Genomic DNA, 57671 nt, shown 5'->3' with positions numbered 1-57671 from the left:
GCGATGTGGGTGGGATCCGCCCCCTGTCGTTCCATCGCCTCGAGCAGCCCGGTGATCACCGCCTCATCCGGGGCGTGCGGTGTGGAGGGCACCTTCCACACCGCCATCGACCCATCCGCGCGACGCACCCCGATATCGGTGAAGGTACCACCGGTGTCCACCGCGACCTGCAGTTCTGTTGTGCTCATGGGCACTCCCTCGTCAAGTGCCACCGAGCTTATCGACGCCCGCCGCAGCCTGCCACCAGGGTGGGCTCGGCCGCTGCGCCTGAACGGCGCGGCGTCGATAAGCGTTCTAGGCCAGGGAGGCGACGACGCGGGTGAGATTATCCACATCTGCGGCAGTGTTGAAGGGCCCCAGGGACAGGGTCACCGCGCCACCGATCTCATCCACACCCATCTCGCTGAGCAGCGGGGTCCGCGGGCAGAGCGTGGTCACTAGACCGTTGTCGATCAGCCGTTGCTGCACCGTCTCAGCGGGCACATCCCGGACCGCGAAACTCAGGCGCGGAATCCGGTCGGCGATGCCACCACCGGCGGCCTCCCCCGTCACCCCAAGGATATGCACCGCAGAAAGGGTGCTCAGCGAAGCCTGCAGCTCCGTGGCCAGATGCCCCAGGTACCCGGAGAGTTCCGCCATCGAATGCTGCAGGCGGGTGCGACGGGTGCCCCGGGACTCCACCAGATCTGCCAGGTGATCAACCGCAGCCGCGACGCCACCGGCCAGCCCGGTGGAGACCGGGGACTCCAATTTGGCCGCCAGATCCCCCTCCACGCCGGGAACCAGGGAATCCAGCCGACGGAACATCCTGGTGTCCCGGAAAACCAGGGCCGAGAGCTGCGGACCGCCGAGAGCGCTGAGATCCACGGCGAGGATATCCGCGCCGAATTCCTCCGCGCTCATCGGCCGGTAGGCCGCGACGGCGGTCGCATCCACCAGTACCCAGGCACGGGAGCGCTCATGAGCGGCTTCGGCGATCTCGGCGACCGGGGCGACCGTGCCGAGCAGGTCATGGGCGGCGGAGAGACTGACCAAGCGGGTGGTGCCGTCCACCAGATCCGCGTACTGGAAACTCGGCAGTGCGCCGGTGGCCAGATCAGGCTGCGCCCACCGCACCTTCGAATTCAGTCCCTGGAAGGCGGTGGTGAGCACCGGCTGGTCCAGATGGCTGAGCACGATGGAGGAATTGTGCCGCAGCAACGGATACATCGACCGGGCTAACCCGTGATAGAGCACCTGCAGGCTCGGCCCCAGCACCACCTGTTCCGGGGAAGCAGCGAAAAGATCTGCCACCGCGAGGCGAGCCGCATCGAGATAGGACTCCCCCTCCAAGCGCCCTACCCGGGAGGCCCGGGAGTGGGTGCCGGAGGTGGGCTCGATATCAGCCAGGCCGGGCGAGAGACGGAAAGAGCGGGCCACCGCAGCCGAGACCCGTTCCGGGATCTGTGGGCAGGCGTGGGCGTTAAGGTAGGTCCAGCCATCACTCAACGAGACGTAGAGCCCGCGAACCCGAGCCACGTCATAGGCCATCAAACCTTCTCCTTCTCCCCCGAAGTTTCATCTCCAAGTATGCCGGTTTGCTTTCATCATTGCACCGACCCGGACAGAACACATATTCGCCCAGCATCCTGCCCTGAGAGGGTCGGAAGCACTTCCCGGAAACACTGCCATACCAGGCTGTGAGCTGCCTGTGTAGCCGCGTCGACCCGAGAGCATCAACCTGCCACGCGTCGCGGGACTCGGGGGAAGTCGCCACAACGGTTAGGCTGTTCCTCGTGCAGGAAGAAGCTGAAATCCAGAAACTACGCGCCGACCTTGACCGGATGACCCGTGTCGAGGTCGACAATGTCCCCCGCTCCGAGTCGGCGACCTTCAAAGCCGCCTGGGATGATCTCGTCCGCGGCTTCCAGCAGCGCGAGCTCTGGCTGTCCCTGGGTTGGCAGGACATCAAACAACGCTACCGACGTTCAGTCCTGGGCCCGCTGTGGATCACCATCGCCACCGGCGTGATGGCCGTGGCACTGGGCCTGCTCTATTCGGTGCTCTTCAAGATCCCGCTGGCCGAGTTCCTGCCGCACGTCACCGTGGGCCTGATCATGTGGAGCTTCATCTCCGGATGCATCAAGGAGGGCTCAGACATCTTCATCGACAATGAGGGACTGATCAAACAGCTCCCCTCGGCCCTGTCGGTGCATGTCTACCGCCTGGTGTGGAAGCAGTTGCTCTTCCTGGCCCACAACCTGGTCATCTGGGTGATCCTGATGTTGATCTTCCCCCGCGACCTGGGCTGGGAGGTATTGCTGGTCATCCCGGCGATGGCGCTGCTGGTGATCAACGGCGTGTGGGTGGCCATGTTCTTCGGTATCGTGGCCACCCGTTACCGCGATGTCTCCCCGCTGCTCGAGGCCGGCACCCAGCTGCTCTTCTACGTCACCCCGATCGTCTGGATGACCTCCACCCTGCAGGAGAATGTCTCCGAACTCGGCTCCCGGGCCCGCCTCGCGGAACTGAACCCGCTGTACCACTACCTCGAGATCGTCCGAGCCCCGATGATCGGCGCCGACCTGCCCGCCTACCACTGGTGGATCGTCATCGGCTTCACCATCGCCGGCCTCGCCCTAGCGATGCTGGCCATGAAACAGTGGCGTTTCCGCGTCAGCTACTGGGTCTAGAAACTTCGAGGAGTTAAGTACACACATGGTTTCCATCGACACCTACAACGCCTGCGTCGACTTCCCCGTCTTCGATGCCCAATCCCGCTCCATGAAGAAGGCCTTCCTCGGCGCCGCCGGCGGCTCTATCGGCCGCAACCGCAACAACACCGTGGTGGTTGAGGCCCTCAAGGACGTCAATCTGCACCTGCGTGAAGGCGACCGCGTCGGCTTGGTCGGCCACAACGGTGCCGGCAAGTCCACCCTGCTGCGGCTGCTCTCCGGAATCTACGAACCCACCCGCGGCTCAGCGTCGATCCGGGGCCGCGTGGCCCCGGTCTTCGACCTGGGCGTGGGTATGGACCCGGAAATCTCCGGCTACGAGAACATCATCATCCGGGGCCTCTTCCTGGGCCAGACCCGCAAGCAGATGAAGGCGAAGCTGGATGACATCGCCGAATTCTCCGAGCTGGGTGAATACCTGTCCATGCCACTGCGTACCTATTCCACCGGGATGCGCATCCGCCTGGCACTGGGCGTGGTCACCTCCATCGAACCGGAGGTGCTGCTGCTGGATGAGGGCATCGGCGCGGTCGATGCCGCGTTCATGGCCAAGGCCCGTACCCGGTTGCAGGAAATGGTGGAGCGCTCCGGCATCCTGGTCTTCGCCTCCCACTCCAATGACTTCCTGGCGCAGCTGTGCAATACCGCCCTCTGGGTGGATCACGGTCAGATCCGCCAGGTCGGCATGGTCGACGAGGTCGTGGAAGCCTATGAGGGCAAGGGCGCCGCGGATCACGTCCGCCGCCTGATGCACCGCCTCGAAGACGAGAAGGCCGGGCGCACTCCGGAAGAAGAGAACCCGGCAGGATAGAGCCTGGCAGGATCCAAAAATCCCCCCAGGCTCAGGCGCGGGTGCCCTCAGGAAACTGAAGGAGCACCCGCGCTTTCCCATTTACTCCGGAACCTCCCATTCCGGGCTCAGCTGCGCCTGGACCACCTCACCCAGCAGCACCTTCAGGGGCTTGAGGTCGCGCTCCTCCGCCGCCAGCCGGCTGGCCCGGTCATTGACCTCACCATCGGCCTGGGTCCAGTCCATCCGCCAACCTGCGTCGGCAGCGACCCGGGACCAGAAGATCCGCTGGGTGCGGCCGTTGCCCTCCCGGAAGGGATGGATGTAATTGAACTGGTCATAATGATGCGCCAGCCGGGCAATGAAGTTCTCCCGGCTCCGCCCCTTGAGGTAGTGCTCGGTGCGGAGATCCCCGGCGGCGATACTGCTGGCGCGGTCAATCGCCACCGCCGGGAGAAACCCCTCCGAGGTACGACGGATATCCACGGTGCGCACCTCACCGGCCCAGGGGTAGAGATCCTGGAAGAGCTGGTGGTGGATCGCCTTGAGTTCCACAATGTCTCGGGTGCCCGGTAGATCCAGGTAATTGAGCTCGACGGCACGGACGAAGGTCAGGTCAGCCTCTGCCTCGGCCAGCTCCGCCCAGGTGGTCGCGCCCACCAGATTGCGCAGGATGCCGGTACCCTCATCAAGGTAGGGGTCGTTGAGCTCAGGCATGGCCGTACCTGCCGCTGACCTGCGTCACCAGGTCATTGATGTCAAGCTCGCCGCTGATGAAGGAATCTGCGGCCTGCCGGGCCACCGCTGAAATCTCGAGGCCCTCCATCTGACCGCTGTGTTCCGCATCCTCGACCTGCCGCTGCCGCAGCACCTGAACTTCGGTGTCTGCCATGGCCGATCACTCCCATCACTCGCATTGTTTGCTCCACCTTATGACCTACGACACAACTGCGCCAGAGGGTGAGGAAACTTTTCACCCGCGGGTAGCTCCCGATGAGTGCCCCGCCCGGGTAAAGTCCGACGACCGTGGCACAATGTTTCCCATGTCAGAACCCAGCGCCCTCCCCCACCTGCACCACGGCCACACCACCGCCGCGGTCATCGTCACCCACAAGCGGGTCGAGCTGCTCCGTGCCTCGCTGGAGCAGGTTTGCCACCAGACCAAGCCGGTGGAGTGGGTGATCGTCGTGGACAACGGCGATCAAGTTGAGGTCAAGGAACTGCTGGCTGAGCTCGCCGGCGATCGCGGCATCTACCTGCCCTCGAAGACGAACCTGGGCGGTGCCGGTGGGTTCGCCCTCGGCTTCCTCTCCGCGCTCAGCCTCGGCGCCGAGGCCATCTGGTGCGCCGATGACGATGGCCGCCCGGCCGATGCGACCGTCCTGGAAACGCTTTACGACGTCGCCGAGACCCACCGTCTGCACGAGGTCTCCCCCGTGGTCTGCAATATCAACGACCCCGGCGCCCTCGCCTTCCCGCTGCGCCAGGGACTGGTCTGGCGCCGTCGCCTCGAAGAGCTGGAGGGTGATTTCCTCCCCGGGATTGCCAGCCTCTTCAATGGTGCGCTGATCAGCGCACGAGCCATGGAGATCATCGGGGTGCCCGATTACCGCCTGTTCATCCGCGGCGATGAAGTGGAGTACCACCGCCGCCTGGTGCGCTCCGGCCTGAACTTCGGCACCTGCCTGACCACCGCCTACCTGCACCCGGATGGCTCCGATGAATTCAAGCCGATCCTCGGTGGCCGGATGCACACCCAGTACCCGGACAATGAGGGCAAGCGCTACTTCACCTACCGCAACCGCGGCTACGTGATGAGCCAGCCCGGCATGCGCAAGCTGCTGCCGCAGGAGTACGCCCGTTTCGGCTGGTTCTTCCTTATCCAGCGGCGGGACCTGAAGGGATTCCGCGAGTGGTTCAAGCTGCACCGGCTGGGGCGTCGGGAGCGCTTCACCCGACCTTGAAGGCCGAGGCCAGACGGAGAGTGAACACCAGGGACGCGACCGGTCCCCGGCTGCCGATCACCGTATCCGGGTTCGGTTGCCCGTAGGCAAGCATCGTCCCCTGATCGACAGAGCCATGGGTCAGGCCCACTCACGCCCACCAACCATCATCAGCCAGTGAGCGCCATGAGAGGGCGACCATGTCAGTTGAGGAGGTCAGGCTCACGGCCTCACCACTCCATAGTGAAGAGTCCCTTATCTGACCGCAAGGTGCGTAGCGGACCATCTTTTACTGGCAAGAATGACTTCCTCCGGATTATTCTTAATCCAATTTATTGGAGGACTATCGAAGCCATGCCTTGCTAGCGGCGTAAGCCACCATCGCTGCACCTCCAGAGCAGCTTCGGCCGGGCGCACATTTGTCTGACTGAAACGCCTAAACAGATTCACGTTTACGGTCGCTACGGGAGCGAAAATATCGCCGTCTTTAAACTGGAAAACCGGAAAATACATCTGCGGCCCAAGTTTATGGCCAATAAGAGTATCTTTCTTGATCAGGTAGCGCAGCCATTTTTTACGTGCGGCATCATTTTCTTGTTGCGTTAACAGCCCCATCGCCTCGCGCCTATTGACCACTGCGATGTTATCAATAGCATCTACCACATCGAGTAAATGCATGTCAGCACAGTAATTTGGCTGCCATATTCGCTCTACCTGCCAGTCCAAGGGAAACCCCATAGCCTGCACTGAAATACCACTACGACGAGAAAAGTCAGTGACTAAAGAAATAACTTCGGCATACCAATCCGACTGTGGGTTAACACGTGCAAGTAAAAAATGGAGCACCGAGATGGTTCCGTAGAGCTTCCGGACCGACACATCATCCCAGTGTGCTAATTCGCTGACAGCAGAGCTGTTTGGTTTCCCCAGAACGACATCAAAAGTTCGGTTCCAGACACGAGAATAATGAGCAGATAAATTTCGGAGGTGCCTCAAGTGGTTAAGCCATGTGGAAAAAGTTCCCGCATCACCATCGCCGTCTCTAGTGAGGACTCCGAATCGGGCCGCTACAAGCTTTCTGTCATTTTCCGGCATTGCTTGGAAAAGTTGACAAAGAGTACCGAAGGACATAACTTCTGTGGCCACCCAAACCGGTAAATGGGGCCCATAATGGCGACGAAAGTGCTGGACAAAAGCTTCCTGGGAGCGTTTCTCTTGCCGGGTATACTCTTTTAGCCACTCTTGATGCTTCGATAGTGTCACCCCGTTTTCACTGACAGACCAAGTACCGAATTTATTCTCAAATTCAGCGCTTGATCGGTGAGCGAAGGTATCCCTTCGACCCAACCGGTGGCCAATATGGAATCTAAGAGCCACTTCGATTTGGCTGATCCCTTCAAGCAATAGGGACCGGACTTTTTCGTCAAAGCAATAGAGCAGCTTAACTTGGGAGAGAGTTGTCCCCGCGATGAAGCCACTGGAACTAGGATCTTGCCGGTAAAAATGCGTATAACCGGACAAACGATAGTACCCATATCGACGGAGCAATGCTTCAGCTTGTAGGGGATCCCCTACATCCATGCCCCGCTGCTGGAGAATCGAAACTTGCTCAGGAACCGAAGTATACGGTTTTTCATAACGACTCTTACTGTTTCTCATATAAATAAAGCTAGCCGCCTCCTCATACGAGGAGAACGGCTAGTCGTGATAACACAATTATATTAAATACTTGCACACTAAGCAACCGAAAACGTCATAGAGAGCTATCCCTGCCAGAGTTCGACCCCTAACGGGGCCGTCCAGGAAAAGAGGGTAGAGGTTCAGGCTACGGAAACGCGCACTGCGTCGGCACCGGCGGGTATACCTCTGAGGGATGCCTCGATCTCTGACAACGACATTCACGGGGATGGAGCGGAGCCAGCAGATCAGATCTGGCGGAAGCAGCTGCTGTTGTGGCTGGAAACCCCAAAGCTCATGCCGGAAAGATCTACGATCTGGTGGGATCTCGGGCCATCACTGCAGCCAACATCGCCCAGCATGCAGGGCTTCCCTACCAACCGGAATCCCTGGAAGTACGCAGAGCGACCCTTAACTGCAGCGGCCTTCTGCCCTTCCAGCCGGGCATGCTGCTCTCGCTCTACTCTGCCGCCGCACATGGTTTCCTGGCCAGTACCAGCAACTCCCTCGCGGAACTCCTGGGGCATCCGTTGACAGATCCCGTCCCGGTGGCCGCAGCCATGGTGCAGCAGCCCTAAGCTGCCTCAGGCGCCGTGCCCGGACGTGCGGCGCGGCGTCGATTAGCCTCGGGATATGAGCGAGCTAATGCTATTTGGATTGCCAGTAGTTATCTATGTGCTGGTGCAATCTCGGCCACACGGTATCGGCTGGGCAGCAGCGGCCAACCGAATCGGGCTGCAGTTCGGACCGTTGACCAGCTACTACTGGGCGCTGCTCCTGACTATGGTCAATCTCGGCCTGTTCGTAGTGGTGCTACCCCTGCTTCCGGCGGACCGGATGGATGCGGTGGGGGTCACTTTCATTCTGGCCAGCACCTTCACCCTGGCCCTGGGGGTAATTTCCCGGGCAGTGTTGGAAGAGCTCTTCTTCCGTGGCCTAGTCTTCGGGGTGTTGCTGCCTCGGCTGGGTTATTGGTGGGGCAACCTGATCCAATCCACGATCTTCCTGTTGCCGCACCTGATCCTGTTGACCGTGGATCCCGGTTTCTGGCCCCTACTGCCGGTGCAGTTTGCCAGTGGCTGGCTCGCCGGTTGGCTGCGCCAGCGCAGCGGTTCTCTCCTCCCCGGCGCGCTCACGCATGTTCTGGTCAATCTGCTCAGTCCGGTGCTGGTGCTGTGGTTGCTGGGATAGTGCCCGGCGCAAAGCGAAACGCCGTGCCCGGACTTGCGGCACGGCGTCGATAAGCAGCGTTTTATCTCACCTTGAAGATGATGGTGCGCTGCACCACGAAGTTCACCACCGTGGCCACACCTTGGGCGATCACGTAGGCGCAGACGATGGCCAAACCATCCGAGAGTCCCCAGCCGGTGAAGAGGTGGAAGCCCAACTGGTGCAGGCCCACATTCACCCCCCAGGTGATGCCGTAGAGCAGTGCCACCGCAGCGAAACGGCGCTTCGAAGGCTCCGCCTGGAAGGTCCAGCGACGGTTGATGAAATAGGCCGTCAACGTACCGACGATGAAGCCGGCGGTACGCGCCAGGACTGGTCCCACGCCGAAGAAGGTCTGGAGGATGAAGGTGATCCCCAGGTCCGGGATCGCCGAGATGCCACCGGAGATGATGAACTTGATTCCCTGGGTGATCAGCCGATTATCGGAATTATCTGCGCGGGCCTGGGCGCGAGCGAGCTTAGCGGCCCGATCCATCGCCTCCTGATCCACCGCCTCGGCAGAAGGTAGGGGGCCGGTGTATTCCATCGCGCCCTCCGCCATTTCCTTGGTCATGTGTTCGGGAGCGACGAACAAGCCGTCATTGTCGAGTTCCTTGTCAGCCACGGCTAGTCAGCCTACCTGTTTGCCCGGTGGATTCCGGCCCGGAGTAGCTCCCGGTAGAGGTCCAAGCGGTCCACCGGTGCCAGTGCATCCACCCCGTACCCACCAATCCCGGCCAACTCCACCAGGGAGGCGGCGCACAAATCCCTGACCTGCCTGCCACTGAGCGCGGAGCCATCATCATCGACCCATCCCAGCGCCGCCATCGTGGTTTCCAGAACTTCCGCCGCGAGATGTTCATCACTCATGCATGCCAGCGCCAACACCACGGTCCAAAACGCGTCCCGGGCCACCAGTTCCGGCTCCAGTGGGAGCCGACGGCAGACCCCCGCGATCTCCGCTGGCAGCGGACTGGGTCGAGTCAGATCAAGCGCCTGCAGCAGCGGTACATAATCGAAGATCTCACTGCGCCGGATCAGTTCCCGGATCTCGGCGTGAGTGGAGCCAAGTACGCTGCGAATCGTTTCAGTTCCGGTCAGTGCCGCATTCACCGCCGCCAGATCAAACTCGCTATCCCCGAAGGAACCTGAACCCCCGACGCATAATGCCCGCGGTGTGCCCCGGTCCCGCGGATAGGATTCGATGGTGCGCAGCCGGATCTCCCACAATCCCCAGTGGTAGGTGATCTCATCATCGGGGTGGCCCAGGGACCGGTGGATTTCTTCCGGCGGTTCCAGCCGCTGCTGGCTGACCCCCCGGCTGAAGCTCCAGGGGCTGTGCCGCTGTGGTTCGGCTGGGTCCTGAGAGAAGCAGACGTCCAGGACTTCATGCAGGTCCAGCAGATGCAGCGAATCGTTGATTCCGATGTGCCGGTGGACCTCATTTTCAGCCTGCACATTCGAGGCCTGCACAATGACGGTGCGGGGCTCCCGCTCCAGCGGTGGCCGCGTGGCCCGCCGGGCACGCACCGACGCCAGTGATACGACGTTGGAGGGCGTGTGCTTCGGCGACATAACTCCCAGGGTAGCGATTCTGCCAGTTCTGGGTCAGCACCGTCCGGCTCCCCGAGGGCAGGCTTTTAGCCTCTCAGTGGCAGCGGCCGCACCTGTGCCCCGAAGCTCTCCTGCAGATATTTCCGGCTGCGCCGCTGCGCCTCCAGAGCGTGCCACTGCTCCACCAGCTCGGCCGTTGCGGTGGCATGTGCCCAGGCCCGGGCGGCAATCTCCTCGCCACGGTAGTTCTCCTGCAGTTCCGCCGGATCCGGCAGGTTCACGGCCTCCAACCGCGGCAACTGCAGGGCCTTGTTGGCCGCCTTGGCGTCCTTCGCGGCCTTCTTCACCTCTTCACCGGCAACGATCATCGCCGCCGAAATCTCCGCCAGGGTGGTGTGCGGCAGTTCCGGGGCAACGGATTCACTGACCGCCAGCACCACGGTGTCCCGCAGCAGATCCGCTAATCTCCCCGGATCCACCTCATCTCCACCGAGAATCCAGGCCCCGCTGAGCACCCCCGATGCGGAGGGCGCATCCGGGGTGGTCTGCACGTGCCAGACCACCAGCTCATCAGCGCCACGCTTATCGACGACCGCGATCACCGGGTGCTGCAGCACCTCGCCGGGAAGTTCCTCGCTCTCCTGCGACTCGGCCATCAGAGCTGCGCCGCCTTATCATTGTGCTGCTGCCGGTTGAGCACCTCTGAACCCGCATAGGTCAAGACTGCGGCTACCCCGCCGATCACCGTGTGCGGCCGCTTGATACCACGCTTGAACAGCATATTTGCCAGCCACTTGCGGCCACCGGACTCCAGGCGGGACAGGGCCAGTGCAGTGAAGATGGTGGCACCGATAATCAGCCAGGTGCGCAGCGGGGATCCCAGATCGCCAGCTGAGGTATCCGAGTCCGGGCCGACCTTCTGCCCCAGATCGCCGATCTCCTGCCGCATCCGGTCGATCAGGACCGCCGGATCATTACCTGGGTCTTCATCAACAGAGTTCAGATAGGCGATCAACCCCACTCCGCCGACGCCGAGGAGGGTGTTGATCAGGAAACGCCCCGCCCGGGAAGGCACATAATCTGGCAGGGCCAGTCCTATACCGAGGATTCCGGCTTGGGCCAGGCGGCCGGCGAGGGTGTCATCAAGGCTGTAGAAGTCCATATTCGAGCTCATGCCACCAGCGTAGTTGTTCACCGGGACACTGGCTCAGGGTCCCGGAAAAGTGCTGGCCAAAGTTAGTATGGCTACGCTTTGCAGATTCCCGGGAGTAACCTCTACAGGCATGTTTGGGAAAAAGAAGAAGGCCGAAGCGGAAAAAGAATCCCCGCGCCATATCGCTGCAGAGCAGACGGATCTACCACTTGATGATCTGATGACCCGACTGGTAGCCCAGGAGCTTCCGCTGCTGGACAGCCGGGATCGCGTTGAGCTCTACCAGGCGCTCAAGGACTACGAGGGTCCGCAGATCACTTCCCAGGAGGAACTTCCCGCCCGAATCCGGGAGATCCTGGACCTTTAGGTCGATCCCCCGGCATGCCAGGTGGACGTGCAAAAACCCCGGCACCCATATGGGTCCGAGGTTTTGAATCAACCGCCAGTGGCGGTATCAGCTTCGTGGGAAGCTCTTAGGACAGGTTGCCCAGCGCGGTGGAGGAAGCGTCGACGACGTTGCCCAGGCCACCGAAGATGGTGGAGAAAACGCCGGAGATTGCATCGATAACGGTCTGAATAACGTTAGTCATGTAAGTGACCTTTCAGTGTGGCGGGGCGAGCACCCAAGAGGGCCTCACCCCGAAGATTGTGGATACCCGATTTTCTCCCCCGTCAATTGACGGGGAAGAGAATCAGGTGGTGGCGAAGCATCAACTCACGGGGAGAGCTCCACCGGTGACACTCTTAGGACAGGTTGCCCAGAGCCTCGGAGGACGCGTCGACGACGTTGCCCAAGCCACCGAAGATGGCGCCGAAGAAGTTGGAGACGGCGGTGATAACGGTCTGGATAACATCAACCATGATGAACCTTTCAAGGGTCAGGCCAGCAGTTTCAAGTACCGGCCACTGAAGATATGTGTTTGAACCATCCCCGCCCCCATCAGTCGACGGGAAGCGAGGCTAGCTGGTGGCGGGCCGTTTACTCACAGATGGGAGTGGCCCGCCGAGAACCTTAGGACAGGTTGCTCAGAGCGTCGGAGGAAGCGTCGACGACATCGCCCAGGCCATAGAAGATGGTGGAGAAAACGCCGGAGATCGCGTCGATGATGGCGTTGATGACATCAAACATGATGAAGACCTTTCGAAGTTTGTGGGGCCGGCCTTGAAGGCACCGAACCCGTCAGGATTCATTTCACACCAACCGATACTGCCTGAATTCGCTCCATCTCGGGAGAGATGTTCAGTGAACAATCAGGCGCCCACATTATTTGATGTGTTTACCTTTTATTCACTGACGCCGAACCCTTTAGCCGGTGTGGTAATTACGAGTATTGCAGGCCCAAAGGCTTAGTGACAACTGCAAATTCATTTTTAAATATCAATTCACGATAATGATTGATATACACCAAGACATTACCCATGTTCAGCGCATATATTTCAGCAACAATTAAGAAAGAGCACATGTTCAATTGAGCACAATTAAGCGCCCCCATGCGGGGGCACTCGCCCCGATATCCGAGCATCTATGCAGGTCACAGGGTTTATGGAGTTCAATTAAGCGAACTTATTCCCTGCATAATATTAAAGAATTACTTTATGTAACATATCGCGTCATATAACGATCTGTTCCCCTTTGAATAAAGTTAACACTGCCTATCGTCGAGAAACAAGTATATGTTTCATACTTGATAAAGATTGTTAGAAATTCAGGTATCAAGCCCTTTTCCTCATTTTCATTTAAGGCCCCCCTCATGGGATATGAGTTTCCCGGCGTTAACCTGGACCACGCTTTTTAACCCCCTCCCCACCGCACCTCGGGGAAGCTTTAACGAGTTGGGCCCCGCCGCCAGCCGGGGTCTGTGGGCGCAGACTCCACGAGCACCAGACGTGCGCCTCGCTTCCCTCACGGCAACAGCCACCGCCTGAATTCGCACCTCTATATATAGGGAGAGATTCAGGTAGGGCCTAGATCACGGCGCGTAGCTCCCGCCGGTGTCGGCGGCGCGGGTAGAGTCTTCCTCGTATCGCGTGCCTGACCATGCTCCGGGAACTTTCCGGGCACGGAATGAGGGCATGTCCGTCGACAGAAGAATCGGAAGATGGAACTGCAGACCACTGAAAAGTCCCTGACCGGCTGGGGCCGTACCGCGCCGTCCACGGCTCAGGTCCTGTCCACCCCTGATGCGGAGCAGATCATTGCTGCCGTCAAGCAGGTCGCTGATGAGAACAGCTCCCGTCCGGAGCACTTGCGCCGGGGCATCATCGCCCGAGGCATGGGCCGTTCCTATGGCGATCCCGCGCAGAACGGTGGCGGCCTGGTTATCGATATGCCGGTCCTGAATAAGATCCATTCGATCGACCCGGACTCCGCCATCGTCGATGTTGATGCCGGTGTCACCCTGGATCAGCTGATGAAGGCTGCTCTCCCCTATGGCCTGTGGGTTCCGGTGCTGCCGGGTACCCGCCAGGTAACCATCGGTGGTGCGATCGGCCCGGATATCCACGGCAAGAACCACCACTCGGCCGGTTCCTTCGGCAACCATGTCGTCAGCATGGAGCTGCTGGTGGCCGATGGCCGCGTTCTGCACCTTGAGTCCGAGGGCTCCGAGGATGACCCGAAGGGTGATCTCTTCTGGGCCACCGTGGGTGGCATGGGTCTGACCGGTGTCATCCTGCGTGCCAAGATCAAGATGACGAAGACCGAAACGGCCTACTTCATCGCTGATGGTGACACCACGAACAACCTCGAGGAGACCGTCGCCTTCCACTCGGATGGTTCCGAGGTCAACTACGAGTACTCCTCAGCGTGGTTCGATGCGATCAATCCGGCGCCGAAGCTGGGTCGTGCCAGCATTTCCCGTGGTTCCCTGGCCACGCTGGCGCAGCTGGAGGAACTCGCCCCGAAACTGGCGAAGGATCCGTTGAAGTTCAACGCTCCGCAGCTGATGACGGTGCCGGATGTCTTCCCCTCCTTCACCATGAACAAGCTGACGATGAACACCATCGGCACCCTGTACTACGCCATGGGCGGCACCTACCGGAACTCCGTGCAGAACCTGACGAAGTTCTACCAGCCGCTGGACCTGGTCGGCGAGTGGAACCGCGGCTACGGCCCAGCAGGTTTCCTGCAGTACCAGTTCGTGGTGCCGATGGATGCCGTGGAGCCGTTCAAGCAGATCATCCGCGATATCCAGCGCTCCGGCCACTACTCGGCGCTGAATGTCTTCAAGCTCTTCGGCGAGGGCAACCGTGCCCCGCTGTCTTATCCGATGGCGGGCTGGAATGTCTGCGTGGACTTCCCGATCCGCGCCGGGCTGAGCGAGTTCCTCGATGATCTGGACCGTCGTGTCCTGGAGTTCGGTGGCCGCCTCTACCTGGCCAAGGAGTCCCGCACCTCTGCGGAGACCTTCCACAAGATGTACCCGGGCATGGCCGATTGGCTCAAGATCCGCAATGAGATCGACCCGCACGGCGTCTTCGCCTCCGATATGTCCCGCCGCCTCGAGCTGCGCTAAGAAAGGACTGACTTCAATCATGCTGAACGCAGTGGGCCAAGCCCAGAACATTCTGCTCCTCGGAGGCACCTCCGAGATCGGGCTCGCGATCGTCGCTGAGTTCCTCTCCCGCGGTCCGGCCCGGGTCACCCTCGCCGCCCGCGCGGACTCCCCGCGTATCGACGCCGCGGTGGCCGAGGTCAAGGCCGCCGGTGCCCGTGAGGTCGAGATCCTCGACTTCGATGCCACCGACTTCGACTCCCACCCGGCGGTCATCGACCAGGCCTTCGCCCACGGTGACGTGGATATCGCGATCGTGGCCTTCGGCACCTTGGGTGACCAGGAGGAACTGTGGCAGGACCAGGCCAAGGCCGTTGCCTCCGCACAGATCAACTACACCGGCCCGGTCTCCGTCGGTGTGCTGCTGGGTGAGCGCTTCAAGGCGCAGGGCCACGGCACCATCGTCGCGCTCTCCTCCGTCGCCGGAGTACGCGTGCGCCGCTCCAATTTCGTCTACGGCGCTTCCAAAGCTGGCCTGGACGGCTTCTACACCCAGCTCGGTGAGGCGCTGCGTGGCAGCGGTGCCAATGTGCTCGTGGTCCGCCCGGGCCAGGTACGCACCAAGATGTCTGCTGAAGCCAAGGCTGCTCCGCTGACCGTGGATCCAGCGGACGTGGCACAGGCCACCTTCAAGGCGGTGCTCGGCGGCAAGGACATCATCTTCGTCCACCCGGCCTTCCAGTTGGTGACCACCGTCTTCAACTTCATTCCGCGGCAGATCTTCCGCAAGCTGCCCTTCTAATACCATCAACCATTGATTTAACAGCCACGGTCACCGCCACCGCCCGGGAGGATTCCCTCCTTGGCGGTGGCGGTTCGCGTGATCCTGGGTCCGGCCACACCGTTGTACCTGGGGATCAGGCCGGAGGTTATGGGAGAATGCCTTTTATGATGACCACCACCAGCACTACCGGGACACCGGAGCCACACCCGCTGGATGCCCCGGAGCCGGAACCCACCGAGGGCTATCTCACTGACCAGCTGAATCGGAAGCGCACGGTTCTGGCCATTGGTGCGGCGGCACTGGGCGGCGGGGTGCTCACCCTGTTGGCCTGGTTCGTCCTCAGCATGACCTCCCTCCCGGCCTTCTCTACCTCGATGGTGACCAAGGGCCTGGCCACCGCCGGCACCCTGGTGGTGTTGGTGGCGGTGGCGGTGGCGGTGATCTTCTGGCTCTTCGATGAGCAGTCCGTTGGCCACGGCTTCGCCCGAGCGGTCAAGAACGCCGGAGATAAGAATGCCGGGGACGCCGACAGCACCACCGCTGCGGGCGCGGCCGATGACGGGGAAGTCGATAAGCCTGCTGGGCCGGAGTCTGAGACGATCACCCGGCCACGCTGGCGGCTGATCCTGACTTACCTGATCTGTTATCTCTCCCCGGCGGCCCTGGTGGTCACCACCACCGCAATTCCCCTGGCCTCCACCAAGCTCTACCTCGACGGTATTCAGGTCGACCAGGGTTTCCGCACCCAGTTCCTCACCCGGATGACGGACACCTGGGCGCTCTCGGACATGAACTACATCGACATGCCCACCTATTACCCGGGCGCGTGGTTCTGGTTCGGGGGCCGCCTGGCTGATCTGCTCGGCATTCCGGGTTGGCAGGTCTACCAGCCCTGGGCCCTGGTCTCGATTGCCGCCGCAGCCAGTGTGCTGGTCCCGGTCTGGCAGCGAATCTCCGGATCCCTGGCGGTGGCCACCGGCATCGCCCTGTTCAGCACCTGCGTTGTCCTGGTGATGGCCGCAGACGAGCCCTACGCCGCCATCGTCGCGCTGGGCGTGCCCGCCGCCACCGTGCTGACTCGCCGCGCAGTGGTCGGCGCCCCCTTCGCCGCCCTCGGACTGATTCTCTATCTCGGCGGCTCAGCCTCGATGTACACCCTGTACACCGGGGCTATCGCGCTCTCGGTGATCGCCATCGCCGCGGCTTTCGCCGCCGTCGGTGAGCGTTCCTGGATGCCGCTGCTCCGCATGACCGGCATCGGCATCGCTGCGGTGCTCATGGCCCTGATCTTCTGGGGCCCCTTCTTCTGGGCGGTCATCCAGGGACGCCCGATGTCCGGGGCGACCGCCACCCACTTCCTACCGAAGGAGGGCACCGAAATTCCGGTGCCCTTCCTCTCCCCCAGCATCATCGGGCTGCTCTGTCTGATCGGGCTGATCTTCCTCATCGCCCGGGCGGTCGACCAGGATCTGCGTGCCATGGGCATCGGTCTGGCCATCTTCTACTCCTGGGCGGTGGCCTCCATGGTGTCCACCATTGCAGGTTCCACCCTGCTCGGTTTCCGCATCGACACCATCATCGTGCTGACCCTCGGCACCGCCGGTGTCCTGGCGTTGGCCGATATCCGACTGGTGGGGGTGCACCGGATGTATCCCCACCGGATCACCCCGAAGATCTCGCGTTCCATCACTCTGGTGATGGTCATCCTGATGATCTTCAGTGGTCTGAAGTACGCCCAGGACATCCCCTATAAAAATCAGGAGGAGATCGATCAGGCCTACTCCGACACAGACGGCAATGGTGAGCGCGGCGATCGTCGCACCCCGGATGCCGGCAGGTACTACGCCGAGATTGACGAACACATCCGTTCCTTCGGCTACGACCCCTCCGAGACCGTGGTCCTGACCGATGAGATCAATTTTCTGTCCTTCAATCCCTACCGTGGCTTCCAGGCCTTCACCAGCCACTACGCCAACCCGCTGGGCGAGTTCAATCGCCGTAACAGCGCGTTGGAGAGCTGGGCCGAGGAGTCCTGGGAGGAACTCTCGGATCCGCGGGAGTTCCTCCAGACCCTGGAATCCTCGCCCTGGAATATCCCTGATGTGCTGATTCTCCGCGGTTCCCTGGAGGAGCCCGATAAGGGACTGAAGTACCACATCGCCGAGGACATTTACCCGAATAACCCGAACGTGCGATACCACCGGTTGAACTTCAGTCTGGAGCCTTTTACCGGCGCCGGCTCAGTGTGGGATCTGACTCAGATTGGCCCCTTCGTGGTGGTGACTCGTGAAGGCTGAAAAATCTGACGTAAACTCTTCCACTGTGTCTGAAACCGCCGAACCGAAGCTGAATGTAGCGCCGCAGTGGTTGAAGGTTCTCGCCATCGTCACCGGTGTGCTCGGGTTCCTCTCCTTCATCGCGCTCCCCTTTCTGCCGGTCAACCAAACTCAGTCCTCGCTGAACTGGCCGCAGAATGACAACCTCGGGAGCGTCAACGCTCCCCTGGTGTCCTACGCACCCGAGGAATTCCACGCCAGCGTCCCGGTGTCCGCCATTGATGCCCTGAATGAGGGGCAGAATATGCTCCTGGGCACGCTGCCCCAGGACAGCACTGACGCCACCAGCCGGGGACTCTTCGTCCGCGGCTATGAAGACAGTGTGGTGGTCACCGTCCGGGACCAGGTGGTGCTCGAGGTCGCCGACGAGGAGTTCACGGACCTGCCGTCCGATGCGGTTCTGGAGATCTCCGCCACCGGTACTGAAACCACCGCAGAGATCCCCGGTGCCCGGGACGCAGACGGCGATCCTCTCGCCGGTGTCATCGACGAGGACGCCCGCCCCCAGGTCACCGGTGTCTACACCGAGATCGAAAACACCGCAGATAACCATGCTGCGCTGGCCGAGGCCGGCCTCAACGTCGATGTCGAGATCAATTCCCGGTTCACCTCAACCCCCTCGGTGATCAAGTACATCGCGATGTTCGGCGGCGTGATCCTGTTGCTGATCTCACTGTGGACGCTCCACCGCATGGATAAGCTGGACGGCCGTTCCAGCCGCCGTTTCCTACCCAAGAAGTGGTGGAAACCGAAGGCACTGGACGGCTTGGTGGGCGCCATCCTGGTCTACTGGCACCTGATCGGTGCCAACACCTCCGATGACGGCTTCCTGCTGACCATGGCCCGGGTATCCGATAACGCCGGCTACATGGCCAACTACTACCGTTGGTTCGGGGTGCCGGAGTCCCCCTTCGGTTCCCCCTATTATGACTTGCTGGCGCTGATGACCCAGGTCTCCACTGCCTCGGTATGGATGCGCCTGCCCGCCTTGGTCTCGGGCCTGGTCATCTGGCTGGTGCTCTCTCGGGAGCTCATCCCCCGCCTGGGTGCGGGCATCGGCGGCCGGAAGGTGGCCTACTGGTCCGCCGCCTTCATGTTCCTGGCGTTCTGGCTGCCCTTCAACAACGGCACCCGCCCAGAGCCGATCATCGCCATGGGCGCGCTGCTGACCTGGGCGTCCTTCGAGCGCGCCATCGCCACCGGCCGACTCTTCCCGGCCGCGGTGGGCACGATCATCGCCACCCTTTCGCTGGGTGCCGGCCCGACCGGCCTGATGGCGGTGGCGGCCCTGCTGGCCTCGCTGTCCAGCCTGATCCGCATCGTCAACCGCCGACTGCCCCTGATGGGTGCACCCCGTGGCGCCTCGAAGAGGAAGTCCTTCACGGCGGCCTTCGCCCAGATCGCCCCCTTCCTGCCTGCCGGTACAGCCATCCTCATCGCGGTCTTCGGCGACCAGACCTGGGCCACCGTCATGGAGTCCATCCGGGTTCGCTCCGACAAGGGCCCCGCCATGAACTGGTACGAGGAATGGGTCCGCTACGAGACCCTGATGCAGCCGACCGTGGACGGCTCCCTGACCCGCCGCTTTGCCGTGCTGATGATGTTCCTCTGCCTCGGCGTCGTCATAGCGATGGTACTGCGCAAGGGCCGGGTTCCGGGCTCGGCCACGGGCCCCTCCATGCGCCTGATCCTGATCGTCTTCGGCACCATGTTCTTCATGGCGTTCACCCCGACCAAGTGGACCCACCACTTCGGTGTCTACGCCGGTATCGCCGGAGCCCTAGCTGCCCTGGCTGCGGTGGCCCTGAGCTACATGGCCTTGCGTTCCAGCAAGGCCCGGACCTTCCTGATCGGTGCCGTCCTCTTCGTCTCGGCGATCTCACTGGCGGGCATCAACGGCTGGTGGTACATCTCCAGCTTCAATATCCCCTGGTGGGACAAGACCGTCCAGATCAAGGGCATCGAAGCCTCCACCGTGGTGCTCTTCCTGGCGCTGGCGGTCCTGCTGATCGGTGTCATCCAGTCCTTCGTCTCTGATGTGAAGACCGACCGCGCCGAAGCCCGTGGTGAGTCTGCGGCCCTGGCCCTCGAGGAACAGGAGAAGCGCAAACGTTGGGTCGGAGTCGCCGCCGCCCCCGTGGCGGTGGCCACCGCCCTGATCACCGTCTTCTCCTTGGCTTCACTGACCAAGGGCTTCGTGGACCAGTACCCGGCTTATTCGGTCGGTCTGGGCAACCTGCGGGCATTGGGCGGCGATAAGTGTGGTCTGGCCTCCGACGCCATGTTGGAGACGAACTCCAATGATGCTTTCCTGCAGGTCGCTGACGGCTCTGACTTCGGTGATTCCATGGAGAGCGAGGACAGCCGTGGCTTCGATGCCAACGGTATCCCGCCGACCATCAACTCCGAAGGGGTGTCCGCTGCCTCCACCAGTGCGATCTCCGATTCAGTGGATTCGGATGGCGGCAGCGATGAGGCCACCGGCCAGGAGACCGGTACCACTGGCGGTGTCCGCGGCACCCAGGGTGTTAACGGGTCCACCGCCCGCCTGCCCTTCGGTCTGGAGCACACCCAGGTGCCTGTCATGGGCTCTTGGAAGCAGGGTGCCCAGCAGCCGGCGGAGCTGACCAGCGCCTGGTATCAACTCCCCGAGGCCTCAGAGTCCGCACCGCTGATCGTGGTCTCGGCTGCCGGCCGCATCGAGCACCACGACATCAATGGTGTGAAGCAGGACGGCCAGGAACTCATGCTGGAGTACGCCACCATGGATGCCGCCGGAAACATCAGCAACGAGGGCGAGTCCGAGCTGCTCGACATCGGTCCGACCCCCTCCTGGCGTAACCTGCGCCTGCCACTGGAAAACCTCCCGGCGGAGGCCAATGTGGTGCGTATCGTCGCCGCCGACCCGAGTCTCGATCCCGAGCAGTGGCTGGCTTTCACCCCACCGCGGGTGCCGGATCTGGCACCGTTGAACGAGGTCGTCGGCGCTGACAAGCCGGGCCTGTTGGACTGGTCTGTAGCCTTGCAGTTCCCCTGCCAGCGCACCTTCGACCACTACGCGGGCGTGGCCGAGATCCCGGAGTACCGGATCTCCCCGGACCACGCCGGCAAGGTCACGCTGACCCCCTTCCAGGATTATGCCGGTGGTGGCGTGATGGGCACCGCAGAGGCCGTCAACTCCTCCTATGAGCTGCCCAGCTACATGCTCAATGACTGGCACCGCGATTGGGGTTCCATCGAGGTCTACCTGCGCCGCGCGAACTCGCAGGGTGCGATCCCGGAGAATGCCCAGATCGACTACGCGGAGTTCACCCGCTCCGGTTTCTGGGACCCGGGCGAGATGATGATCGACGAGTAGCAGCCCGCAGGCTGGCTTGAGAACAAGGAGGGGAACCCGAGGTGGGTTCCCCTCCTTGGGGTTTGCCACCGCCGGGATGCTTATCGACGCCCCACGGGTACCGCAAGGTGGCCGGTACCGCCGTGGCAGGGGCCAGTCAGCTTCCTAGTTCTCCCGGAGCACTCCACCGGCCACAAGATTCTCAAGAGCCTTAACTGTTGAGGTTGTCGTCGTAGCGAATATTTCGGCGGCCGCTGAAGCAGTCAGCAGTGGATGATCAGGGAGAATCTCCATAATTTTCGACTCAATGGAATCTGCTCGCAGCGCTCGCGATCTTCCCTGGATTCCTGCAATGTTCCTCGACCCGCTGCCGCCATTCCTGATGGAGCTCCGCCAGATCCATGGTCATTCGCTGGGCTTGATCTGCGGCGTCGCCGAATCTTCCGCTCAACCTGGCTGGCCTCTTTTGAAAGTTTCGTCGGGCTAGTCCCCGACCCACCCACCGGAATCCAAGGTTGACTCAGCCGCAGCGCTTATCCTTGCCACTTTTCGATCCTGCGCCAACCTTAAGGATTATCCTTGATCGGATGGGCACTTTAATCAAGGATAGGACTTATCCTTGGCTAGCCGAACGCCGAAACCACGGCTAATCCAGTATCCAACCGCTGACTGCGCATCCTTTTCGGGAAGATTCCCGCTGGTCGGCCGCCAGATCGAGCACCTCAATCCTCAGGCTCGCCCGACCCCCTCCCAGGCAAAGTCGGATTTCCCCTCTCCAGATCCACCCTGCGCACCCAACCCCTTGCCACATACCCCCATGGGGTATACATTGGAGGACATTAGCGCGGACATCCTTTCCTGCGCCCTGATCCATTAACCTTCATGCTCTTGAACCAGGACTGATAAATAATGACGCAGACCCAACCACCCCTCGACCTGATTCAGGTCGACTTGGGCGTTACCGGAATGACGTGCACCTCCTGCTCCTCCCGTGTTGAGCGCAAGCTCAACAAGGTCGAGGGCGTCGAGGCGACCGTCAACTACGCCACCGAATCAGCATCCGTGACCTTCGACCCGAACAAGGTCGACACCGAAAAGCTCATCGCGACCATCGAGAACACCGGCTACGGTGCCTTCACCATGAGTTCCGAGTCGGAGACCCAAGATGCTGCCACCGACAACAGCAGTACCCCGACCAGCGGGCAGGGCCAGATCGACGCCGCCCGCGATGCGGAGGCCGAGGACCTCAAGCAGCGGCTGATCATCTCGGCACTGCTGTCCCTGCCGATCGTGGCACTGAGCATGATCCCCGCGCTGCAATTCACCAACTGGCAGTGGGCGGTACTCACCCTGGTGACCCCGGTCTTCTTCTGGGGCGGTGCCCCCTTCCACAAGGCAACCATGGTCAACCTGCGCCATGGCGCTTTCACCATGGACACCCTGGTCACCCTGGGTACAACTGCCGCCTACCTCTGGTCACTGTGGGCGTTGTTCATCGGCAATGCCGGGATGCCCGGTATGAAGATGGAGATGCACCTGCTGCCGAGCGCCTCCACGATGGATGAGATCTACCTCGAGACCGTCGCCGTGGTCATCTCCTTCCTGCTACTGGGACGCTGGTTCGAGACCAAGGCCAAGGGCCAATCCTCCGAGGCCTTGCGCAAGCTGCTGGACATGGGTGCCAAGGATGCCGCCGTCATCCGGGACGGTGCTGAGATCCGTATCCCGGTCAGTCAGCTCAAGGTCGGCGATATCTTCGTGGTCCGCCCCGGCGAGAAGATCGCCACTGATGGCGTGGTCACCGAGGGTTCCTCCGCGGTGGACCAGTCCATGCTGACCGGTGAATCCATTCCGGTCGAGGCCGCCCCCGGTTCCAAGGTCACCGGCGCCACCCTAAACACCTCCGGACGGCTGATGGTCAAGGTCACCCGCATCGGCGCAGACACCACCCTGTCTCAGATGGCCAGGCTGGTCACCGATGCCCAGGCCAAGAAGGCCCCAGTGCAGCGCCTGGTAGACCAGATTTCCCAGATTTTCGTCCCTGCGGTCATCGTCATCTCCATCCTGACCCTGTTGGCTCATGTCTTTTTCACTGATGCGGGCCTGGCCCCGGCATTCACCGCCGCAGTCGCAGTACTAATCATCGCCTGCCCCTGCGCCCTGGGCCTGGCCACCCCGACCGCACTGCTGGTCGGCACCGGTCGCGGCGCCCAGCTGGGTCTATTGATCAAGGGCCCGGAAATTCTGGAGTCCACCAAGAAGGTCGACACCATCGTCATGGACAAGACCGGCACCGTCACCTCCGGCATCATGTCCGTCACCGAGGTCACCCCGGCCGCAGACTTCGACCGCGAAGAGGTCCTGGCCGTGGCTGCCGCAGTTGAATCCGCCTCCGAGCACCCCATCGCTCAGGCCATCGCTCGCGAGGGCGAACGCACCATGCCGCTGGCCGAGGTCAGCGATTTCAACAATGAGGCCGGGCGTGGTGTCACCGGTGTCGTCGCCGGCCGCAATGTCACGGTCGGCCGTCCCGCTGGTCCGCTTGATGCCACCCTCCAGGCTGCCTTCACCGAGGCACAGTCCCTGGGTGGTACCCCGGTGATCGTCCAGATCAACGGCCGCAATGCCGGCATCATCACTGTCCGTGACACGGTCAAGGAGACCTCCGCCGAGGCGGTCGCCGGCCTGAAGAAGCTGGGACTGACCCCGATGCTACTGACCGGCGACAATGATGGCGCGGCCAAGGCAGTGGCCGCAGTGGTCGGTATCGACCCCGCCCATGTCATTGCCAATGTGCTACCTGCAGAGAAGGTCGCGCAGATCGAGAAACTGCAGCGCCAGGGCAAGAATGTCGCCATGGTCGGTGACGGTGTCAACGATGCCGCCGCCCTGGCCCAGGCAGAACTCGGCCTGGCCATGGGAGCCGGTACCGATGTCGCCATCGAGGCCTCGGATATCACCCTGATGAACAATGATCTCCGCTCCACAGTCGATGCCATCCGGCTCTCCCGAAAAACCCTGGGCACCATCAAGGGCAACCTGTTCTGGGCCTTCGCCTATAACGTGGCACTGATTCCGGTTGCCGCGCTCGGCCTGCTCAACCCCATGCTCGCCGGTGTCGCCATGGCGTTCTCCTCGGTGTTCGTGGTCAGCAACTCGCTGCGGCTACGCGGCTTCAAGTCCAGTCATAACGCTCCAGCCACCTCGCCGGCCACTGCCCGGATCAGCGCCGGGCAGCTGGCCAACGCCTGACCCCGACAACCCAACCCCACGCCCCATTTTCCGGCCGGGGCCGGTGGCCTCAGTGCACCCGCCGGATACCGGTGGTCCGGCCCGCCGGATCAATCTCCAGCAGCACAGCACCGAGGACCATCTCCCCCTTAGCCAGGGTGTAGGGCGGGAGATCATCAAGCGGTTCTCCCCGGAAGGCGGCCGCGAAGTGGAGCGGATCAAATCCGCCGCCGGTAAAGCCCAGCCGACCGGTCATGCCCAGTTCGGTCACCAGGCCGGTTCCCTGGGGCAGGACATGCCCGCGCAGGGTGGCGTCGTGGGTGTGGGTGCCCACCAGAGCGGTGATGCTCCCATCCAGGGCGGCCGCCATCGAAGCCTTCTCCCAGGGTGATTCCCCATGGACGTCGAGTAGGACCACCTCGGCAAGCTCATGCTCAGCGTTGACCTGCTGCCAGGCCTGCCACAGCGGCTGTGGCTTCGGGGCATTCATGTCCGGAAGCGCAGCCGTTGGGCTGAGTAGGTTGATCACCGAGATCTTTCGGCCATCGCGGCCGGTGAGGGTGCACACGCCCTGACCGAGTTCGGTATCCAGATTCACCGGCCGCACCACCTGCGGGTGCGCCAGGACCTCCGCCACCTCGGGTCCGTCCCAGGAATGATTGCCGCCGGTGATGACATCGACCCCGCCAGCGACCAGCACCTCGACGATCGCCGAGGTCATGCCAAAGCCATTCATCGGTGAGGGGCCGGTGACGGCACAGTTTTCCGCGTTCACCATGACCCAGTCAACGCCGAGTTCGGCGCGTAGCGCCGGCAGCCGCTCCGCGAGCCAGTAGGCTGCCTCCTCGCCCACCACATCTCCTACTGCAAGGACCTTCATTGGATCCCCTTTCCCTGAAATAATGCAGGTCCACGTCCACCTGCTCTATGTGGAATCTTTTTCCGAAACTAACCATAAATCCGGAACTATGATCCAGCAACCGCACAGGAGGTCAAATGGGCTGGCCAGCGCTGGCGAATAGGTCAGCACCCGCTGTACAGTCAGCTTATGCTGACCATTAATTCCCGGCTGGACATCATGAACCGGCTCGGCCGGGCCATGGCCGACCCCACCCGCTCCCGAATCCTCCTCTCCTTATTGGAGGCTCCCGGCTATCCCGCCCAGCTCGCCCGGGACCTGGAACTAACCCGAACCAATGTCTCCAACCACCTCGCCTGCCTGCGAGGTTGCGGCATCGTGACCGCCGAACCGGAGGGCCGGCGTACCCGCTATGAGATCGCCGATCCCCACCTGTCCCGTGCCCTGAATGCCCTGGTGGAGACCACCCTGGCTATCGATGAGAACCAGCCCTGTCTGGATCCCCAGTGCCCGGTCCCCGGCTGCTGCGGAAACTCCCCCGCCCCCGAAGCCGGAGAACACTAGACATGGATGCCTGTTGTGCACCGGTGGCAGCCACCACCCAAGCAACACCCCAGGAGGAGGCCACTCCGTGGTGGCGTGAGCGGGCGATTCTCATCCCTGCAGCCTCCGGAGCACTGCTGGCGATCGGGATGCTGCTCTCCTGGGCCGGGGTCACGGTGCCGTTGCTATTCTGGGCCTCCCTCCTGCTGGGTGCCTCCCAGTTTGTTCCCGGCGCGCTGCGCAGCCTGCTGAGCTCCGGCCGCCTCGGCATCGGTCTGCTGATGACGATCAGCGCTATCGGCGCGGTTCTGCTCGGGTTCGTGGCGGAGGCCGCTGCCCTGGCTTTCCTCTATTCCATTGCGGAAGCGTTGGAGGACCGGGCGATGGACAAGGCCCGGTCCGGACTGCGTTCCCTGTTGCGGCTGATCCCGGCAACGGCCACGCTTATCGGTCCGGGTGGCACCACCCGCACCGCCCCGGCAGCGACGCTGAAACCCGGTGATCTGCTGCGCTTGGCCGCCGGGGAGCGGCTCGCCACGGACGGTATCGTTCGTTCCGGGCACAGCAGTCTGGATGTCTCCGCGATCACCGGCGAATCCATCCCGGTCGAGGTGGGTCCCGGTGCTGAAGTTGCGGCAGGGTCGATCAACATCTCCGGTTCTCTCCAGGTAGAGGCCACCGCTGCCGGGAGCGATAACTCCCTGACCACGGTGGTCAGGCTGGTGGAACAGGCGCAGGCGGAGAAGGGGCAGCGCGCCCGGATCGCGGACCGGATCGCCCGCCCCTTAGTGCCGGGTGTACTACTTCTCGCCATGCTGGTTGCCATTATCGGTTCGTTCTTGGGGGATCCGGCGGTTTGGATCGAGCGCGCCCTGGTGGTGTTGGTTGCCGCGTCCCCCTGTGCTCTGGCGATCTCGGTGCCGGTCACCGTCATCTCCGCGATCGGGGCGGCCAGCCGTTTCGGGGTGATTTTCAAGTCCGGTGCCGCCTTCGAACGTCTCGGCGGGATCCGTCACCTGGCGCTCGACAAAACCGGTACCCTGACCCGCAATGAACCTCGGGTCACCACGGTGCTCGCTGCGGCGGGCGTCGATAAGCAGCAGTTGCTCGGCTGGGCGGGCGCACTTGAGGCGCACAGCACCCACCCGCTTGCGGCGGCGATCACCGCGGAAACCTCGGAACTGCCCACTGTCCGCGAGGTCCGCGAGGAGGCGGGTCGGGGCCTGCGCGGGCTTATCGACGGCGCGATGGTCGCCGTGGGCAGCCCCCGCTGGCTCTCCCCCGGCGCGCTGTCCGCAGAGGTCGGGGCCTTGGAGGCCGAGGGCATGACCGTGGTGGTCGTGCATCGTGATGGTGGTGTGGTGGGTGCGATCGCCGTGCGCGATGAACTGCGCCCGGAGGCCGCCGAGGTGATCGCGGGACTCCAGGCTGCGGGAACCGGGATCACCATGCTCACCGGTGATAATGCCCGTACCGCCGGGGCCTTGGCGGCGCAGGCCGGCATCCTGGACGTTCGTGCGGAGCTGCGCCCGGCGGAAAAGGCCACGGCGGTGGCCGAGCTACAGGCCAGCGGCGCCCCGGTGGCGATGATCGGTGACGGTATCAACGACGCCCCAGCGCTGGCTTCGGCGGATATCGGCATCGCCCTAGGAGCCAGGGGTGCCGACGCCGCGGTGGAATCCGCGGATATCGCCTTCACCGGGGAGGATCTGCGGGTGATACCGCGGGCACTGCGGCATGCCCGGCGGGGCCGCCGGATCATCAACCAGAACATCGGGCTCTCCCTGGTGATCATCATCGTGTTGCTGCCGCTGGCGATCACCGGAGTGCTGGGGCTGGCTGCGGTCGTGTTGGTTCATGAGGTGGCCGAGGTGCTGGTCATCCTCAACGGACTGCGGGCGGGGCAGGCCTCCAGACGGAATCGGCCCAGGGAATCCTGACACGCTGCCGGGTTTATGCTGGTAGCCGTGTCTTCATCTCATCCCTCACCGGACCCACGCCGCAATGCTTCCGTCCTCCCGCCTGCAGGCCCCGCCTGGGGTGGCTCGCTCATGGGGATCTCCATCACCGCTTCCCTGCTGCAGGTGCACGGCTGGCACCTGGCCGCTGAGGTGGTCCTGGTGGTGGCGGGGATGACCGCCGTGGTGATCACCCTGGGCTGGGTGCACCGGCGCTCCCCGGGATTCACGCCGGAGGTCATGCCGGCGTGGGCGATGCTGTCCATGGGCCTGCTCGCCCTCGGCTCGGCGTCCTCGACGATCTTCGGCGGGACCGCTTTAGGTGAATCAGCCTGGTGGTTCCACCTGCTCACCTGGGTGATCGCTGGGCTCTTGGGACTGAGTACCTGCCTGATCTATCTCCGGGCGCTGGTCAAGGGAGAGGCTGGTGCCCCCACTTTCTCCTGGGGGCTGCCCCTGGTGGCCCCCATGGTCACTTCAACAGTGGGGATGCAGCTCCACCCCTGGCTGGAACTCCGTGGTGCCGCACCTCTGTTGCTCAGCGCCACCCTCTGGATCTCGCTGCTGTGCTTCTGTCTGAGTCTGGCCCTCGCGCTTCCATTTTTCGCCCGCGTCTACCTGTACTACTTCAGCCCGCAGGCGCTGCGCTCCCAGAAGCCACGGATGCACCAGATGGCCGCCCCCACCACCTGGATTCCGCTGGGGGTGATCGGCCAATCGACAGCGGCGGCACAGCTGCTCGGTGCGGCAACCGGCTGGCAAACCGCGGGCATCATCTACGGCTCCATCATGCTCGGCATCGGTGTCCCGCTGGCACTGCTGGCTCTCCGGGAGCACTACCGTGCCGCCTTCACCGGGATCGACTACAGCCCCACCTGGTGGTCCAGTACCTTCCCGTTGGGCACCTGCTGCCTGGGCGCCCACGCCCTTTCCCTCGCAGCTGAAACCCCCTGGCTCAACACTCTCAGCGCCGGGCTGCTGATCCTTCTTCTGGTACACGTGTGCTGGGCCGGAACCGGTTTCCTGCGCGCCGTGGGAGGTCGGGCCCTGAGCTAACAGCGGAATGAAGGGTAGGTCTCGAGCATCAAGCCAATTGCCTCTCGGTCAGGCAGCCCAACCCGGCGATCCTCGAGACCTACCCTCCGTTCAACTACACCGCCATCGGCGCATCCGTCGGGGCCACGGCGATCGGCAGGGCGGTCTCGCCCATGAGATCTTTATCCACGGCGGCTGCGGCGGCCCGGCCCTCCGCGATCGCCCAGACGATCAGCGACTGACCACGGCCATTGTCACCGGCGACGTAGACCGGAGCCTCGAAACCCGGGAAACGCGGCTGGCTGGTAGCCCGGTACTCACTGTCGCGTTCGATGCGGCCACGCTTATCCGCGACCAGCCCGAGCTCAGCGAAGAGTCCGTTCTGCTCGGCACCCGAGAAACCCAGGGCGATGAGCACCAGGTCAGCATCAACGTGGAAATCGGTGCCGGGCACCGGCACCCGCTTGCCCTCGATGACCTCGATGTCCACGCACTGCAGGCCGCTCACCTGTCCCGATTCGCCCCGGAAGGCCACGGAACCCGCGTTATAGAGTCGATTTCCCAGGGTCTCCCCCGGCACCCGGGTGGCCAGCCCCAGCGCCGCAATCTCTTCCGCTGACTCATCACCGGTGATCCGGTAGTCGCCCTCCTCATGGGCGGTGGCCACACGCTTGATCAGCGGGAACATCGGCCAGGGGGTCTTCGCTGCGCGGGTGGCCGGGGCTTCGGGGCGGATGTCCACCTGGGTGACGCTGGCCGCACCCTGCCGTAGCGCGGTACCGAAGCAGTCGGTGCCGGTGTCGCCGCCGCCGATGATGACGACCTTCTTGCCGCGGGCGCTAATAGGCGGAGTTTCATAATCACCCTCGTTGACCCGGTTCTGTTCGCTGAGGTACTCCATGGCCGGGTAGATGCCGGCCAGTTCCCGGCCCGGGACCTCAAGTGGGCGTGGTACAGGTGTACCAGTGGCGAGTACGACAGCAGAGAAACCGCTCAGATCGGCGGCGGTGGGCGCGATGCCGGTGCGGAAGACAGTGCCCTCATCGCTCATCTGTGCCAGGCGGCGGTCGATCCAGTGATTCTCCATCTTGTACTCCGGCACGCCGTAGCGCATCAGCCCGCCGATGCGGTCATCGCGTTCGAAGACGGTGACCCGGTGCCCGGCGCGGGTGAGCTGCTGGGCGGCGGCCAACCCGGCAGGTCCGGAGCCGATGACCGCGACGGCTTGGCCGGTGTCGATGCTCGGGCGGATCGGGCTGACCCAGCCCTGCGCAAAGCCGCGCTCGATGATCTCCAGCTCAATGTTCTTGATGGCCACGGCATCATCATTGATGCCGAGCACGCAGGCGCCTTCGCAGGGTGCGGGGCACAGGCGGCCGGTGAACTCGGGGAAGTTATTGGTGGCGTGCAGCCGGTCCAGCGCCTCGCGCCAGCGGTTCTGGCGCACCAGGTCATTCCACTCGGGAATGATATTTCCCAGCGGGCAGCCCTGGTGGCAGAAGGGCACACCGCAGTCCATGCAGCGGGCGGACTGCTGCTCGATCTGTCCTTCGGGGGCGGTCTCGTAGACCTCACCGAAGCTCAGCAGGCGCAGCGGAACCGGCTTATGGGCGGGTTCGCGGCGGGAATGGTTCAGGAATCCATGTGGGTCAGCCATTAGTTCACTGCCTCCTTGATCGAGTGGTTGTGCTGCACGGTATTCTCGGCGCTGGCCAACTCAAGCATCACCCGGCGGTAATCGCGCGGCATGATCTTGACCAGGTCCCGCGAACGGTAGCTGGTGGTCGAACCGGTGAGTTCCCGGTGACGGGCGATGGCCTCGTCCACCCATTCGCGGTCGCCATCGGAGAGCTCCTCGATATCGACCAGCTCGGGGTTGACCCGACCTACCAGGTCCTCGCGCCGGGGCAGGTAGGCGATTCCGCCAGACATACCGGCCCCGAAGTTGGTGCCCACCTCGCCCAAGACAATGACCCGGCCGCCGGTCATGTATTCACAGCCGTGGTTACCGATGCCCTCGACCACGGCGGTGGCGCCGGAGTTTCGGACGCCGAAGCGCTCGCCCACCTCACCGCGGATGAAGAGCTCACCCGAGGTCGCGCCATAGCCGATGACATTGCCGGCGATGATGTCCGGATGAGTCCCCAACTGCCCGGGGGCAGACTCCGCGGGTCGGATGATGATTCGGCCGCCGGAGAGTCCCTTGCCCACGTAGTCATTGGCATCGCCGATCAGGTTCAGGGTCAGCCCGGCCGGGATGAAGGCACCGAAGGAGTTGCCCGCGGAACCGGTGAAATTGAGATTCAGGGTGCCCTCCGGCAGCCCGGTGGCTCCGGTGGCGCGGGTGATCCGGGAGCCGAGCATGGTGCCCACCGAACGATTGACATTGCTCACCGGGTAGTCCAGCGTGATGTTCGGTGCTGCTCCCCGCACGGTGCGGGCATTCGTCGAGGCGAAACCTGCGGCTGCGGTGATCGTTGCCCGGGTATCGGCGATCAGCTTATTGTCCAGGGACTTGTCCAGGCTGTGCTCCTGGGCGCGGACGTGCTTGATCTCCTGTTCCGGGAAAGCCGTGGTGGGCCGGTGGAAGATCGGGCTGAGGTCAAGTTTGCCGGTCCGGCCGAGATGCAAGCCCTCGGTATCGCGCTGGCGCAGCACCTGGGCCTGGCCGATGGCCTCATCCAGACTGCGGAAACCCAGCTGGGCCAGGTATTCGCGGATCTCCTCGGCAATGAAGGTAAAGAAGTTGATCACGTGCTCGGCCTGGCCGGTGAAGCGCTTACGCAGGTCCGGGTTCTGGGTGGCCACTCCGACCGGGCAGGTGTCCAGGTGACACACCCGCATCATGATGCAGCCCTCGACCACCAGCGGAGCGGTGGCAAAACCGAATTCCTCGGCACCGAGCAGGGCGGCGATGATGACATCGCGGCCGGTCTTGAGCTGGCCGTCGCACTGCAGGCGGACCCGGTCGCGCAGCCCATTGAGCAGCAGGGTCTGCTGGGTTTCGGCCAGCCCGAGTTCCCAGGGGCCACCGGCGTGCTTGAGTGAGGTCAGCGGGGAGGCGCCGGTGCCGCCATCATGGCCGGAGATCAGGATGACATCGGCATGGGCCTTGGCTACCCCGGCGGCAACGGTGCCCACGCCCTGCTCGGCGACGAGTTTGACGTGGATCCGGGCGTCCGGGTTCGCACACTTGAGGTCATGGATCAGCTGCGCCAGATCCTCGATGGAGTAGATGTCATGATGCGGCGGCGGGGAGATCAGGCCGACGCCCGGGGTGGTGATCCGCACCTTGGCGATCCACGGGTAGACCTTGTCCGGCGGCAACTGGCCGCCTTCACCGGGCTTGGCGCCCTGGGCCATCTTGATCTGGATATCGGTGCAGTTGTTGAGGTAGTGGCTGGTCACCCCGAAGCGCCCAGAGGCGACCTGCTTGATCGAGGAACGACGCCAGTCGCCGTTGGGCTCCTTCTCGAAGCGGGCGGCATCCTCGCCGCCTTCACCCGAGTTGGATTTGCCACCCAGCCGGTTCATGGCGATGGCCAGGACCTCATGGGCCTCGGCCGAGATGGAGCCGTAGCTCATCGCGCCCGTCGAAAAGCGCTTGACGATGCTCGCCACCGACTCGACCTCCTCGAGCGGCACCGCGGGGTGCTCCGGGGCGAACTCGAAGAGGCCACGCAGGGTGCCCAGCTTCGCGGACTGCGTATCGACGGCCGCGGTGTACTCGCGGAAGATGTCATAACGGCCGGTGCGGGTGGCGTGCTGCAGCTTGAAGATGGTCTCCGGGTTGAAGAGATGAAACTCGCCCTCACGGCGCCACTTGTATTCGCCGCCCAGATCCAGCTCGCGGTGGGCCTGCTCCTCCGGGCGCGGCAGGAAGGCGCTGCGGTGCCGGGTGGCCACATCCGCAGCCACCTCGGCCAGGCCGATGCCACCGATCGGAGCCGGGATGCCGCCGAAGTACTCGTCCAGCAGTTCCTGGGACAGCCCGGTGACATCGGCGAGCTGGGCACCACGGTAGGAGGCCACGGCGGCGATGCCCATCTTGGACATGATCTTGAGCACCCCGGTGGTGGCGGCCTTGAGGTAGTTGGCCCCAGCCTGCTCCAGGCTGAGGTCCCCGAGCTGGCCCTTGATGCGCAGCTCATCGATGGTCTCGAAGGCCATGTAGGGGTTGATGGCATCCGCGCCGAAGCCGATGAGCATGGCCAGGTGGTGCACCTCGCGGGCATCACCACACTCGACGATCAGGGAGCAGCGGGTACGTGCCCGCTCGGCGACCAGCTGCTGGTGGACCGCGGAGGTCAGCAGCAACGCCGGCACCGGAGCCAGGCGTTCATCGGAATCACGGTCCGACAGCACGATCAGGGTCTTGCCGGCGGACACCGCCGCCGAGACCTCGCGGCGCACGCGGTTGATGGCGTCGCGCAGGCCGGCCCCGTGGTGGGCCACCGGGTAGAGCCCGGAGATCACGGCGGCACCGAAACGGTCCCACTCACCGTGGTCATTGGCGTGGATCAGGGTGGCCAGCTCATGGTTGTCGATGATCGGCCGGTCCAGCCGGATCCGGCGGGCGGTTTCCGCGGAGGGGTTGAGCAGGTCAGATTCGGCACCGAGCAGGGTGTACATGGAGGTCACCGGCTTTTCCCGGATGGAATCCATCGGTGGGTTGGTGACCTGGGCGAAGCGCTGGGAGAAGAAGTCGAAGAGCATCCGCGGGCGCTGCGAGATCGCGGCGATCGGGGTATCCGAACCCATGGAACCGATGGCCTCGGCACCACTTCGCGCCATCGGATGAATCAGCAGATCCACATCCTCTTCGGTGATACCGAAGACCCGCTGGCGCAGCACCACCCGGTCGTGCGGCATGTACTCATAACGGGTCTGCGGCAGGCCGTCGAGGTGGACGAAGTTCTCCCGGATCCACTCACCATAGGGTTCTGCGGTGGCCAGCAGCTGCTTGATCTCGTGGTCCGGAATGATCCGGCCCGCACCGGTGTCCACCAGGAACATCCGGCCCGGCTGCACCCGGGTGCGCTGGACGATATGTGCCGGATCAATGTCCAGCACACCCGTCTCAGAAGCCATGACCACCAGTCCCTCATCGGTGATCCAGATCCGCCCCGGGCGCAGCCCGTTGCGGTCAAGCACGGCACCGACATAACGGCCGTCGGTGAAGGCGATGGCGGCCGGCCCGTCCCAGGGCTCCATCAGGCAGGAATGGTACTCATAGAAATCGCGCAGCTCCGGGTCCAGGGTCTGGTCATTCTCCCAGGCCTGGGGCACCATCATGGCTATGGCGTGCGGCAGGCTCCGGCCACCCAGATGCAGCAGCTCCAGGGCCTCATCGAAGCGCGCGGTATCCGAACCGCCGGGGGTGCACACCGGCAGGGCGCGGTCCAGGGCACCGAGTTCCGTGGAGTCGATCATGGATTCCCGGGCGCGCATCCAGTTCTCATTGCCGCGGACGGTGTTGATCTCACCGTTGTGGGCGACCATCCGGTACGGGTGTGCCAGTGGCCAGCTCGGGAAGGTGTTGGTGGAAAAACGGGAGTGCACCAGGGCAATCGCGCTGGCCAGACGGGGATCCCGCAGGTCAGTGTAGAAACCGGCCAGCTGGGAGGTGGTGAACATTCCCTTGTAGACGATGGTCTGGCTCGACAGCGAGGGGAAGTAGACGGTGGGCTCCCCCTGGGATTCCCCGAGCTCGCGGGAGCAACGGTTGCGGATGAAAAACATCACGCGGTCCAGGTCGATGCCGGACTTGTCCCCGGCCGCCAGGAAGATCTGGGCCAGGCCGGGCATGGCCTCCCGGGCCATGGAGCCGAGTTCGGAGGCATCGAAGGGCACCTCGCGCCACGCGAGAACCCGGGCCCCTTCCTGGGTGATGATGCCCTCGATCTCGCGTTGAGCATCCATCTTGGCCATGCGGGTGCGCGGCAGGAAGACGATGCCGGTGGCGTAGTGGCCCGCTTCCGGCAGCGCCACATTCTGCTCGGCGAGGACCTCGCGGTAGAAGGCATCCGGAATCTGCAGCAGAATGCCGGCGCCGTCACCGGTGGTCGGTTCCGCACCGGCAGCACCGCGGTGCTCGAGATTGACCAGGGCCTGGATGGCCTGGTCAACCAGGGTGCGGCTGGGGCGGCCATAGAGGTCTGCGAGAAAAGCGACGCCACAGGCGTCCTTCTCGTGGATTGGATCGTAGAGTCCCTGCTTGTTCATGGCGCCTCCCTTGAGATTCTGCTCTTGTGCTGCCAGGTCCATACCCCGGCAGCCCTATCTACCTGTCGATCTATAGATTATTTTCCAGTCCAGAAAACACCCACCCCAGAGCCCGTGCAACTTTAGGGTCACCTAAAACCCGCAGCTCAGCCAAAATAATGTGATGCACAGCACAATTATATACCTGTCGAGCGACCGGGGGCCACCCCCAATTTCCTGATATTTACCCCCAGGAGCTGGGGGACCTATCCTCCGACAGGTAATAATTCCCACCACTCCAGGACATCCCCGGCCCAGCCGTCCCCCATCCCCCAACTGGCAAATTCCGGAGAGTGCGCCCCTATCACAAGCGCAATTTCAACGTAAGCCAAAACTCTCCAAAATCACCCCTGAAAAGGTCATTGTTAGGCAAATCTGACCCTCACGGAAAGCGCGGATCCACTCAGGGCAGCCTAATATCTACTGAGTCTTGGTAATTTCCGATATGTGCGCCTGAAGGTAGTTCCTAAAACTCTATGAGCGATTCTTCCCTCCCGACCCATCAACCGCCCAGCGTCCGGCGGGCAGTGACCATTGCGGTCCTCGCCGTGCTGATGGCGCAGCTGCCCATCAACGCGGTCTCAGTGTCACTGACCACCATCGCCGCCGATACCGGTGCCGGCACCTCCGGACTCCAGTGGGTGCAGTCCAGCTACATCCTGGCGATGTCGGCCTCCGTGCTCTCCGCCGGGGTCATCGCCGAAAACATCGGCCGCCGCAAGGTCATGGTCCTCGCCCTGTGGCTGATGGCCGCCGGCACCGCGATCGCGGGACTATCCTCACTCGCCGGCGAGAACGCCATGCCCCTCCTCTGGGCCGGCCAGGCCCTCGCCGGCTTCGGCGGCGGTGCGTTGCTGCCCACCACCCTGGGCACCATCGCCATGGTGATCCCGGATCCGCGTAAGCGTGGCCCCTATATGGCGCTCTGGGGTGCTGGCACCACCGCTGGCCTGGCCTTCGGCGCCATCGCCGCCGGCTTGATCCTCAAGGTCGCAGATTGGGGCTGGATCTACCTGCCGCCCTTCCTCATCGCCGCCGCCATCGCCCTCATCACCCAGACCATGCTCCCGGAGTCCCCCACCTCCAAGCCCGGCATGGACCTGCCGGGGCAGATCTTCGCCATCATCTTCATCATCGGCCTGATCTTCGGTGTCATCCAGGGCGGCGCGCAGGGCTGGCTCTCAGCCCCCGCGATCATCGGCTATCTTCTCGCGGTCGTCGGTCTCATCCTGTTCATCTACCGCGAATCCCACACCTACGCTCCCCTGATGGATCTGCGGGTGTTCCGAAACCCCGGCTTCGTGGCCGCCTGTTTCGCCGCCGCCATGGCACTGTTCTCCGTGGTCGGTGTGGGCTTCATGCTGGCCCTGTTCCTGGGGTCCGCCAAGCAGCTGGACCCGCTGGGCATCGCCTCCTATGTGGCCTTCATCCCGGGTACCGCCCTGGTGGTCTCCCCGCTGGTGGGAATAGCGCTCCAGAAGCTGCCGGCCAATTTCTCGCTGACCATCGGTCTTTTCCTGGGGGCTCTGGGCACCTTCCTGATCGCGCACACCGATGAGCAGACCTCCTACCTGAACACGGTCTGGCGGTTGATGATCTTCGGTGTCTCCATCTCCATCATGTTCGCCTCGGTGGCCACCGTCGCCGTGAACTCGGTGCCACTCAAGCAGGCAGGTATGGCCGGGGCCACCAATACTGTGGTCCGGCAGATCGGCGGTGCCCTCGGCCCCGCCATCATCGGCTCGATCTACGCCACCGGCAGGGCTTCCGGCGCCTCCATGTCCGAGGCCTTCAACACCGCACTGAGCGTGACGACGGCCCTGATGGTCCTCGCCGCGCTAACTTGCCTGGCCGCTGGCATCGCCGGCAGCAGGCGGAAGTCCGCGGCCAGGAACTAAATACCGGGGAAGCTAGCGAACGCTCGCATCGGCTGCCGAGAACTCCACATCGGTGACCGGGCGGCCCCAGTCCACAAAGCCGCCCTGCTCATCTTTGAGGTTAGCCACCACGTGGCTCATCGCAGATTCAGCGGTGGCACCGTGCCAGTGGTTGACCCCGGGACCCGCCCAGGCGGTCTCACCAGTCTGGATCAACCGGGCCGGCTGTCCCTCCTCTTGAAACAGACCTTCGCCCTCGACGATGATGATCAGCTGGCCGACCTGATGGGTGTGCCAGTTGGTTCGGGCACCGACGGCGAAGGTGACATTGGCGGCCTGCAGTTCCGTGGGCTCCTCCATCGATGCCATGTGGACATCTCCGGTGAACCAGTCGGGGTTGGCGGGGTTTCCGAGGGGGAAGTGTGCACTCATGGGCCCGACCTTAGCGCTGTCCGGGCCCGGTCGCGGCGTCGATAAGCGCGGTACCTAGATCCCCGGCTGCTGGGTGCTCTCCAGCAGCAGAATCAGGTCACCGACGGTATAGCCGCCCTGCTCCACCATGCGCGCCAGGTCATCCAATGGCAGCTGGCCGCCGTCACGCAGCGCAGTGACCAGCTCACTCAGATGAGCGATATCCTCCGGAGCCAGGCCCAGCTGCCCACCAGATTCCGTGAGTGCGTCGGCCGCCAGCAGGCCCGCGGCGATCGCCAGCACCACCGCAACCAGCTCTACATTGGGCTGAGTCAGCAGATCCTCACCCCCCTGGGTGAAATCAGGGAGCTGGAAATTCCCCGGAACGACCGGGACACCATCCTTGAACTGGGCAAACTGCTCATGGGTGCCGTTAAAGAGGTTCATGTCCACCGGCGCATTCACCCCGGCCACCTGACCGGAATCGGAATGCTGCCAGATAGACAGATGGGTCCAGCCGCCCGGGATCACCGTCGGTGGGGTGTCCTGGTAGGCGGCGAGCCACAGCGGGTGGCGGCTGAACTCCGGAGAGTTGCCCAGGTGCTGCTCCCAGAAGAAACGGTTGGTGTAGATGATCGGGGTGCGCCCGGTCAACGCCTCGAGCTGCTGCAGGAACTCCCGAGTCCAGGCCTGCAGCTGCGCCGGCGACTGATCATCGTGATACTCGATGTCGAGCACCGGTGGCATGCTGGCCTGCGGCACCGTGGCCAGTGCAGCGGCGTATTCCGCTGCCTGCAGGGTGGCGCTCTCGCCCGGCCGTGCCAGATGATAAGTGCCCGTGATCAGGCCATTCGCCGCCGCCTGCTGGGCGTCCTCCAGCAGGTGCGGATTGACGTAGCCGATCCCCTCAGTGGCCTTGACCACCGCGAAATGATGCCCCTCATCGGAGACCTGGGACCAGTTGATCGGGGCGGCATCGGGATGCTGCCAACTCGAGACATCCACACCTCTCGGCGAAGAAGAGCCGAGGGCACCCGCCGAGGGTGCGGTGGCCACGCCAAGGCCCAGCGCGAGGACGGTGAGGGGGACTGCCACTGCGGTAGCAAGGCTTCCTGGATGCCCGAGGGAGGGGTGGATGAGCGCGAAGGAGAGATGTTTCCGAGTTCCAAATGCCATGAGCGTGAACCTAGCAGCAATTCACTTTCGCCACATCTGAAACTTCAGTAACAAAAATAGCGGGATTCCAAAGCTGAGTGCGGACTGGCCGAAGCTGAACCAGAACAACCCACCGGACCCTAGACCGATCACACCCGGCCGAGTTGCCTGGACAGGGAGAATGCCCAGTACCCGGACACCCGATGGCTGCCCTTCGAGGATGCGACTGGAGTGCCTGTTAAGAATTCCGGACCCGGATCCTCAGAATGTGGGACTGAACACTGTGAGGGTGGCAGTCGGGGTCAGTCGCACGGACCGGTGACCCAGAATTTCAGATAGCCGCCGAGCTCCCGGGCGACATGTGAGGGAATCCGGGGCTTGCTCACCCAACCATGGAAGACCACGGTGGTATCCACCGTGGCACACTGTTCGAAGACCGTGCGGACCCGGCGGGTGTGCGGCCGGTTGGTCACCACCACCACACTGTCCCAGTTGCGCTCCGCAGCCAGCTCAGCAAAGGTCTGCGCCTCCCCGACGGTGGTCACCGGCGAAGGCTCCATGCACAGTGTCTCATCCTGGGCCGGACGGTCCGCCCCCGCACAATGGGACCAGCCCACCGCATCCTCCGGACCCTTCCAATTGGAGATCACCAGGGTATCCGCCACCCCCTCCTCCACCAGCCGGGCGCCAAGTTCATGTCGGCCGTCACTGGCACCGGCGAGCACCAGCACCGCATCGGACCGGAGCGGTGCCACCGTCGGCGGATAAAGGAACCAGGCGGTGACCGCGAGGCAGGACACCACTAACAGCGTCACCACACCCACCAACCAGGAAAAGCGGTTCAGACTACGGAAACGCCCCCCAGGCCCAGGATTTCCCATCCCAACACCTCCTCCAGTTCTTCCTATCCGGGAATGCTCCCAGTATCCAGCAACCAGGCCTCATCCTAAGACCTTCGGCCGTCGGGTACAGGCTCGGCCGGGTGCCTACTTAGCCCGATAAAAACCTGCGGCAATAAAAATTGGGCCCGACTCCTCCCCAACGGAGAAGTCCGGACCCAACGGTACTGAAATGCACTCAACACCGGATCACACTACAACTGTGACACCGGCTGGCACTGAGGTGCCGGGAAACTAGAAGCCGGTGGCGGTGATGTACTGCCAGAAGTTGGCGGCACCGATGATTCCGCCGACGATAACGCCGAGGCCGGCCAGGTTAGCCAGGTTGGCCCACTTGGTGGCCCATTCCGGAGCGTCCTCGTTAGTTTCCTCGCCGAGGATGTCCTCGCCGTTGGTGCGCTCATCAGCATCGGTAGCGTCGCCGATGGCGGAGGAGTTGCCGGAGGACAGGGAGGTGCCGATCGCGGAGGAGAGGGAAACCTGCTCCGGCTGCTCGGTCTCCTGGGCACCAGCGATTGCGGTGCCGGAGAAGGTCAGTGCCAGGGCAGCGGTGGCTGCGATTGCTGCGTTGCGGATCTTCATGTGATTGCCTTTCTGAAAAAGAAAATTAAGCGGAAGAGCTTAAGCGCCCTGGCCGTGAACGACGAAGTTGTACGCCGGACCGAAAACCAGGCCGAGGAGGGAACCGACCACGCCGGTCAAGGTCAGGCCGTAGAGCAGCTTGGCCCAGGCCGGCTGACCGTCGAAGGTTGCGCCGGTCTCTTCGTTGACCTTGGAGGAGCCGAAGAGGGCGCGTGCGTCCGCCTCGTTCTCACCGTTGAGGTTGTCGGAGAGGCGGGAGGAGCCGTTGGCGGGAATGGAGGAACCCTCGGTGATTTCGATGTCCTCAGCCGGGACGTCGGTGGTGTCATCGGCGTTGATGTCGGCCTCGATGTTGAGGCCTGCGTCGACATTAAGGTCGTCCTGTGCGGTGGCGATGGAGGTGGAACCCAGGGCGAGAGCGGCGGTGGTTGCGACTGCGAGGGCCGCCTTGGAGATGTTACGCATAGATATTTCCTTAGCTGTCGTGAGTTGCGGATCACATGACGCCCGAAGCACATTCGGCATGTTCCACCGAACTTCAGGTGCCCCCCAACTAGGGGGCGGATGTCGAAAGTCACGATAGTGCTATCGATCTGAGAATTCAGAACATTGAGAATAAACATCTCCGAATGCCCGATAAGTTCACGCCCAGTTGACGCTTATGCAAATGCTGCAAAAACAGTGGTCAAGCCGAGATTCACCCGTTTGGATGATACCTTCAAAGTCTCCACATTAACGCATGATAACAATTTGATATACTTATATTCAAACATGGAATATTGGGAAATATCCCAGGTCAGGGGACCATTGAAGTTCAAGTGAATTTGATTTACAAGGAAATTGAAGTGTTAACAAACCGCATTAATCAATGAAATTCATTAATTATATGGTCACTATTCATATTTATTTAGTTTTTCCCGGTAATAACGGCAAGCACACCATTCACACCTCCCATAATTTTCTTAATTAGGGCTCATTAATTACTTAATAGAGTCTGGAATAGCTGGGAAATCATCGCGCACGGACACCCGGCGCGCGGGTGACATCGAACCCGGGCCCCAGGGAGCGTCGATAAGCTTCCAGCCCCGCCAGACTGGTAATCATCTCCGGCAGCACCACCTGGGTGTCATCATGTTTGGCAGCGCGGTGGCAGCGCACGTAGAGGTAGATGAACACCGGGTACATCAGCAGCGCCACCACAATCATGCTGATCCCCTGTGCGGTACTGCTCCCCCACATGAGGTTCCACCCGAAGTGGAAGGCGAAGGCGAGGAAGGTCCAGAATACCGCCACCCCCCAGCGCCACCACGCTGACCGGCCGGCCATGAACAGCGCTAGGCCCACGCCCCAACCCGCGGTGGCGCTGAAGACCACGTGCAGGCCGGGCCCGATGACACCGCGATAGAACCAGGTGAAGAAGACCCCATTGAGGTCTGAGTTCGCGTCCAGCACCGCTCCAAAGGAGCCGTAGAGCAGGTTCTCGAAGACCTCGAAACCCAGGCCGACCATGCCACCGATGATGAAGCCATGCCAGGGACGGTTGAGACGTCGGAAGCTGAGCAGGATCACCGCCACCCCCACCGCCTTGGCGATCTCCTCCGGGTAGGCGCCACCCCAGGAGGCGAAGGTGAAGGTCCAACCGAGCTTCTCCATGAGATTAAAAATCGGCAGGCCGGTGGCCATGACGATGAGGAAGGAGACACCCGCACCCCACAGCAGGCTGGCCACGATCCACCACCACCCGGCGCGGGGCCAGGCGGCCGAGGACCGCAGCACGATGATCCACAGCAAGGTGTAGATCGCGCCGAGCAGCAGGCCGAGGCCGCCGCCCACCGGGGACATGAAGATGCTCGTGAGGATGTAGAACCCCAGCAGCGGGATGCTGATGACCGTCAGCACGATCAGGGTGAGGTGAAATAACCGGCTCATACGTCCTCCATCTGCGGTTCTTCCGGGACCTCAAGACCAGCGCCAATCGGCGCCGGGGACATGCCGTCCAGCAGCATGAGCACCGGCGTGGGCAGGGATTGCTGGCTGTAGTGGAACCACACCGCATCCGCGAGTTCCGGGACCTCCGCCCCGCCGTAGACCAAGGTGATCATGGACTGTCCTTCCCGGTCCCCGGTGCCGGCCAGCGACATGCCGACCGCGCCATAACGTGGGTCGATGACCATGCGGGCTTCTTCCTCCCGGAACACTGGGGCGTTGGCTGGCGGAAACTCAATGATCAGGGCGCGCATCATCCGCCGCAGGGTCTGCTCCTCATCCTCCGGCCCCTCGACGATCAACGACTGCACCATGGTGCCTTCACAGTCCCAGAGGTAACCGGTGATCACATCGCTGGACTTCCGGCAGGAGATGATCTCCCCCGCCGGATCCCGCAGTGGAATCTCCCAGTCGTAGCCGAGGGAACCCAGCCGGACCTCATCCGTCCCATCGGGGCGGTCAGGAACCACCAGATTAAGAAGACTCGGTAGGGCGAGCAGGAGGGCGGCAACGCCAAGGATGGCGCACCAGAGCTTCCCGGCTCGGGTCGGACTGAAACGGTACTGCGGCATGCATGCGAGATTACCTGGCCCTTCGCGGCACGGATAAGCCCGCCGATGAACCGGGACCTTCACTAGGATGGCGGCATGAATGATCTCTACCATTATGTCAACGGTCCCTGGCTCGCCTCCCACGTCATTCCCGATGATCGCGGCGTGGACGGCACCTTCCACCAGCTTCGCGATACCGCCGAGGCCGATGTCCGCGTCATCGTCGAGGCAGACGAGGGCCGCGCGGGCACCCTCTTTGATTCCTTCATGGACACCGAGTCCATCAACGCCGCCGGAATGACCCCCCTCGACGCCGACCTCGACCGCCTCGCTGTCGCCGATATCAAGGAATTCACCACCGTCCTCGGTGAACTCGACCGCCTCGGGGTCGGCGCCCCGGTGGGTTTCTGGGTGACCAAGGACTCCGCCAGCGAAGCTGAGGTTCCCTACCTCATCCAGTCCGGCCTGGGCCTGCCTGATGAGGCCTACTACCGCGAGGAGGCGCACGCCGAGACGCTGGCCGCCTACCGCCAGCACGTGGCCACCATGCTCGGTTTCCTTTCCCCGGAACGACTCCAGGGGCTCGATGTCGAGGTAGCGGCGGAGCGGATCGTGGCGCTCGAGGCTGAGATCGCCGCCGGGCACTGGGATGTCGTGGCCTCCCGTGACGCTGTGAAGACCTACAACCCCACGTCGGTGTCCGCCCTTCCGCAGGCCCTGGAAACCCTGCTGCTCGGCGCGGGACTGTCCGAAGGCCGACTGGTCAACATGATGCCCTCGGCCGCTGAGCACATCGCCGGGTTGCTCACCGCTGACCGCCTCGCCGATTGGCAGCTCTGGGCCACCTGGCACATCCTCAACGCCCGCGCCGGGCTGCTGCCCGAAGAGGTCGGGGAGAAGAACTTCGAGTTCTACGGCACCCGGCTCTCCGGCGCCACCGAGCAGAAGGACCGGTGGAAGCGCGGGGTTGGCCTCGCCGAGCGGCTGGTGGGCCATGAGATCGGCAAGATCTTCGTCGAGCGTCACTTCCCCGCCTCCTCCAAGGCGGACATGTTGGAGTTGGTCGGCTACCTCACCGAGGCCTATCGCGAGCGCATCAGCAACCTGGCATGGATGACCCCCGCCACCCGGGAAAAGGCACTGGAGAAGCTGGACAAGTTCCAGGCGAAGATCGGCTACCCGGAAAAATGGCGCAGCTACGAGGGGCTCAACGTCACCCCGGGTGGTGCTGAACTGCTGGACAACGTCCGCGCGGCCACCGCTTTCCTGCATGATTATGAGCTGGGCAAGATCGGCAAGCCGACCGATCGTGAGGAGTGGTTCGCCACCCCGCAGACCGTCAACGCCTTCTACAACCCGGTGGTCAATGACATCACTTTCCCCGCCGCCATCCTGCGCGCCCCCTTCTACTCCCCGGAGACCGAGGCCGCGGAGAACTTCGGCGCCATCGGTGCTGTCATCGGCCATGAGATCGGCCATGGCTTCGATGATCAGGGCAGCCAGTACGACGGCGAGGGCAACCTCAACTCCTGGTGGTCCGATGCGGACCGCACCGCCTTCACCGAGCTGACCGACAAGCTCGTGGGCCAGTTCAACGGGTTGGTTCCCTCGGTGCTCAAGGGCACCGGGGTGGAGACCGCCGGGGTCAACGGTTCCTTCACCCTCGGGGAGAACATCGGCGATCTCGGCGGGCTCGGCATCGCCGTGGTGGCCTACCGCCGCTACCTGGCGGATCAGGAGCTGACCTTCGAGACCTCCCCGGTTGCCGCCTTCGAGGCAGAGGGGTCCGTGCCGGAGCTGGCGCAGCGCGAGTTCAACGGCATCCAGCGCCTCTTCCTCTCCTGGGCTCGTGTCTGGCGCACCACCATCCGCCCCGAGCTGGCCACCCAGTACCTCGCGATCGACCCGCACTCCCCCGCCGAATTCCGCTGCAACCAGATCGCCGCAAATATCGGTGAGTTCTACCAGGCCTTCCCGGAGATCACCCCGGAGTCCGAGATGTTCCTCGCACCGGAGGAACGGGTGACCATCTGGTAAGCCCGCGGCCTTCTGAGCCCCTGGACGTGGCGGAAGATTTCCGCGCCGCCTGGAATCGGGCTTCGTCCGCGGAGTTGGCGGCGGTGTTCACCCCGGACGCCGATTTTGTCAATGCCCTCGGGTTCTGGCGGCATGTTCCCTTCCACTGACCTGGAGTTTGAGAAGACCGCGGTGCGGATGCTCGGCGAGGAACACGCGGTGGTCCACGCCCTCTGGCGGATGAGCGGGCAGCTGGCACCGGGGTCCACCGGCGAACGCGGCGGGGATCGGCGTGGGGTGTTCACCTTCGTCGTCTCGCTTATCGCCGCCCGCTGGCTCGCCATCGCCGCCCACAACACCGACATCGTGCCCGGCGCCCAGACTCACCTAGCCTCGGCATCCGGTTCGGTCAGTGCGGTGCATTATGAGGCACAAGCGGACAGTTAGCGGCTGGGACACCTGGCTCCGGTGGCCCGGAGAATGAGCAGATTTTCCGGGCCACCGGAGCGCAGGAAATGGTCACCCTAATTGATTCCCCATGGGACCAAGGGTTATCGTGTCACCCGAAGATAAAGAAACGGTATCTATTGGATCTCTTAAACGTTACTCAAGGCCGTTTCCACCGCTAACGGACCAGAGAACGAAAGAGAACACATGCAGGCAAACGGTGGCAGACACCGCAAGATCGGGATCTCTCCGGCAAAGCGGCGGGTCGCGCTGGTGGCAGTGGCCGCCGGCACCGTCTCCACCGCAGGTGTAGGCGGCGCAGCCGCCGGCACCCTGCATTCCCAGGCATCCACAGCAAGCACCGAAGCTGAAAAACTGGACCTGGAGCTGGCCACCGACCACAGCGCACTCTCCTCAGAGCTGGCCACCGCTGCCCCGCAGATCCTCAACATTGAGGAATTCAAACCGGTGACCAACCTTGATGAGCAGGTCAAGACCGCGCTGCACGTCAATGAAGTCAAGGCAGCAGAATACCGCTCCGGGGATATCACCAAGCCCACCGAGGGCACCTTCACCTCAGGTTTTGAGATGCGCTGGGGAACCATGCACAAGGGCGTGGACATCGCCAACGCCATCGGCACGCCGATCATGGCCGCGCTGGCAGGCACCGTCATTGATGCCGGTCCGGCCTCCGGTTTCGGCAACTGGGTGCGCGTCCAACACGATGATGGTTCGATCGCCGTCTACGGCCACATGGCCACCATCGATGTCGCCGTTGGCCAGCGGGTGACCGCCGGTCAGCAGATCGCCGGAATGGGTAATGAGGGTTTCTCCACCGGTTCCCACCTGCACTTCGAGATCTACCCGGATGGTGTCAATGCCATCGATCCGCTCCCCTGGCTCGCGGAGCGCGGCATCGTTCTTTAGGGATCTGGGGCATAGGGACCCGGGGTGGGTTCTGGGTCCTTCACGGTGACCGCCCCAACTCACAGATGTTGAGGTCACAGCCAGAGAATGTGTTCAGAGCCATGGTCGTTTTCGGAGGTCCTCTGCACGCTCGCTCGGTGAGTGTCCCACTTCCAAGAAAGTGGGGCAGCTTGAGCCGTGTTCCTCAGCGGGAAAGCCGATTACTTCTAAAGGTGAGAAGTCAGTGGGGGTGCCTGCCGGTGTTTTGGTTAAAGGTGAGGTAGTTCCAGCACTAGTAGAGCGAGTCCGGCCATCCCAAATAGGAGCATTGCTGTTGTTAGGAGACAAACACTTCCTATGCTGGGTTCGATCCGTTCCTCAGCGATCCCTAATCCAGCGCGTGCATAGCGACGCTGCTGAGTGGAATAGATAGTGATGGCTAGGCCAGCCATAAGTGCGATCACCCCGTAGATGACGCTCGGGAAATACGGCGACCAGCGCAACAGGATAGCACTGACGATCATCAACGAGACCACGGTTCGGGTCCAGCTCAACACAGTGCGCTCTGGCTGGAGCCCTGGGTCTGCGTGGGGCCGGGTGTCCAAGCGCATCAGCTAAAACTCCACATCACCAGAATGCATGCGACGACACAGGCTAAAGAAAGCAGTGGGACGATCGCAGGGAGGGGCAGCGGCTTACCTTTACGCATGGCTCGTTCGGTGGCTAACCAGCGCCCAGCGGCCCCTACGGAGATCAGCAATCCCATAGTGATGACGAACAAGGCTGACCATGTCCGCATTTCCTCAGAAATATTCTGCAACGGGAAAGCCTGCAGGGCGATACCTCCTCCGAGGAATGCCAGAGAGGTCCGGGTCCAAGCGAGGAACGTCCGCTCGTTGGCCAGTGTGAAGCGCGGATCTGGCTCCTCGCCCTCGGGCAGGAGAGTCCGCGACAGCCAAGGTCGTGTCGGTCTGTCTTCAATAATGCTCACGGTGGCTCCTAGACGGTGGTTGTCGAAGACTGTTCTTGTGCAGACTGATGAGCCTCTCAGCGAGAGGCTCATCAGCAATAACGTCGGAGAATACTTTTGGGTTGACGAGTGGTTAGGCGGAGGTGCGAATTTTCCGGGGGACGAGCATCATACTGATCAATCCCAGGAAAGCGGCTCCGGCGAAGAGGTAGAAGCCCCAGGGGTAGGCCAGGTTGGCGGTGACGAGAATGCCTGCGCCGAGGGGGCCGACGATTGCTCCAATTCGACCGATGGCGTTTTCCAGTCCCATTGCTGTCGCGCGGGAGTTTCCCTGATACACCTTGGAAGTGAAGGCGTAGACCATCACCTGGGCCGAGAAGACGAAGACACCAGCGAGGAAGACCAGTGCTCCCAGGAGAAAAGCGCTCTCCATTTTGATGGACAACAGGACCAGCAAGATGGCAGACATTAGGAACCAGAGGGTAGAGATGGCAGATGGCTTCCATTTATCGCCGATCCAGCCGGCAAAGAGTAGGCCCGCGATGGCGCCGAGGTTGAGGACGAAAAGTTGCATTATGGAGTCGGTCACGGCGTATCCGGCCTTGCTCATGATCTGCGGCAGCCAAGTGTTTAGGCCGTAGACGATGATCAGTCCCATGAAACAGGCTAACCAGGTCGCCAGGGTAGTGGTGGTCCAGGCCCTGTCTTTAAAAAGTTCGGAGAATCCACTGCCTGCTCGCTTCTTTCCGGAAACCGGATTGGCCTTGGTGAGGAGATAGACAGGTGATTCGGGGAGCTTGAGGATAAGGATTGGGACCAGAAGGAGGCCGAAGAGTCCGCCGATTGCGAACGGTGCTTGCCAGTAAGGGAGGAACGACAGGGTGAGCAGGGTGGTGAGGACGGCGCCTACGTGGTATCCGGTCATGGTGAAGGTGGTGACCCGGGAGGTTCGATTCGCTCGGTTAATTTCTCCCATATAGGCCAGACATGTAGGAATCACGGCACCTAGCCCGAGACCTGCAATCATCCGCAGAGCAGCGAAGACCGCAACATTGGGTGCCAACGGTAAGAAGATGGTCAGGATGCTGAAAACGGCCACGCAGGCGATGATGACTTTTCGGCGTCCAAACCTGGAGGTCAGAATCCCTACGCCTGCTGCACCAATGGCGGCTCCCACGTAGGTAAGAGATGACGCCCAGGTGGCTCCTGAGTTGGTGAACCCGATTGCTCCAGTTCCTGTCAGCGTCGGGATGGCCGCGCCTAGCACCACTAGGTCAAAGCCGTCGAGCATGACCACCAACCAGCAGAGTGCCATGGGCCAGACAAGCGACGAACCGGTGGGGGAAGTTGCTGGGGCTGGGTCAAGCCCAGTTTCTTGGTGGGCTGTATTTATAGCCGTCATGATGTTTTCCTTTTGAACTGGATTTTCACTTTTCGTGTGTATCCGAGGTGGGTAACAATCGGCTGTGCTCGGACAGAATTCCTCTTTGAGGTGCAGTTCCCAGGGCTCAGAGTGGCAGAAGTCTGAAGGCGAAACCCTGGAGCGGGCAGTTCGTTGCGCCCCAGACGGGAAAGCCCGAAATTCGGAGGGAGCTACAAGGGCCTTGTAGCGTGCATAGGCATAGATCTGCAGCGTCTAACACCGGTGAATACCCGGTGTTTCGGTATTTTTTAGGTGCTTAAAAAGGTGACGCTCTCCAACCAACACGAGGGCCTGGTATTACAGCACCGAGTAAGCTGCTGATTCCGAGCGGAGGATGCTCTGCGACTCCACGTTCCCGAAATAGATCTTCTCCCCGTCGTCTGGGATGAGAATCCCTGAGGGGAAATGCTCTTCAGCCGCGGCAGCGATGTGGTCTCCGACAGTTCCAGGAACCAGGTGGTGCAACGCCAATTTCTTAGCACCAGCGAGAGTGGCAATTTTAGCTGCATCTGCAGGGGTCGTATGGGCCTGATAATGGTGTTGCATTGAGGCATCCATACTCTCGCCACCAGGGCTTTTTTCGTACATTTCCTTCATACCGTCGAGATCAATCGCTTCGTGGAGGAGGAGATCAGTGCCCTCCGCCAAGCGAACAAGGTTCTCACACGGGGCGGTGTCACCTGAGATGGTGACAGAGCCGACCTCTGTGTCGAAGCGGAAACCAAAGGCCGGGGCGAGCGGAGGATGTTCTACGAGCGTGGCAGTAACTCGAACCCGGTCGTCCTCGAAGACCGTGAACGGTTCCATGCCGGCGGGCGAGACGTTCATGTTGGGGTGATATCCGATGCCAGCGGGAATCTCGATATCATTCGGCTCCCAGAGGGAGTAGGGGGTGGGCATCAAAAGGTCATGCATTCGGTCGGTGATATCGGTGGAGTGGGATTTCAGCAGGAGGGAGACCATATCCTCGGTTCCGGCTGTTGGAAGATCATCGAAAATCTGTTCCACCTGTTTCTTAGCCGCTGGGCTAACGAGGGGAAGCACGCCTCGGTCCCCCGGCCCGTAAATGGGGATCGGCTTGGTTCGCTTGTCGGTCATCATCCAGCCGAAAAGCATGAACCCGATCAGGTCAACCGTATGGTCAGAGTGGAGGTGGGTAAGGAAGGTAGCCTCCACATCGTCGATGTCAAGGCCGGCCTTCTGGAACTGGGTGGCGGCACCGCGTCCGAAATCCACGATGTACGACTTGCCTTCGACAACCACTGCGGTTGAGATTCCGCAGCGAATAACCCCCGTGGGCGTAGCACCCCACCATCGGGGTCCACCGGCGGTTCCGAGTGTTAGGACGTGTGGCTGTTCATGCATGAGAGCTCCTTTTCTCGAGCGGTATGTGTGTGTCTCCCGCTGGCCTACGGGGATGCTTTCCTTCAGGCTTCAGGATTGCCCGGCCGGGCCGGGATAGATTTTTCCTGTCGAGTGAGCGACATCGAGTTACCCCTTCAACACACAGTGCTTTACTCCACTATCCACCTTGGCAGTGATGTGATTCATACTGTGACGGGATTCACGATAGAAGGGCTTTTGGATATTGGCCAATACTAAATCTCTTCCTTTCGCATAGATTACAACTATGGACAGTCGTCAACTTCACCATTTCCGCACTATCGTGGACTGCGGCAGTTTCACTGCTGCGGCCGACACATTGTTCATGGCCCAACCATCTCTATCGATGACGGTTAAGAATCTTGAGAGGGAGCTGGACGCCCGACTGCTGATAAGGACGCGTTCCGGAGTCGTGCTGACCGAATCCGGTCAGGAGATTTACCGGCTTGCCGTGCAGATTCTTGATCAAATAGAATTTTCCGCCGCTCGAGTAAAGGGTTTTTCCTCGGGTGAGGTGGGTCGGGTTGTGATGAACGTGGCGCCCACCTTCAACTGGGAATTTCTTCCCCATCTTGTACGGCAGCTCAAGGCGGAGGCTCCCGGTATTGATTTCGTGCTTGAAGATCCGGATCCTGCCACTACCCTTGCTCATATTCGGGAAGGGCAGGCGGACCTCGGAATCATGCCCACCAGTGACGTGAAAGGCCTGCAGGCCTTGAATCCGGATATCCGTTTCGAGATCATTTCGCACGTTGACCTCGTCCTGGCGCTACCCATTGAGCATGCCCCATCGGATGAGTCGGAGGGACCGCTGCAGCTGGAGGACGTTGCCCATCTGGATTGGTTCATACCCAGAACCCACCCAGAGTTTCCCGGCCTCGGGGAGTCCCTCGAGGCATATTGGCGCCAGCATCCCAAGGCCCACCCGAAGCGCATCCACCATGTGTCCACCATTCAAACAGCGTTACCGCTAGTTTCGGGAGGAGCGGGGGTCACCTTGGTCCCGCGTTCACTCAGCCCACTTATTCAAGGACCCCTTGCGTGTCGGGAGGTAGCCGACCCCATTCCGCCCTTGATGCTCGTAGCCCTGTGGCATCCCACGCGATACCAACCGCCTGCCGTTGAGCGGGTGCTGGGGAAGATACTTGCTATTGCGTCCAGGGATGATGTCGACGGGCACTCAATACCGAGACGCAGCTAGGACATAAGGCGGGGCGTCCAGCCTAGACGCCCCGCGCAGGACTGGACCAACCGCATTGCTTTGCCCCACATGGATATGTGATCCTGCGTATGATTGCGCCCTCCTACGCCTTTTACAGGACCTATGGGGAGAGTGTTGTGAGCGGCAAGCGGTATCAGATTCGGCCAGATATGACTCCTCGGCGAGAGGCGGACTGTTAGCGGTCATGAGTAACTAACCGAGTGTGGACAGCGAAACTGGCCGCTGGTGACCTTGGCCCTTGAGTATTCACAGGCCCCTCCGACTGAAACTCGATTTCACTCTGGCACCCGCCCACCGCTCTTGTCCGCCACCGGCACCGTGCTCTTTATCCCTCCACATCCTCACGAGGACAGGAGTCCCTGCCAGTTGGCCAGCTTGACGTCGAACCACAGGTCCAGAGCGCGCTGGCAGTGGGACAAGGCCCCAGCCTTCGGGATCGACACCTATCGGCCCACACCGAGCTTCCACCACGGTTATCCCCCGGTTCCCATCCAGCGCGCCCGCCCCCACTTGAGTGGGAGGCGATTTGAAGCCCTTCCGGGTAGCCACGAATGGTCAACTTCAAGTGTCCACTAGCAACGACAATATTCCCCTGATAAGGGGATGCAGTGGCAGGCGCTCCTTGGCTACCGGGCTGCTTTTTCCTTCGCTCGTCCCTACCGAAATCCCCGAGTGACACGAAAAGCCCTTCAACAGCCTCGATAATCGCTTGTTAGCGCTGCCGGTCCAGTTTTCGGCGTGCTTTCGCAAAGAGGGGAAGCGTTTAGTGGGAATCGAATAGTGGCGTTCGGGCATGGTTTTGCAGCTCAGTCCAACCCGAGTTCGGCTTTAAGCTCCTCGAGGGAGACGCCACCATCCTCCTGATGTGCAGCCGGCCGCTGCCCAAATATCCTCGAGTGCTTTAACTACGCGGTCATTAGAGTCCGGGGAGATGACTACCACGCGGCGGCGGGTGCCGCGACTGAGGATCGAGACCGACTCACGCTGGGCGGTGACTGCTGACGCTCAAAGATCAGACGAACATCTCGTACAAGATGTGCATCAATCATTCCTGGTGTTAGCCCGGACGCCTTGGAACAAACTGCGGCTCAGGAGGAAAGCCACGAACGCTTCTACGAAACCTACCTCGTGACCGAACAGTGCCAGCGGCCTGCGCGGTGGCGCAGGAAACCGGCGTCGATAAGCTTTCTAGTTCTCCGCCTCCCGCCAGAAGAACTCCGCGACCCGCAACTCCTCATCCGGCTGCTCCGGGGTCGTGCCGTGGAGATGCAGGCGGGTGGCCGTATAGTCCACGCCGACAGCCTTCTTGGCGGCGAGAATCCGGGGCAGGCGCAGGCCGAAGATCCGGGAGCGACCATCGATAACCACGGTGCCTTCCGCGCGCTGATTGGTCGACTCGAGCAGCCGCACCTCCCCAATCTCTACATCAGCGGCATAGCGCGAACCCGAGCCCTGAATATTCACGGCTGGGATGGTCCCATCGCTGTAGGCGGCACCATCATCGGCGGTGATGATGGTGCGGATGAACTCACGGACCGCCACCGGATCCCCCAGGGCATTGGACACCCAACGGTGACCCAGCACGCTGTGCTCCAACTCCACGAGGGTGTGCGCCGGATCCACCTCGGTGGAACGGTAGGTCAACGGCAGCTGCACCAGACGATCATCCTGGTCACGCCCAATGAGAACCTCGATGCCCCCCTCCCCGTCGATGGTATCCACCAGGCGGTAAGACCCGAGGAGAGTTTTAAACCCACCAATGGTCTGAGCGATATAGTTCTTGTCGGGATTGAGCTCCGCATCGAAGATTTCGGCGATTCCGCTCACGTCCGTGCTCCTTCAAAAGTTTACTTCCGGCAAAAGTAGCCAGTGTCTGCCCCAGACTATCGGCATTCCGACACCGGCGCGCTGCCTCCGGCGCAAACCCACGGTCACCCCACGCCAGCAATCACGGAACTAGGCTGGCGGCCATGAGCGAAGACAACCAGAACAGCAGGGACGAGTACCGCATCGGTGGCCATCAGGGAGACCTCCCGGCCGAGGATCAGCTCGCACAGCTGGCTTCCTACCTCGACGCCCACTATGAGATCCCGGACTTCACCCCGCCCTGGGCCGGTGGCGCTGGCAACCCCGATCCGGCGGATTCCTATATTGCCCGACTGCCGGACCGCATCACCCACACCGCCATGCTGATGCTCGGTTCCGCGGTGGATCACTCCATGCCGGGTGTGGCTTTGATCGGCGATGTGGACTACACCGAGGTTCCGGAGATCGGTGCCCGCCAGTTCATCCCCTCCCACCCGAGTGGCGCCTGGGCGGTCAGTTTCCACAGCGGTGGCTGGTGGCGTGGTTCCGGGGATGCCCTGGAGTTTTCCTGGCGCCCCGAGGTCGCCGCCGCCGCGGAGCTCTCCGGCACGATGATCCTGGATCTGGATTATCCGCTGGCCCCGGACCACACCATTGATGAGATGATCGAAGCAGTGGCCAAGGCCGTCGGCTACGCCCACCACCACAATGCCTCGAGCGTTGCTGGCTGGGGTTATTCCTCTGGTGCGGCCCTCGCCACCTTGACCGCGAAGCAGTTTGATTCCTTGGTGCTGACTTTCCCGGATCTGGGCTCGGTGGCCAAGCTGCCTGCCGAGATCCGTGGCTCCCACGCCGTACCCGCCGCCAACGAGTGGCCGCGCACGCTGGTGCAGGTGGCACGCCAGGATGAGATCGCCGCCCGCCCCGAGGGGATTGAGGATGCCGAGCAGGTCACCCTGCGGGAGTATGTCGCCCGCCATCGCGTATCGACGCCCGCGGTGGCTCGGGAGAAAATCCAGGACGTTGCGGCTTTCCTGAAGGGCTAGCGGAGTTTCAGCAGCCCGGGATGGTGTCGGTGATCGCGGTGGGGATCAGCCCCTCATCGGGGATCGCCTGACGCAGATTATGCGGGTCCAGGCAGGCGATCTTCGTCTTGACCTGGGCACCGGTGATCGCCGGGACCGAAGTGGAGCCTAGGTTGAGCTCATGGGTGCCGGGCGAGCTCTCCCCCGGCGGGGTCGGGATGACCGGTGAGCCGGTGATCGCGCCGAGTACATCAGCGGTGTGTGTGGCAGCCGGGCCATAGGTGTTGGCCGCCACGGTGAAGCCAGGACCGAAAGAGGCGGTGGCATTGACCCCACGGTCATCGGACCAGCCGAACTTGGTGCCCTGGACCGCCAGTATCCGGGAGGTGCCAAAATCCTGGGTATAGCCATCAGCTGCGCTCGGTGCCGCACTTGCCATGCCGTTGAAGATGGGGGCGGAAACCTGGTCGCCGCGGATCTCACTAAGGAACCGGGTCACATCATTGGTGCTGGTGGTGCTGTTTCCCCAATAACCGTTGTGGTGGGTCTGGGTCAGTCCGAAACTGTTGATGGTGTCCGGGATGGCCTTGGGATACTTCGACTCGAGCTGGCTGGCCACCCCATCATCAGAGACCCGGATCATGTGTTCTACCTTGTCCTTGTCTTCCGCGGCACCGTGGTGCAGCACCCAGTGGCCGAGGTAGAGCTTGGACAGCGACAGCGCCGGGCGGGACTCTCCAGCATTCGGGGTGGCGAAGGTCTGCCCACCATCCAGACGCAGCGTGATCTGGGTGCGGTCCGGGACGGCCGTGGAATCCAGGGTGATGGCACCCGCGACCGGGTTCGCCAGCAGCAGAAGCGCACCGGCAGTCAACGAGCTAAAGGCTGAAACAAGTTTCCTCATGAACAGCACCCTAGCGAGTTCCCCACCGAATGCCAGTGAAAGCTTCGGCAGCATGAAGAAGTTCTAAGACTCCTCAGCTTCGGTCTCTTCTCCCGCAGCATTCCCATTGGAGGAGATCCGGAACTCCCGCCCCTTGGCGATGAGTTTCTCCTGACTCTCCTTCATACCGGCCACCCGTTCGATCGAACGCGGTGGCACCTGATTGTGCACCTCCGCGTGGATACCGGCCTGCAACTGGCGGGCACGGCCCACCTCGGCGTCGATCTTGACCCCCAACAGCAGCACGGTGTTGATGATCCACATGCCGATGAGCAGGGCCATCACTGAGCCGACCGCGCCATAGGAATTGAAGCTGGCGAAGACGCTGAAGTAGATATTCAGTGCCCCGCCGGCGAGGATGATGCCGATGATGGCGGTCAGGGAACCGGCGCTGAGCAGCCGGAACTTCAGTGGCTTCACATTCGGGGTGAAGTAGTACAGCGAGGACACCAGGCCGATGAGCAGCACCAGGATGAACGGCCATTTCGCCCAGACCCAGATGGGGAGGAAGGTATCGGTGAGAAATTCCAGCACCCCACCCAGACGCAGGGGCGCAGCGATCGGTTCCAGCAGCCGGTCGACGAGGGTTTCATTGACCACCAGGGAGATCAGGATGAGCACGCTGCCGATGAGCAGGCCGATATTGGTCAGCAGCATGGCACCGGTCTGGCGGAGAAGACCCCGGCCCTCAGCGCGGTTGTAGATCGCGTTCGCACACCGGCTGAACGCCCGGACATAGGCCGATGAGGTCCACAGCGCGACGAGCACACCGATGATCAGACCGACCTGGCCCCCGGCCGCTGAGCCAGCGACCGAATCCACCAGGGAGAGCACGAGTTCGCGTTGCTCCGCGGGGACAAACTGATGGACGAACTCCTCCACCCGGGACAGGATCTCCAGGGTGTCACTCGCCAGCACCAGGGTGATGATCGAATAGACCACCAGCAGCGCTGGAGCCAGGGAGAGCACCGTGAAATAAGTGAGCAGAGCGGCCAGATCGAGCAGGCCTTCAGCGAGGAAGTCCTGCACCACCCGTTTGAAGGCGTAGCGCCAACCGCGGGAGCTCAGGTGACGGAGTTTCTCCGGCTCCACCTCGTAGGTGTCCGCCGCGCTCAGCGTCGCATCGATGTGTTCCTGGGGCTGCACCACGGGTTCATCCTCCCACAGCGCCCGAGCTTAAATCCGGCTAAAAGGTCGCGGCGTCGATGACGAATCGATAACGTACCTGCGAGTCCAGGGTGCGCTGGTAGGCATCGTTGATCTCCGCGGCGTCGATAAGTTCAATCTCGGCGGTGACCCCGTGCTCCGCGCAGAAGTCGAGCATCTCCTGCGTCTCGGGGATGCCGCCGACCAGGGAGCCGGTGAGGATGCGGCGCTTCTGGGTGAAGGTGCGGGTTCCGGTTTCCAGCGGCTTGGCGGGCAGGCCGAGCTGGACCAGGGCGCCGTCGAGACGCAGGAGATTGAGGTAGGCATCGATGTCCACATCCACGGAGACGGTATTGAGGATCAGGTCGAAGCGATTACGCCACTCCTGGGCGAAGCTGCCATCCGCGGTGGAAACATGCTCCTGGGCGCCGAACCGCAACGCATCCTCACGCTTGGCGGTGGAATGTGAGAAGACGGTGACCTCCGCGCCCATCGCGGCGGCAATCTTGACGCCCACATGCCCCAACCCACCCAAACCGATGATGGCGACCTTCTTACCTGGACCGGCCCCCCACTTCTTCAGCGGAGAGTAAGTAGTGATGCCGGCGCAGAGCAGCGGGGCCGTGGCCGCCGGATCGAGGGACTCGGGAATGTTGACCACAAAGGACTCCCGGACCACGATGCTCCGGGAATATCCGCCCTGGGTGAACTCGCCGTCGGCATAGCGGTCCAGCACCCCGTACGTGGTGATCGGGCCGCGCTCGCAATAACTTTCCTCACCGGCCTCGCAGGCTTCACATTCGCCACAGGAGTTGACGAAGCATCCCACGCCGACGTGTTCACCGACCTGGAAATTTGTCACCCCCTCCCCGATCGCCTCGACCCGGCCGATGATCTCATGGCCCGGGACCAGCGGATACTGGGCCTTCTCACCGAAATCGCCCTGCACAGTATGAATGTCGGAGTGACAGATTCCGGAGTACTCAATGGCGATGCGGACATCATCATCGCGGAGCGCCCGGCGCCTGATCGTCATCGGCTCCAGCGGGGCGGCGAAGGCCGGGCTTCCCCAGGCGCGGGTGGTGGTTTCAGTGGTGGCTGCAGTCATGCTCCCAGGGTAGGCATTGCCAGGGTTCCGCGCATCGCTTATCGACGCCGCGTGGGGGTGCGGGCGGCGGGAAGTCCCGCGGCGGTGCTCCTCCCCCGGAAAAAGTTGCCACTTGCGGGAAAGTTGATGACGTGTCATCATAATTCTATGAAAGGCAGGCCACCGGCCGACCATCACCTCAATAAACTCCAGGAGCACCCCATGACCAAGATCGCCATCATCACCGGATCCACCCGCCCCGGCCGCAACAACACCGGCGTTGCCGAGTGGGTTCTCGCCGAAGCACAGCAGCGCACCGACGCCGAGTTCGAGCTCGTCGACATCGCCGACTTCAACCTGCCGGTCCTGGATGAGCCGATGCCGGCCGCCGCACAGCAGTACACCAAGGAGCACACCAAGTCCTGGGCGGCCAAGATCTCCGAGTTCGACGGCTTCATCTTCGTCACCGCTGAGTACAACCACTCCCCGGCCCCCGCCCTGACCAACGCCCTGTCCTACCTCAGCGTCGAGTGGAACAACAAGGCCGCCGGCATCGTCGGTTATGGCTCCGCCATGGGCGTGCGCGCCGCCGAGCACCTGCGCGGCATCCTCTCTGAGCTGCAGATCGCCCACGTACAGAAGCAGGGCATGTTCTCCCTGTCCACCGACTTCGAGAACTACTCCGTGTTCAAGCCCACCGAGCATGCAGCCGCCTCGGTGATCCCGATGCTCGACCAGGTTGTCTCCTGGACCAAGGCGATGGAATCCGTCCGCGCCGGCCAGCTGGTCAACGCCTAGGGTTTCAGCTTCCGACCGTGATTGAACCGACTGCGGGCCTGCTTCGGCAGGCCGGCGGTCGGTTTTGTGCTGTCCGTGGCTGGTTTCGGAGCTGGTTTCGGAGCTGGGGTTGGGGTTGCACACCCGCGGATGAAGGGTAGGTCTCGAGGATCAGCCC

Annotated in this window: 49 protein-coding genes (1 of these 49 running past the window's edge); 22 read left to right on the top strand and 27 right to left on the bottom strand. The window is 62.5% G+C overall.

Features of this window, described 5'->3' with window-relative positions; all coding sequences use genetic code 11:
* Both ACTU46_RS13195 and ACTU46_RS13190 read right to left on the bottom strand, forming a co-directional pair.
* Window positions 1-188, bottom strand: the start of a protein-coding gene (locus tag ACTU46_RS13195; protein WP_443382419.1) for a hydantoinase/oxoprolinase family protein. It extends 1834 nt beyond the left edge of the window; only the first 188 of its 2022 coding nucleotides appear in the window; the start codon lies at window positions 186-188; its stop codon lies beyond the left edge, outside the window.
* A gap of 106 nt (window positions 189-294) precedes the next feature.
* A complete protein-coding gene (locus ACTU46_RS13190; protein WP_443382417.1) occupies window positions 295-1530 on the bottom strand; it encodes an aminotransferase class V-fold PLP-dependent enzyme in 1236 nt (411 codons plus the stop codon).
* Window positions 1531-1823: 293 nt separating this feature from the next.
* Here ACTU46_RS13190 and wzm point away from each other — a divergent pair, with 293 nt between their 5' ends.
* Window positions 1824-2672: a galactan export ABC transporter permease subunit Wzm/RfbD gene (gene wzm, locus ACTU46_RS13185; RefSeq protein WP_443382495.1), complete on the top strand. Its 849-nt coding sequence runs from the start codon at window positions 1824-1826 to the stop codon at window positions 2670-2672.
* A 25-nt stretch (window positions 2673-2697) separates the two neighbouring features.
* Window positions 2698-3525: a galactan export ABC transporter ATP-binding subunit Wzt/RfbE gene (gene wzt, locus ACTU46_RS13180; protein ID WP_443382416.1), complete on the top strand. Its 828-nt coding sequence runs from the start codon at window positions 2698-2700 to the stop codon at window positions 3523-3525.
* Window positions 3526-3606: 81 nt separating this feature from the next.
* Here wzt and ACTU46_RS13175 read toward each other — a convergent pair whose 3' ends face one another.
* Window positions 3607-4221: a Fic/DOC family protein gene (locus ACTU46_RS13175; protein WP_443382414.1), complete on the bottom strand. Its 615-nt coding sequence runs from the start codon at window positions 4219-4221 to the stop codon at window positions 3607-3609.
* Window positions 4214-4396, bottom strand: a complete 183-nt coding sequence (locus ACTU46_RS13170) for an antitoxin VbhA family protein (RefSeq protein WP_443382413.1) — start codon at window positions 4394-4396, stop codon at window positions 4214-4216. Before ACTU46_RS13170 ends, ACTU46_RS13175 begins: the two co-directional genes overlap by 8 nt.
* Window positions 4397-4547: 151 nt before the next feature.
* Between ACTU46_RS13170 and glfT1 the strand changes: the two genes are divergently transcribed.
* Window positions 4548-5468 (top strand): galactofuranosyltransferase GlfT1, encoded by a 921-nt coding sequence (gene glfT1 / locus ACTU46_RS13165; protein WP_443382411.1) that lies wholly within the window; start codon window positions 4548-4550, stop codon window positions 5466-5468.
* Between the two features lie 234 nt (window positions 5469-5702).
* Here glfT1 and ACTU46_RS13160 read toward each other — a convergent pair whose 3' ends face one another.
* Window positions 5703-7106: an Abi family protein gene (locus ACTU46_RS13160; RefSeq protein ID WP_443382409.1), complete on the bottom strand. Its 1404-nt coding sequence runs from the start codon at window positions 7104-7106 to the stop codon at window positions 5703-5705.
* Window positions 7107-7399: 293 nt separating this feature from the next.
* Between ACTU46_RS13160 and ACTU46_RS13155 the strand changes: the two genes are divergently transcribed.
* Window positions 7400-7702 (top strand): hypothetical protein, encoded by a 303-nt coding sequence (locus ACTU46_RS13155; RefSeq protein WP_443382407.1) that lies wholly within the window; start codon window positions 7400-7402, stop codon window positions 7700-7702.
* A 55-nt stretch (window positions 7703-7757) separates the two neighbouring features.
* On the top strand, window positions 7758-8315 hold the full coding sequence (locus tag ACTU46_RS13150; protein ID WP_443382406.1) for a lysostaphin resistance A-like protein: 558 nt from the start codon (window positions 7758-7760) through the stop codon (window positions 8313-8315).
* Window positions 8316-8376: 61 nt separating this feature from the next.
* On the opposite strand, the gene ACTU46_RS13145 is transcribed toward ACTU46_RS13150, so the two are convergent.
* From ACTU46_RS13145 to ACTU46_RS13130, 4 genes are all read right to left on the bottom strand, one after another.
* Entirely contained in the window at window positions 8377-8829 is a 453-nt protein-coding gene (locus tag ACTU46_RS13145; RefSeq protein ID WP_443382493.1) for a GtrA family protein, read from the bottom strand.
* 140 nt (window positions 8830-8969) lie between these two features.
* A complete protein-coding gene (locus tag ACTU46_RS13140) occupies window positions 8970-9908 on the bottom strand; it encodes a hypothetical protein (RefSeq protein ID WP_443382404.1) in 939 nt (312 codons plus the stop codon).
* Window positions 9909-9973: 65 nt separating this feature from the next.
* A complete protein-coding gene (locus ACTU46_RS13135) occupies window positions 9974-10543 on the bottom strand; it encodes a hypothetical protein (protein WP_443382402.1) in 570 nt (189 codons plus the stop codon).
* Window positions 10543-11061 (bottom strand): hypothetical protein, encoded by a 519-nt coding sequence (locus tag ACTU46_RS13130; protein WP_443382400.1) that lies wholly within the window; start codon window positions 11059-11061, stop codon window positions 10543-10545. The genes ACTU46_RS13135 and ACTU46_RS13130 overlap by 1 nt, the downstream gene beginning before the upstream one ends.
* A gap of 109 nt (window positions 11062-11170) precedes the next feature.
* Between ACTU46_RS13130 and ACTU46_RS13125 the strand changes: the two genes are divergently transcribed.
* From ACTU46_RS13125 to ACTU46_RS13095, 7 genes are all read left to right on the top strand, one after another.
* Entirely contained in the window at window positions 11171-11407 is a 237-nt protein-coding gene (locus ACTU46_RS13125; protein WP_443382398.1) for a hypothetical protein, read from the top strand.
* 1732 nt (window positions 11408-13139) lie between these two features.
* Entirely contained in the window at window positions 13140-14555 is a 1416-nt protein-coding gene (locus ACTU46_RS13120; protein WP_443382396.1) for an FAD-binding protein, read from the top strand.
* A gap of 19 nt (window positions 14556-14574) precedes the next feature.
* Window positions 14575-15336: a decaprenylphospho-beta-D-erythro-pentofuranosid-2-ulose 2-reductase gene (locus ACTU46_RS13115; protein WP_443382394.1), complete on the top strand. Its 762-nt coding sequence runs from the start codon at window positions 14575-14577 to the stop codon at window positions 15334-15336.
* Between the two features lie 146 nt (window positions 15337-15482).
* A complete protein-coding gene (locus ACTU46_RS13110; RefSeq protein ID WP_443382392.1) occupies window positions 15483-17615 on the top strand; it encodes a galactan 5-O-arabinofuranosyltransferase in 2133 nt (710 codons plus the stop codon).
* A gap of 25 nt (window positions 17616-17640) precedes the next feature.
* Window positions 17641-21012, top strand: a complete 3372-nt coding sequence (locus ACTU46_RS13105; protein WP_443382391.1) for an arabinosyltransferase domain-containing protein — start codon at window positions 17641-17643, stop codon at window positions 21010-21012.
* Between the two features lie 286 nt (window positions 21013-21298).
* Window positions 21299-21478: a hypothetical protein gene (locus ACTU46_RS13100; RefSeq protein ID WP_443382389.1), complete on the top strand. Its 180-nt coding sequence runs from the start codon at window positions 21299-21301 to the stop codon at window positions 21476-21478.
* Between the two features lie 422 nt (window positions 21479-21900).
* Window positions 21901-24243, top strand: coding sequence for a heavy metal translocating P-type ATPase (locus ACTU46_RS13095; protein ID WP_443382387.1), 2343 nt, complete (start codon window positions 21901-21903; stop codon window positions 24241-24243).
* 49 nt (window positions 24244-24292) lie between these two features.
* On the opposite strand, the gene ACTU46_RS13090 is transcribed toward ACTU46_RS13095, so the two are convergent.
* Window positions 24293-25102, bottom strand: a complete 810-nt coding sequence (locus ACTU46_RS13090) for a YmdB family metallophosphoesterase (protein WP_443382385.1) — start codon at window positions 25100-25102, stop codon at window positions 24293-24295.
* A gap of 168 nt (window positions 25103-25270) precedes the next feature.
* On the opposite strand from ACTU46_RS13090, the gene cmtR reads away from it, so the two are divergent.
* The 3 genes from cmtR to ACTU46_RS13075 are packed head-to-tail and all read left to right on the top strand — an operon-like array spanning window position 25271 to window position 28638.
* A complete protein-coding gene (gene cmtR, locus ACTU46_RS13085) occupies window positions 25271-25645 on the top strand; it encodes a Cd(II)/Pb(II)-sensing metalloregulatory transcriptional regulator CmtR (protein WP_443382383.1) in 375 nt (124 codons plus the stop codon).
* Window positions 25646-25647: 2 nt separating this feature from the next.
* Window positions 25648-27564 carry a heavy metal translocating P-type ATPase gene (locus tag ACTU46_RS13080; RefSeq protein ID WP_443382381.1) on the top strand — a complete coding sequence of 639 codons (1917 nt, stop codon included), beginning with the start codon at window positions 25648-25650 and terminating at the stop codon, window positions 27562-27564.
* Window positions 27565-27591: 27 nt separating this feature from the next.
* Complete coding sequence (locus tag ACTU46_RS13075) at window positions 27592-28638, top strand: TDT family transporter (protein ID WP_443382380.1); 1047 nt, start codon at window positions 27592-27594, stop codon at window positions 28636-28638.
* Between the two features lie 94 nt (window positions 28639-28732).
* On the opposite strand, the gene ACTU46_RS13070 is transcribed toward ACTU46_RS13075, so the two are convergent.
* Together ACTU46_RS13070 and gltB are read right to left on the bottom strand one after the other, a co-directional pair.
* Window positions 28733-30274 (bottom strand): glutamate synthase subunit beta, encoded by a 1542-nt coding sequence (locus ACTU46_RS13070; RefSeq protein ID WP_443382379.1) that lies wholly within the window; start codon window positions 30272-30274, stop codon window positions 28733-28735.
* A complete protein-coding gene (gene gltB, locus ACTU46_RS13065) occupies window positions 30274-34842 on the bottom strand; it encodes a glutamate synthase large subunit (RefSeq protein ID WP_443382377.1) in 4569 nt (1522 codons plus the stop codon). The genes ACTU46_RS13070 and gltB overlap by 1 nt, the downstream gene beginning before the upstream one ends.
* Window positions 34843-35357: 515 nt before the next feature.
* On the opposite strand from gltB, the gene ACTU46_RS13060 reads away from it, so the two are divergent.
* On the top strand, window positions 35358-36779 hold the full coding sequence (locus ACTU46_RS13060) for an MFS transporter (RefSeq protein ID WP_443382376.1): 1422 nt from the start codon (window positions 35358-35360) through the stop codon (window positions 36777-36779).
* 12 nt (window positions 36780-36791) lie between these two features.
* On the opposite strand, the gene ACTU46_RS13055 is transcribed toward ACTU46_RS13060, so the two are convergent.
* From ACTU46_RS13055 to ACTU46_RS13025, 7 genes are all read right to left on the bottom strand, one after another.
* A complete protein-coding gene (locus tag ACTU46_RS13055; protein ID WP_443382374.1) occupies window positions 36792-37190 on the bottom strand; it encodes a cupin domain-containing protein in 399 nt (132 codons plus the stop codon).
* A gap of 54 nt (window positions 37191-37244) precedes the next feature.
* Window positions 37245-38345, bottom strand: a complete 1101-nt coding sequence (locus tag ACTU46_RS13050; RefSeq protein ID WP_443382372.1) for a glycoside hydrolase family 25 protein — start codon at window positions 38343-38345, stop codon at window positions 37245-37247.
* A 281-nt stretch (window positions 38346-38626) separates the two neighbouring features.
* The gene (locus tag ACTU46_RS13045; RefSeq protein ID WP_443382370.1) at window positions 38627-39205 is read right to left on the bottom strand and encodes a YdcF family protein; all 579 of its coding nucleotides are present in this window, start codon (window positions 39203-39205) and stop codon (window positions 38627-38629) included.
* A gap of 252 nt (window positions 39206-39457) precedes the next feature.
* Entirely contained in the window at window positions 39458-39805 is a 348-nt protein-coding gene (locus ACTU46_RS13040) for a hypothetical protein (RefSeq protein ID WP_443382369.1), read from the bottom strand.
* Between the two features lie 39 nt (window positions 39806-39844).
* Complete coding sequence (locus tag ACTU46_RS13035) at window positions 39845-40270, bottom strand: hypothetical protein (RefSeq protein WP_443382367.1); 426 nt, start codon at window positions 40268-40270, stop codon at window positions 39845-39847.
* Window positions 40271-40816: 546 nt separating this feature from the next.
* Window positions 40817-41734, bottom strand: coding sequence for a PrsW family intramembrane metalloprotease (locus tag ACTU46_RS13030; protein WP_443382365.1), 918 nt, complete (start codon window positions 41732-41734; stop codon window positions 40817-40819).
* Complete coding sequence (locus ACTU46_RS13025) at window positions 41731-42363, bottom strand: hypothetical protein (RefSeq protein WP_443382363.1); 633 nt, start codon at window positions 42361-42363, stop codon at window positions 41731-41733. Before ACTU46_RS13025 ends, ACTU46_RS13030 begins: the two co-directional genes overlap by 4 nt.
* A 75-nt stretch (window positions 42364-42438) precedes the next feature.
* On the opposite strand from ACTU46_RS13025, the gene ACTU46_RS13020 reads away from it, so the two are divergent.
* The 3 genes from ACTU46_RS13020 to ACTU46_RS13010 all read left to right on the top strand — a co-directional run bounded on the left by ACTU46_RS13020 (window position 42439) and on the right by ACTU46_RS13010 (window position 45732).
* Window positions 42439-44379, top strand: coding sequence for a M13 family metallopeptidase (locus tag ACTU46_RS13020; protein WP_443382362.1), 1941 nt, complete (start codon window positions 42439-42441; stop codon window positions 44377-44379).
* Between the two features lie 132 nt (window positions 44380-44511).
* Window positions 44512-44805 (top strand): hypothetical protein, encoded by a 294-nt coding sequence (locus ACTU46_RS13015; RefSeq protein WP_443382360.1) that lies wholly within the window; start codon window positions 44512-44514, stop codon window positions 44803-44805.
* Window positions 44806-45012: 207 nt separating this feature from the next.
* Entirely contained in the window at window positions 45013-45732 is a 720-nt protein-coding gene (locus ACTU46_RS13010) for a M23 family metallopeptidase (RefSeq protein WP_443382358.1), read from the top strand.
* Window positions 45733-45980: 248 nt separating this feature from the next.
* Here ACTU46_RS13010 and ACTU46_RS13005 read toward each other — a convergent pair whose 3' ends face one another.
* From ACTU46_RS13005 to ACTU46_RS12990, 4 genes are all read right to left on the bottom strand, one after another.
* Complete coding sequence (locus ACTU46_RS13005) at window positions 45981-46322, bottom strand: DUF202 domain-containing protein (RefSeq protein ID WP_443382356.1); 342 nt, start codon at window positions 46320-46322, stop codon at window positions 45981-45983.
* Window positions 46322-46693, bottom strand: a complete 372-nt coding sequence (locus ACTU46_RS13000; protein ID WP_443382490.1) for a YidH family protein — start codon at window positions 46691-46693, stop codon at window positions 46322-46324. Before ACTU46_RS13000 ends, ACTU46_RS13005 begins: the two co-directional genes overlap by 1 nt.
* 121 nt (window positions 46694-46814) lie before the next feature.
* Window positions 46815-47972: an MFS transporter gene (locus ACTU46_RS12995; protein WP_443382488.1), complete on the bottom strand. Its 1158-nt coding sequence runs from the start codon at window positions 47970-47972 to the stop codon at window positions 46815-46817.
* A gap of 429 nt (window positions 47973-48401) precedes the next feature.
* Window positions 48402-49469, bottom strand: a complete 1068-nt coding sequence (locus ACTU46_RS12990; protein WP_443382354.1) for an MBL fold metallo-hydrolase — start codon at window positions 49467-49469, stop codon at window positions 48402-48404.
* A gap of 265 nt (window positions 49470-49734) precedes the next feature.
* Between ACTU46_RS12990 and ACTU46_RS12985 the strand changes: the two genes are divergently transcribed.
* Complete coding sequence (locus ACTU46_RS12985) at window positions 49735-50688, top strand: LysR family transcriptional regulator (protein WP_443382352.1); 954 nt, start codon at window positions 49735-49737, stop codon at window positions 50686-50688.
* Between the two features lie 1209 nt (window positions 50689-51897).
* On the opposite strand, the gene ACTU46_RS12980 is transcribed toward ACTU46_RS12985, so the two are convergent.
* Window positions 51898-52536: a CG0192 family protein gene (locus ACTU46_RS12980; protein ID WP_443382350.1), complete on the bottom strand. Its 639-nt coding sequence runs from the start codon at window positions 52534-52536 to the stop codon at window positions 51898-51900.
* Between the two features lie 143 nt (window positions 52537-52679).
* On the opposite strand from ACTU46_RS12980, the gene ACTU46_RS12975 reads away from it, so the two are divergent.
* A complete protein-coding gene (locus ACTU46_RS12975) occupies window positions 52680-53561 on the top strand; it encodes an alpha/beta hydrolase (protein WP_443382348.1) in 882 nt (293 codons plus the stop codon).
* Window positions 53562-53568: 7 nt separating this feature from the next.
* Here the strand turns inward: ACTU46_RS12975 and ACTU46_RS12970 are convergent, their stop codons facing one another.
* The 3 genes from ACTU46_RS12970 to ACTU46_RS12960 form a co-directional block, all read right to left on the bottom strand.
* A complete protein-coding gene (locus ACTU46_RS12970) occupies window positions 53569-54444 on the bottom strand; it encodes a hypothetical protein (protein ID WP_443382346.1) in 876 nt (291 codons plus the stop codon).
* A 63-nt stretch (window positions 54445-54507) separates the two neighbouring features.
* Entirely contained in the window at window positions 54508-55632 is a 1125-nt protein-coding gene (locus tag ACTU46_RS12965) for a YihY/virulence factor BrkB family protein (RefSeq protein ID WP_443382344.1), read from the bottom strand.
* 37 nt (window positions 55633-55669) lie between these two features.
* Window positions 55670-56737, bottom strand: a complete 1068-nt coding sequence (locus ACTU46_RS12960) for an NAD(P)-dependent alcohol dehydrogenase (protein WP_443382342.1) — start codon at window positions 56735-56737, stop codon at window positions 55670-55672.
* 201 nt (window positions 56738-56938) lie between these two features.
* On the opposite strand from ACTU46_RS12960, the gene ACTU46_RS12955 reads away from it, so the two are divergent.
* Window positions 56939-57514 carry an NADPH-dependent FMN reductase gene (locus ACTU46_RS12955; protein WP_443382340.1) on the top strand — a complete coding sequence of 192 codons (576 nt, stop codon included), beginning with the start codon at window positions 56939-56941 and terminating at the stop codon, window positions 57512-57514.
* Window positions 57515-57671 lie beyond the last annotated feature (157 nt).

It is taken from the genome of Corynebacterium sp. A21 (genome assembly GCF_052266655.1).
Lineage (GTDB): Bacteria > Actinomycetota > Actinomycetes > Mycobacteriales > Mycobacteriaceae > Corynebacterium.
The sequence above is the reverse complement of the archived record's forward strand: the minus strand, read 5'-3'. Positions and strand labels throughout refer to the sequence as shown.

Bases quoted from the DNA above. Each gene is read 5' to 3' on its own strand.
- ACTU46_RS13190 (WP_443382417.1), bottom strand. From the start codon at position 1,530: ATGGCCTATGACGTGGCTCGGGTTCGCGGGCTCTACGTCTCGTTGAGT.
- wzm (WP_443382495.1), top strand. From the start codon at position 1,824: ATGACCCGTGTCGAGGTCGACAATGTCCCCCGCTCCGAGTCGGCGACC.
- wzt (WP_443382416.1), top strand. From the start codon at position 2,698: ATGGTTTCCATCGACACCTACAACGCCTGCGTCGACTTCCCCGTCTTC.
- ACTU46_RS13175 (WP_443382414.1), bottom strand. From the start codon at position 4,221: ATGCCTGAGCTCAACGACCCCTACCTTGATGAGGGTACCGGCATCCTG.
- ACTU46_RS13170 (WP_443382413.1), bottom strand. From the start codon at position 4,396: ATGGCAGACACCGAAGTTCAGGTGCTGCGGCAGCGGCAGGTCGAGGAT.
- glfT1 (WP_443382411.1), top strand. From the start codon at position 4,548: ATGTCAGAACCCAGCGCCCTCCCCCACCTGCACCACGGCCACACCACC.
- ACTU46_RS13160 (WP_443382409.1), bottom strand. From the start codon at position 7,106: ATGAGAAACAGTAAGAGTCGTTATGAAAAACCGTATACTTCGGTTCCT.
- ACTU46_RS13150 (WP_443382406.1), top strand. From the start codon at position 7,758: ATGAGCGAGCTAATGCTATTTGGATTGCCAGTAGTTATCTATGTGCTG.
- ACTU46_RS13145 (WP_443382493.1), bottom strand. From the start codon at position 8,829: ATGGATCGGGCCGCTAAGCTCGCTCGCGCCCAGGCCCGCGCAGATAAT.
- ACTU46_RS13140 (WP_443382404.1), bottom strand. From the start codon at position 9,908: ATGTCGCCGAAGCACACGCCCTCCAACGTCGTATCACTGGCGTCGGTG.
- ACTU46_RS13135 (WP_443382402.1), bottom strand. From the start codon at position 10,543: ATGGCCGAGTCGCAGGAGAGCGAGGAACTTCCCGGCGAGGTGCTGCAG.
- ACTU46_RS13130 (WP_443382400.1), bottom strand. From the start codon at position 11,061: ATGAGCTCGAATATGGACTTCTACAGCCTTGATGACACCCTCGCCGGC.
- ACTU46_RS13125 (WP_443382398.1), top strand. From the start codon at position 11,171: ATGTTTGGGAAAAAGAAGAAGGCCGAAGCGGAAAAAGAATCCCCGCGC.
- ACTU46_RS13120 (WP_443382396.1), top strand. From the start codon at position 13,140: ATGGAACTGCAGACCACTGAAAAGTCCCTGACCGGCTGGGGCCGTACC.
- ACTU46_RS13115 (WP_443382394.1), top strand. From the start codon at position 14,575: ATGCTGAACGCAGTGGGCCAAGCCCAGAACATTCTGCTCCTCGGAGGC.
- ACTU46_RS13110 (WP_443382392.1), top strand. From the start codon at position 15,483: ATGATGACCACCACCAGCACTACCGGGACACCGGAGCCACACCCGCTG.
- ACTU46_RS13100 (WP_443382389.1), top strand. From the start codon at position 21,299: ATGGAATCTGCTCGCAGCGCTCGCGATCTTCCCTGGATTCCTGCAATG.
- ACTU46_RS13095 (WP_443382387.1), top strand. From the start codon at position 21,901: ATGACGCAGACCCAACCACCCCTCGACCTGATTCAGGTCGACTTGGGC.
- ACTU46_RS13090 (WP_443382385.1), bottom strand. From the start codon at position 25,102: ATGAAGGTCCTTGCAGTAGGAGATGTGGTGGGCGAGGAGGCAGCCTAC.
- cmtR (WP_443382383.1), top strand. From the start codon at position 25,271: ATGCTGACCATTAATTCCCGGCTGGACATCATGAACCGGCTCGGCCGG.
- ACTU46_RS13080 (WP_443382381.1), top strand. From the start codon at position 25,648: ATGGATGCCTGTTGTGCACCGGTGGCAGCCACCACCCAAGCAACACCC.
- ACTU46_RS13070 (WP_443382379.1), bottom strand. From the start codon at position 30,274: ATGGCTGACCCACATGGATTCCTGAACCATTCCCGCCGCGAACCCGCC.
- gltB (WP_443382377.1), bottom strand. From the start codon at position 34,842: ATGAACAAGCAGGGACTCTACGATCCAATCCACGAGAAGGACGCCTGT.
- ACTU46_RS13060 (WP_443382376.1), top strand. From the start codon at position 35,358: ATGAGCGATTCTTCCCTCCCGACCCATCAACCGCCCAGCGTCCGGCGG.
- ACTU46_RS13055 (WP_443382374.1), bottom strand. From the start codon at position 37,190: ATGAGTGCACACTTCCCCCTCGGAAACCCCGCCAACCCCGACTGGTTC.
- ACTU46_RS13050 (WP_443382372.1), bottom strand. From the start codon at position 38,345: ATGGCATTTGGAACTCGGAAACATCTCTCCTTCGCGCTCATCCACCCC.
- ACTU46_RS13045 (WP_443382370.1), bottom strand. From the start codon at position 39,205: ATGGGAAATCCTGGGCCTGGGGGGCGTTTCCGTAGTCTGAACCGCTTT.
- ACTU46_RS13040 (WP_443382369.1), bottom strand. From the start codon at position 39,805: ATGAAGATCCGCAACGCAGCAATCGCAGCCACCGCTGCCCTGGCACTG.
- ACTU46_RS13035 (WP_443382367.1), bottom strand. From the start codon at position 40,270: ATGCGTAACATCTCCAAGGCGGCCCTCGCAGTCGCAACCACCGCCGCT.
- ACTU46_RS13030 (WP_443382365.1), bottom strand. From the start codon at position 41,734: ATGAGCCGGTTATTTCACCTCACCCTGATCGTGCTGACGGTCATCAGC.
- ACTU46_RS13025 (WP_443382363.1), bottom strand. From the start codon at position 42,363: ATGCCGCAGTACCGTTTCAGTCCGACCCGAGCCGGGAAGCTCTGGTGC.
- ACTU46_RS13020 (WP_443382362.1), top strand. From the start codon at position 42,439: ATGAATGATCTCTACCATTATGTCAACGGTCCCTGGCTCGCCTCCCAC.
- ACTU46_RS13015 (WP_443382360.1), top strand. From the start codon at position 44,512: ATGTTCCCTTCCACTGACCTGGAGTTTGAGAAGACCGCGGTGCGGATG.
- ACTU46_RS13010 (WP_443382358.1), top strand. From the start codon at position 45,013: ATGCAGGCAAACGGTGGCAGACACCGCAAGATCGGGATCTCTCCGGCA.
- ACTU46_RS13005 (WP_443382356.1), bottom strand. From the start codon at position 46,322: ATGCGCTTGGACACCCGGCCCCACGCAGACCCAGGGCTCCAGCCAGAG.
- ACTU46_RS12995 (WP_443382488.1), bottom strand. From the start codon at position 47,972: ATGCTCGACGGCTTTGACCTAGTGGTGCTAGGCGCGGCCATCCCGACG.
- ACTU46_RS12990 (WP_443382354.1), bottom strand. From the start codon at position 49,469: ATGCATGAACAGCCACACGTCCTAACACTCGGAACCGCCGGTGGACCC.
- ACTU46_RS12985 (WP_443382352.1), top strand. From the start codon at position 49,735: ATGGACAGTCGTCAACTTCACCATTTCCGCACTATCGTGGACTGCGGC.
- ACTU46_RS12975 (WP_443382348.1), top strand. From the start codon at position 52,680: ATGAGCGAAGACAACCAGAACAGCAGGGACGAGTACCGCATCGGTGGC.
- ACTU46_RS12970 (WP_443382346.1), bottom strand. From the start codon at position 54,444: ATGAGGAAACTTGTTTCAGCCTTTAGCTCGTTGACTGCCGGTGCGCTT.
- ACTU46_RS12960 (WP_443382342.1), bottom strand. From the start codon at position 56,737: ATGACTGCAGCCACCACTGAAACCACCACCCGCGCCTGGGGAAGCCCG.
- ACTU46_RS12955 (WP_443382340.1), top strand. From the start codon at position 56,939: ATGACCAAGATCGCCATCATCACCGGATCCACCCGCCCCGGCCGCAAC.